Genomic DNA, 46,567 nt, shown 5'->3' with positions numbered 1-46,567 from the left:
CCGCTCGACTTGCATGTGTTAAGCACGCCGCCAGCGTTCATCCTGAGCCAGGATCAAACTCTCAAATATAATCCTTGTCTCAGTAAAAATTTACTGACTTGGTTGTTGTTCATAAATGGTGTGGTTTTTAATCGAAATTAAAAACTATTTATGGTTTACTATCCAGTTTTCAAAGTTCATCTATTAATTCGTATTTCCTCTTTCGAGGCTGTTTGTTTTGCCCTCTCGCTGAGGACATGTATTAATATATCACGATGACTTTTAACCGTCAACACTTTTTTAAAAGTTTTTTTTAATCCACAGTCCTGTGAATTATTTCCAATCACAGGTTTTACTTTTACCAACGCATTCATTTGTTTTCCACAATTAATCCACAGAAAATAAAATTATTAAAAACAAGTAGATTTTTCTTATAACACTTGAATATTCAACACTCTATAAAATAAAAGTTATATTAGCATTAACAATAATAAATAATGAGAACTCACCTAATTTAAAATAATTCAGATATCTAGATCTAAAATAAAAAAGGACTGCCTGATAAGTCAAATAGAATATAATAGTTTAACGTTAAAAACTATTATATTTTATTTTTCTATTTCAAAGCAGATCCTCAATCTATTTTATTAAAAACGTTAAAGCTTCATATCATAAATTTATATTGATTTATTTTTTAGATGGAATGAATTTACTTAGCTTCTTGCCTTTAGGTAATTTTTCTATCTCTTCTTTAGTTATTCCTCCAATTAGAATAAGCACTACAACATAAACAATCATCGCTAATACTATGGCTATGACAGTAGATAATGAATTCCCTAGCTTATCAGTAAGCCCCATATGAGTAAGTTTCGCAACTACTCCCATAATAGCTGCTGTTAAAAGAGGTTTTATCAGAAGATGGTTTATATCAAATTTTATGTTAAGAAGTTTTCTAACCCAATATACATCAAGTCCTGCAGCTATCATGTATGCAAGCACAGTACCTATCGCCGCTCCTTTTACATTAAGAGAAGGAATAGATGTAAGAGTATATGTGCATACTAGCTTAAATATAGCTGCGATGAAAAGATTCATAACTGGAATTTGAGATTTCCCTAAGCCCTGAAGAATTCCTGTCAGGGTTTGAATTAAGCTTAAAAAAACTACTCCAAGTGACATGAAAAATAGTATCTGTCCTATCGATGCTGGCTCGTTAGGATATAGAAGCTGCATTATAGGCGTAGCAAGAACCATAAGTCCAACTCCAGATGGTAGTCCTAAAAGCACCGCCATTCTTACACTTAGGTTTGCATTTTCCTTTACACTCTCCATATCTCTAAGCGCATATGCTTGAGATACTACCGGTACTATACTCATAGCTATAGACATAGTTAATACTTGTGGCAGATTTATTAAGGTAGCAGCCATTCCTGTGAGCTGTCCATAAAGTGCATTAGCTTCACTTTGACTATAACCAGATGCCATAAGTCTATTTATTACTATAGAAACATCTATCATATTCATAATAGGCATAACAGAAGCTCCTATTATAATAGGAAGAGCAATAGTGAGCATACTTTTTATTATTACTTTATAGCTTTCTTCTTCAAATTCTTCACTTTTCAAAAGTTCTTTTTCAATTTTAGGCTTATTTATGTAATATACAAACAAAATAAATGCCATGCCAAATATTGCTCCTGCTGTAGCTCCAAAAGAACCTCCAGCTGCTGCATAATCTAGCCCTTTTGGCATAAGAAAATATGCTAGTATCAAGCCAAAACCTACTCTAGCTGATTGCTCTATAATCTGAGATACAGCTGTAGGTGTCATATTGTTTCTACCTTGAAAATATCCTCTGTACGCAGCCATTATAGGTACAAACAACAAAGCTGGAGCCAAAGCTACCATGGAATAATATGCATTTGGGTTGTTAAGTGCGTTAACAATAATTCTTGCACCAAAAAAGAATATTGAAAACGTAAGCAGGCCTAAGACAAGTAATATTTTCAATGTGATAGTAAACACTCTATGTGCACCTTTATAATTCCCAACAGCTCTTCTCTCAGATACCATTTTTGATATAGCTATAGGAAATCCAGATGTAGAAATCGAAAGCAATAATACATATATAGGATAAGCTGTCTGGTAATAGCCCATACCTTCACTAGTTATCAATCTTCCAAGAGGTATTCTAAAAAAAGCTCCTAAGATCTTTACTATAAGACCTGCAACTCCCAGAACAACAGCTCCCTTTAAAAATGAGTTTTTACTCATGAATTAACCTCCTCACAACAAAAGGCAGGTATTTATTAAATACCTGCTTTGCAATCAATCATTATTTCTTAAAAAATGTCCCGATTTTCCACCGGTTTTTTCTAATAAAAATATTTCGCTTATTTCCATTTTTTTATCAACGGCCTTGCACATATCATAAATCGTAAGAGCTGCAACAGTAGCAGCTGTTAAAGCTTCCATTTCGATTCCAGTCTTATAATGGCATCTTGCAACTGCAGTGATACATACACGGTCACTTCCCATAGGCTTTATATCGAGTTCGACTGAATCTATAGGCAAATTATGGCACATCGGTATTAGCTCATGCGTTTTTTTAGAAGCCATAATCCCTGCTATTCTAGCACAAGAGAATACGTCTCCCTTAGGCATTTTTCCTTCGCAGATAAGCGTTAGGGTTTCTGGATTCATCTTAACAATTGCTTGGGCTTTAGCTTCTCTTGCAGATATAGCTTTTTCTCCTACATCCACCATCCTGACATGACCCTTTTCATCGATATGTGTAAGCTCCATTTTTACTGCTCCTTTAAACTTAGGTTTATAATTTGCAATATATTAATTTTCTGTACTTTCTTCCTCAGCTGGTTGTTCTTCGCTTTGTGTTTCGCTCTTTGATTCTTCATCAGCTTTTTTTAGAGCAGCATCATTTTTTTCTATTTTAGCACTTTCCTTTAATGATGCAACAAAATCTAAATAAGATTTTTGAGCTAGCTCATTCTTTATGTTTTCTTTTACATCTTCAAAAGGAGTAACTTCGTTTTTCTTTTCAAAAACCTTTATTATGTGGTATCCGTAAGTTGTCTCAACTAAATCAGAGACTTGGTTAGGCTCAAGAGTAAAAGCAACATCTTCAAATTCTTTAACCATAACTCCTTTAGCAAAGAAGCCTAAATCTCCTCCGTTTACAGCTGATGCCTCATCTTGCGAATACTCTTTAGCAAGAGCTGCAAAATCTTCACCAGCATTTACTTTTGCAAGTACTGCTTCTGCCTCTTTTTTAATTTCAGCAATTTTATCCTCTGGTAGAGGAACAAAGTTTTCATCTACTGTTTTTAATAATATGTGAGATGCTTTAACTTCATTCACATTGTAGTTTTCTTGATTGTCATCGTAGTATTTTTTTAAGTCTTCTTCAGAAGGTGTATTTTTCTCCATGAATTTTTCCTTATACTCAAACACTATTGTATCTGTCTCTAATTGCTTCTTTAAAAATTCATCTGTGATACCCTCTTCTTTTAAAAAGGTTTCATAATCAGGTAAGCTTTTAACCTGCTCTTTAAACTGAGTGAATTCTTTTTCAAACTCATCAGCATCAACTGTTATGTCCTCTTTTTTTGCTTCAGCTAATATCAGCTGATCTTCAATTAGCTTCTCTAATACTTGGTCTTTCAAAATCTCATTATAGGTTTTGCCTTGTCCTGAGTCTTGAGTCCAAATATCAGCCCCTACTGTAGCTTCAATTTGTTTTTTAATAATCGCTAGATTTTTTTCATAATCAGAGTATGAAATTTCTACATCATTTACTTTCGCTGCCCATTCATTAGCAGATGCTGTATTTGAGCAAGCTGCCAAACTGAATATCATCAGCGATGACATTATCAAACTTAATAATTTTTTCACCTAATAATCAACTCCTTAAAATTCATAAAGGTATTATAACATCATTTCTAGGAAGGATGATATGTTTGTAATTAACTTGTAACTTTCCTTTTCCTTAAAGTCTTTTTTCACGCTACTTTCAGGAGTTGGACCAACAAAAGAAATAACTGTTTTATTTTGTTTTATTTTAAGTATTCCAAGTTTTTCTCCAAGAGCTTTTATATATGCTATATGCATAAGATTTCTAACAGGCTCAGGTATATTTGAAAATCTATCTTCTACTTCCTCTTCTATCTCATAAAGGTCTTGCTTGCTTTCAATTGATGCTATTTTTTTGTAAATCTCAATCTTGCTCATTTCATCGTCGATATAGTTTTCTGGGATATACGCATTGATATCGAGTTCTATTTCCGTGTCTACTTTTTGCTCTACGACCTGTCCTTGAAGATTTCTAATCGCAGCATCTAGCATCTTAACGTACAAATCATATCCTATTTCAGTCATGTGTCCATGCTGTCTTTCACCTAGTATATTTCCAGCTCCACGTATTTCTAAGTCTCTCATAGCAATTTTGAATCCACTTCCAAACTCAGTAAATTCTTTAATTGCTTTAAGACGCTTTTCAGACACTTCGGTAAGCACCTTATCCTTTTGATACATAAAGTAAGCATAGGCTTGCCTAGAGGATCTTCCTACTCTTCCTCTTAGCTGATAAAGCTGTGATAGCCCCATTTTATCTGCATCATAAACTATCATAGTATTTGCATTTGATATATCCATACCAGTTTCTATTATCGTAGTAGACAGTAAAATATCATACTCTTTTTCTAAAAAATCCACCATTATATTTTCAAGCTGTCTAGGACTCATCTGCCCATGAGCAACCGCTAAGTTAGCATCTGGAACCAGTCTTCTTATTATATCAGCCATCTTATCAATAGTTTGAACTCTGTTGTATACAAAAAAAACCTGACCGCCTCTTGCAAGCTCTCTTTCTAAAGCATCTAGAATTATTCCCTCTCTTGCCTCAGTCACATAAGTCATTATAGGATGCCTATCTTCTGGTGGTTCTTCAAGTAGACTCATATCTCTAATTCCAGACAATGAGAAATGCAAGGTTCTAGGAATAGGAGTCGCAGAAAGAGTAAGTACATCTACATCCTTTTTAAGCTTTTTGAGTAGCTCTTTATGCTTCACTCCAAAACGCTGTTCTTCGTCCACTACAAGAAGCCCTAAATCTTTGAACGAAACATCCTTTGATAATATGCGATGTGTTCCAATCAATACATCAACTAAACCTCTTCTGGCATCGTCAATGATTTGCTCTTGAGCTTTTTTTGTTTTAAATCTACTCACTACCTCAACCCTAATAGGATATCCTGCAAATCTCTCTTTTAAATTATTGTAATGCTGCTGAGCAAGTATAGTCGTAGGAACTAAAAAAGCTACCTGCTTAGAATCCATGCAAGCTTTAAATATAGCTCTAATAGCAACCTCGGTCTTTCCGTATCCTACATCACCACATATAAGTCTATCCATAGGCTTGATGTTTTGCATGTCTTTTTTAACATCCTCAATGGCATTTATTTGATCTACAGTTTCTTCATAAGGGAATAGCGACTCAAACTCCTTTTGCCAAGGAGTGTCTTCTGTAAATGCATAGCCCCTTGCGTCTCTTCTTTCGGCATATAAATCAATTAAATCCTGAGCAATCTCGTCTACTGCTTTTTTGGCTTTTGCTTTTGTCTTTTTCCATTCAGAGGTTCCAAGCTTGTTTAGCTTTACAGCATCCCCAGCTCCAGTACCGATGTACTTTTGAACTTTATCCATCTGCGATAAAGGAACATACAGGGCATCTCCAGCACTATAGACTATTTTTATATAGTCTTTTCTTATATCATCAAACTTCTTGGATTCTATACCTACGAACTTACCTACCCCGTAAGTTTCATGAACTACGTGATCTCCAGCTTTTAAATCTATAAAGCTTTCTATTTTTTTACCCTTGTGCTTGATTTTTTGTTTTGAGCTTTTTTTGGTTACTCCAAACATTTCTTTATCAGATATTACAGCAAGCTTGCTTTTGGAGTAAACATAGCCTTCAGTAAGTCTTCCTTTTACTAAAACTACTTTCCCCTCTGGAATTTCAGCTTTTCTATCTCTTAGATATATAGGCTCCAAAGAAGCATTCGAAAGCTCTTTATAAAGGCTCATTATAGTATCTTCATCTCTTTCAACTAGAACTATAGTATAGCCTTGCTTTTTCTGGTATTTTATTTCCTCCAGTAGCGCTGGAATTTTTCCTTGAAAGGACACAGGCTCTCTAGTTTCAAAATTCACTATAGAAGCTGTATTAAATCCTTTAACTGACTTTGGAAGAAACGACTGCAATACAATAAAATGGCTTCCCATGTATTCAGTAACATAATCAAGATTATAAAGCAGCTCTCCTTGTCCTTTTAACGCAAAGCCCTTTTCAAGAGCGTGTTTATAATCTTCAGAAAACTCTTCGAAATAGTTTTCCCCTTTTTCCAAAACTCTATTTGGCTCATGAATCACAAAAATAGCTTCTTTATTAATATAAGAAAATAAATCCTTTCTTTCATCTGGATATATATAATCTATATACTTATGCATACCTTCAAAGTAATGACCCTCAGAAATTCTTTCAATGTCAAAAGCTAGGTCATCATTACTGGATTTACTTAAATCATCAGAAAGTCTCTTAGCTGCTTCTTCAAAGCCTTCTCTAAATAAAAATTCTCTAGCTGGACTGATAGTAATCTGCTTAATTTTATCTATAGATTTCTGACTTATCGGATCAAAGGTTCGTATAGAATCAATTTCATCGTCAAAAAATTCCAATCTATAAGGAAGCTCAGCAGTTGGCAGGTATATATCCAGAATCCCTCCACGAAGAGAAATCTGCCCTGGTCCTTCTACTCTTGCTTCTCTCTCATAGCCATAATGAACGAGTAAATCAACTAACTCTGCCAAATTCCATATTGAACCTATTTCTAAATCCAGCTTGCTTTCCACATAAAGTCTTTTAGGCAAATACTTCCTCATTAAAGTCTCAACTGATAAGACTAGAATGTCATAGTCTTCCTGCGCAAGCCTAATAAGAGATTCTATTCTTTTGCTTTCTTCTTTTCTATCCTTGGCTTCTATGGCATAAAATCTAGTTTCTTCGTTTTTAATAAACAAAACTCTATCCGGATTATAAAACTCCAAGTCTGTATATATACGCTCAGCTTCAATCTCGTTTGAGGTTACAAGTACTAGCTTTTTTTCTAAATTAGCACTTAAATAATGAGCTATATGAGCTCTTTGAGAACTAAGAAGCCCATTTATAAGAAGAGGTGATTTATTTTGACTGATATTACCAAGAACACTGGAAAATTCAGTTTTATTTTGTAAATTCAGAAGAAATATGTCTTCTTGCATATCAAAGGCTCCTTCTCAAATAAAAATCCAATAAACTCTATAACCTATACATTGTATTTATTCATAGCTTTATCTATATCTTCCTTTATAGCTAGCACTATAGCATCAGCCGTATTGTCAATAGCTTCGCAAAGCGGTTTAATTTCATCCTTATTAAATCCAGAGGTAACAAAGCTCGCTAAATCCTGTCCATTCTTTGGCTTAGAAACTCCTATTCTAAATCTAGGAAAATCATCAAATCCTGTTAAGTAAATGATATTCCTCATACCATTATGAGTTCCACCACTTCCTTTTTTTCTGATTCTTAGTCTTCCAACATCTAAATCAATATCGTCATATATTACAAAAATTTTATCGTGATCTGGCTTATAAAAATTAATAGCCTGCATCACAGCTTCACCGCTTAGGTTCATATATGTCTGCGGCTTTATAAGCACGACCTTTTCAGAGCCAATATTCCCCTCTCCTATAAGAGATTTAAATTTTAGCTTGTTCACTTTGATTCCAAGCTGTCCTGCCAATACATCCACCGTGACAAACCCAACATTATGTCTTGTCTTTTCATATTTAGAACCTGGATTCCCAAGCCCAACGATTAAATACATACATTTCTTCCTTTCGTATAACGCCCAAAAAGAGCCTAGTATTAGGCTCTTGGAATGTCAATTTCTTATATAGTACTTAAATATAGTACCTTAATTTATAATTTAATCTAAACTTTTATTTATAATTATTGGACTAAACTATAAGCTTTTAAACTACTTCTCTACAGTAAATAGTTTGCTTACTGACTCGTTTGCAAATATTTTTCTGATAGCTGAAGCAAATATCGGTGCTACGCTTTCAACTTTTATCTTTTCAATACGCTTTTCAGAAGAAAGTGGAAGAGTATCTAATACCACAACTTCTTTAAGCACTGATTTTTCTATTCTGTCTATCGCTGGTCCAGAAAGAACTGGGTGAGTACAGCAAGAGTAAACTTCCTTAGCTCCAAATTTCTTTAAAGCTTCTGCTCCATTTACAAGCGTACCCGCAGTGTCTATCATATCGTCAATTAATATAACGTTTTTGTCTTTTACATCACCTATTATATTCATAACTTCTGATACGTTGGCTTTTGGTCTACGCTTGTCAATAATTGCAAGAGGTGCATCCAGTTGCTCTGCAAATGTTCTCGCTCTTCCAACGCTTCCTAAATCAGGAGACACTACAACTAAATCCTGAATATTTTTCTTTTTAAAATGCTCAGCTAAAATTGGTCCTCCATGTAAATGGTCTAGGGGAATATCAAAATATCCTTGAATCTGAGCAGCATGAAGGTCCATAGTAAGAACTCTGTCAGCTCCAGCAGCTGTAATTAGATTTGCAACAAGCTTTGCAGTAATAGGATCTCTTGCCTTAGCTTTTCTATCCTGTCTTGCATATCCATAATACGGAATAACAGCTGTTATTCTTCCTGCTGATGCTCTTTTAAAAGCATCAATCATAATAAGAAGTTCCATGATGTTTCCATTTACAGGTGAACATGTAGGTTGGATGATAAAAGCATCTACCCCTCTTACTGTTTCATTAATATTTACAGATATTTCTCCGTCGCTAAAACGGCCAACTTCTGCATCTCCTAATGGAACTCCTAACTCCTTTGCAATATCTGCTGCAAGTTCCTTATGAGCATTACCTGTGAAAATCTTAATCTCACTACCACTCGTGTTCATTACAAAATGACCTCCTAAAATATTTTATCTATAATCCTTTTTTAGTTCTCCAGCCTTCTTTTATTACCTCTCTAGCTCTTGCTACGCATAAAGCACCCTCTGGAACATCTACTGTAACAGTAGAGCCAGTAGCTATATAGCCACCCTCTTTTACTGTAACTGGTGCTACCAGATTAGAATTAGATCCTATAAAAGCATTATCTTCAACAATGCTCTTAAATTTATTTTTCCCATCGTAATTCACAAATACTACGCCGCATCCTATATTAACATTTTTTCCAACTATTGCATCACCTATATATGAAAGATGAGATGCTTTTGAGCCGTTTCCTATCTCAGCATTTTTGACTTCTACAAAATCACCTATTTTTACATCTTCCCCCAAAACTGATTTTGGTCTTAGATAAGCATATGGTCCAATCGTAGTTCTAGCTCCTACCTTGCTACTTAATATAGTTGAGCTTTTTATAGTAACATGATCCTCTATATGAGAATCCTCTATTGTAGTATTTTCTCTTATAATACAATCTTCACCTATAACGCTGTTTCCTTTTATATGGCAGTTAGGATATATTATAGTATCTCTTCCTATTTTAACATTTTTATCGATATAGGTTGAGTTTGTATCTATTAAGGTCACTCCATTTGCCATGTGCATTTTGTTTACGTCAAGTCTCATAATTCTTTCAGCTTCACTAAGCTGGAGTCTGCTATTTACACCCATGATCTCCATTTTATCAGCCTGATAAACGCCAATTCTATGTCCTGCATTTTTTATATGCTCTAGGACATCTGTGAGATAATATTCTCTTTGGGCATTGTTTACACTTAATTTCGATAGATTTTCTTTCAAAAGCTTTCCATTTATTATGTACATTCCTGCATTAATCTCTTTAATGGCCTTTTCCTCTTCACTTGCATCCTTTTGCTCTCTGATGCGCATAAAGTCGTTTGACTCATCCCTTATTATTCTTCCGTATCCAGTTGGGTCATCTTCTACTGCGCTCATAACAACGGCTGCATAACCCTCTGATTTTATTTTTGTCATCTCTTTTAAGGTTTCACCTTTAATAAGCGGTGTATCTCCGCAAAGTATAAGGACCTCATCTTCATCGTCAATATAATGCTCCGCCATCATGACTGCATGTCCTGTTCCAAGCTGTTCCTCTTGAAGTGCAATTTCAGCTTTATCTCCTAAGTGTTCTCTTACCATATCAGACATATGGCCAATTACCACTATTGGTTTATTATTTGTTACCACCTGAGCAGCTTCCATTACATGGTCTAGCATGGGCTTATCTAAAACCTTATGCAGTACCTTTGGAATCTTGGATTTCATCCTTGTTCCCTGACCAGCAGCAAGGATTACAATCTTCAAGTTCATAATATAGCCTCACTTTATAAGTTTTTTTTAAGAAATCATTCGTGTTTACCATAGACTATCATAGCATTTTTTTCAAAAAATGTATAGAATTGTTAAAAAAACAAAAAAATAAGCCTTAATTGCATATTGCAACAAGACTTATTCAATAATTTTTATTTTTATTCTTGCTCTACATAATCCTCGTCTTCTTCAACTTCCATTCTGACCTTAGCTTCCTCATAGGCTCTTAAAATGTCATCCTGGAGGGATTTTCTCATCTCAGAATTTATAGGATGTGCAATATCTCTAAACTCTCCTTCTCCAACCTTTCTGCTAGGCATAGCAATAAACAATCCACTTTGTCCTTCAATGATTTTGATATCGTGAACAACAAAAGCATTGTCAAAGGTCACTGACACAATACCTCTCATTTTACCTTCTTCTGATAGTTTCCTAACTCTCACATCCGTAATTTCCATCTGTTTTCCACTCCTTTTTGCTTAATATTTATTCGTCCTATGAATTAAAGTTCTACATCAAAATCAAAATTCCTGCTAAAGATTTAAATTTTCTGAAATTTTGTTAATTATTTTTTCATTTGGCCAAACCTTGTTCTTTACACTTTGTTCATCCAGTTCTAGAAGAGAAAAGTAATTATCTATCATCTTTTCTTCAGGCTTGGTGGTCGATATTAATACCCCAGTAGCTGCAACTTCAACTTTGAATTCCTTCATTAAATCATGCATTCCCTTTAAAGTTCCTCCGCCTCTCATAAAATCATCTATGAGAATTACCCTAGAGCCCTCTTTTATATTTCTGCGTGGCAAGCTCATCGTCTGAACAGTTCCACTAGTCCCAGATACATATGTAATTCCAAGAGATGAGCCCTCAGAAATCTTAGAGTTCTTTCTTATAATGAGCAGTGGTATGTTCATAGCTTTGGCGGTCATAAGTGCCATAGGGATTCCTTTAGTTTCTATGGTCACCAAATAATCTACATTTGTATAGTCAATCACTGATGCAAAAATGTTTCCGATAGACGCAACAATGTCTGGATCGTAAATTATATCTATAAGATATAAAAATCCTCCCGGAAGAACTCTATCTTCGCTTTGAATTTTTTTGCTTATGGTTTGAAGAAAGTTGTAAACTTCATCCTTTGAAACGTCAGGAATATATCTCACCCCTCCAGATGCTCCTGGAATGGTTATTACTCTTCCTAGCTTCATTCTTTCAAATACGCTTTTTACAAGCATGACATCTTCACTCAAAGTGGATTTTGCTGTATTGAATTTTTCAGTAAAATAACTTAAAGTAAATGTTTTGTTCGGATGCTCTGTAAGTATTTTTACTATTGCACCTATTCGTTCGTTTCTTTTTAATTTCATATATTAAGCTCCTTTAAAAATCCGATTAAATATGAGAAAACACGGTATATATTTTATATAATCCGTACATTTAACCATAAATATACCACGGATGTTTGTTTTTTAAAAGATGCATTTTGCAATTTTCTAAGAAAAAAATGTTATTTTGTGATATACTCATTAAGGATTTTAAGATTATTGATTTATATTGCATTTAGAAGTATAATTATATCTTAAATTATATTTTATAATTTTAAGGAGTTGCCAATATATGAAGATACATTTTATAGGAATCGGCGGTATCAGCATGAGCGGACTTGCTCACGTCTGTATTAACTTAGGGTACGAGGTGTCAGGCTCAGACAAATCCATGAGTCCAATTTTGCAAAAGCTTATTAACGAGGGCGCTACTATTTACATAGGACATGACGAGTCACAATTAAGTGAAGATATAGATTTAGTAGTTTATACAGCTGCTGTAAAGGAAGATAATCCCGAGCTTGCAAAAGCAAGACGTTTAAAATTAAACATAATTGATAGAGCTCAATTTTTAGGCGATATCATGAAAAAATATGAAAATTCTATTGCTATCTCAGGAACTCATGGCAAAACAACCACTACCTCAATGACAACTGTTGTTTTTAACGCAAACGACGAGGATCCTACAGTTTTAGTCGGTGGAAATCTAAGTGTCATCGATGGAAATGTCAGAATAGGTAACTCGGAGGTTTTTATAACTGAAGCCTGTGAATATGTGGACAGCTTCTTAAAATTTTATCCTAAAATAGCAATTATTTTAAATGTAGAGGAAGACCATTTAGATTATTTTTCAGGTTTAGAACAAATCGAAGCTTCCTTCGCAAAGTTTGCATCTCAGGTAAAGCCTGATGGCTTTGTAATTGCAAACGGAGATGACGAAAATATACTTAATGCTTTGAAAGATGTAGATAAAACTAAAATATATTTTGGAAGAAATGAAAATTGTCAGGCAATAATTCACGATGAGGTTTATAATTCATCAGGATATGCAACTTTTTCTCTATCTATGGATGATAAATTCATAGGCAGATTCACTTTGCAAGTGCCTGGAAAGCACAACGTCCTCAATGCTACAGCAGCTATACTATCTGCTTATGTAAGCAAGCTTCCACTTGATGCAATAAAAACTGGTATAGAATCCTATACTGGTGTTGGCAGAAGATTTGAATATAAAGGTGAAGTAAACGGAATCAAAGTTTATGACGATTATGCTCATCACCCTACTGAAGTTGCCGCTACTCTAAGCGCTGCTAAGATGATTAAGCACCATGTTCTTTATACTGTTTTCCAGCCCCACACCTATACTAGAACTAAAGAGCTTCTAGATAGGTTTGCAGTTAGCTTTAACGATTCAGATGTAGTTATCATCTCTGATATCTATGCATCTAGAGAAAAGGATCCTGGCAATATCCACTCAAAGGATTTGGTCGAAGCTATAAAGAAATCTGGAAAGGATGCACTCTACATAGGTTCACTAGATGAAGTTCAAAACTATCTAGGTTCTGTCCTTGAGCCTGAAGACATAGTATTTACTATAGGCGCTGGAGATGTGTACACTCTAGGAGAATCATTGCTTCATAAAACAAATTCATAACGTTAATAAATATCTCAAGCATAAAAAAATTGATATAAAAAATCAAAAATCCCTTTAATATAATTTATAAATCAAAATAAATTAAAAATCCTAACATATACTGAGAATTTACATTTTGTAAATCTGAATATGCTAGGATTTATTTTATTGTGTATTAAACACACTTCTTAATCTATAAATAATACTTTATTTTCTTTTATTGTATCTTTCCTATTTATTTAGTACCTTTGCATAGGCATTTGCAAGTGAAGCAAACTGCTTCATATCAAGAGTTTCACCTCTAAGCTGAGCGTCTATGTTAGCAATTTCTAATGCCATTTTTGCTTCTTGCTTTCCCCCTATGCTTCCAAAGGTCGAAAGTGCATTAAGAAGAGTTTTTCTTCTTTTTGAAAATGCAGCTTTTACTACTTCAAAAAATAAATCTTCATTTATAAGCTCTATCCCTTTATCCTCTTTGACCTCTAGCTTGATAACAGCTGAGTCTACGCCTGGCTCTGGGATAAATGCTCCTTTTGGAGCTTTTGCAACGATATCAGTATCACAATAATACTGAACGGCTACAGAAAGAGAGCCATAATCCTTTGTGCTAGGCACAGCGTTTATTCTATTTGCAACTTCCTTTTGAATCATAATAACCATGGTTTTAAGTGGAACTTTTTCTTCTAGGAATCTCATTATTATAGGAGTCGTAATATAATATGGCAGGTTAGCAACTACCTTCACCTTCCTATTTGGCGAAAATTCATTTACTAGCTCATGCAAATCAGTTTTGAGTATATCCTGATTTATTATCTTAATATTATCTCTATCAGCGAGAGTTTCACTTAGTATAGGTATTAAGTTCTTGTCTATTTCTATACTTATAACCTGCTTTGCTCTATATGACAGCTCTCTAGTAAGCGTTCCTATCCCTGGTCCAATTTCTATTACAGTATCTTCGCTATCTATTTCTGCGCTATCAACTATTTGGCTCAGTACATGCTCATCGACTAGAAAATTCTGTCCTAGAGACTTAGTAAATCTAAACCCGTATTTACTTACTATATCTTTTGTAATTTTATGCGAGGCTAAATTATTCATTATCTATTTCCAGCTCCTTTAATGCCGCTTCAAATTCTTCTCTTTCAATACCATAGTTATTGAGCCTGTTTAAAAACTGCTTTGCATTACAATAGCCTATTCCTAGCTTTTTTCCAAGTACATCTCTTCTAAAGCTGGCATTTTCCATTCCTACTAAGTCATAACTTAGCATATCGGCCTGAGTAAATTCATTTCTCTTATCCACTTCTTCATATCTAGCTTTTTCAAGAGCCAGTATTATGCTCTCTGGTGAAGCATTTTCCACACCTACATCGTCATTTTTCAGTCCGGCTTCCTTTGATATAAAGGCATGCTTGCAATTTCCTACTAGCTTTGTTATTTTATCTCTTATCCGCTCTCCAGCATAGTCTGGGTCAGTAAGAACTATTATGCCTCTTTCCTTGTGAGCCTTTATTATTCTTTCAACTACTCCTTTTGGAAAGCCGTATCCATTTGTAGCTATAACTTCAGCATCTACAGCTTTTTTTACTGCTGAGATGTCATCTTTGCCTTCTACAACTATTACTTCTTTAATCATTATCTCAATCCTTTATACACTCTATATAATATTTTATCGCATTAATCATAATATCACGACAGAAAGATAGAGGCAAATTTTTATTATTAGAAATAAATTTGTGCACTGCGTTATTTTACATTTTTTGGGGTATATAATTAACAGATTAAGAGGAGGTGCATATTATGCCTAGCATTCTAGCATTTTTCAATGATAACAAATCAGCTCACAACTGCATGCTCGATGTGAAAAAGAATATCAAACAAAGCACTCGTGTCTATACTGTAGCCCAGCATGAGTATAAGGAAGCTACTAATGACACCCACTTTGCCCAAGTACAAGCGCAGAAATCTAGAATAAGCACAAAGGTTGGAGGTTTTTTAGGACTTCTAATTGGGGTTGCTTTTGCTGTGGCTGTAGAGGTGGATTTATTTTCCTCTATGAGCACCTTTGCAGGAATTCTCTTTATAGTTATAGCTAGTGCTGCTGCAGGAAGCTTAATAGGTTTATTTGTTCTTTCTGCAACCGACAAACTCTCCAAAAAGAGCGAGTCTTTTAAAGAAGAACGTGGAGAGCTCATATTAATCGTAGAAAACCCTAGCGATGACAAGGATAAAATCGTCAGTATAATTGAAAAATACAATCCTGATAAAATCAAAGTTTATTAATATTAAAAAATAACAAAATCAAATTGAACTTCAGGTCTGAAAAATAGCATAAAAATTGCTTAGTAAGCTTATGCAAAGTCATAATTAAAAATCCTAGATTACTCACTACAAATAAAGTTTGTAGATGATGATAATCTAGGATTTATTGTTGTGTAAATATTGCAGCTATTTTTACAAACTTAAATTAAAAAACTTAATGGCGTTTTCCATAGTAATCTCAGCTATTTTATCCACTGATATTGCTCTTAGATTAGATAACTCTTCTGCTACATATTTAACTTTAGCTGGGTCATTTCGTCTTCCTCTAAATGGTTCCGGAGTAAGATATGGTGCATCTGTTTCTATGAAAATCTTATCTAGTGGCATATTTCTAGCAACCTCTTTTAGCTTGTGGCTCTTTTTAAAGGTAAGAGGACCAGCAAAGGAAAGATGACAGCCTAGCTTAAGATAAAGCTCAGCCATTTCCATGCTTTGACTAAAGCAATGAAGCACGCATCCTATATCCTTTTTATATTCCTTTAAAATCTCATAGGTCTCCATAGATGCATCTCTAGAGTGAATTATTATAGGTAGATTTACTTTATTTGCAAGCTCAATCTGCTTTATAAAAAACTCTCTTTGGAGCTCTCTAGGAGAATTATCATAATAATAATCCAGTCCGATTTCGCCTATAGCAACCACCTTTTCGTGCTTTGCCATCTGCTCAAGCTCTATCAAATCTTCTTCTTTTATATCCTTTACATCATGAGGATGAATCCCCACAGCAGCATAAATAAAATCATATTTCTCTGCTAGCTTTATAGCCGCTCTTGAGGTTTTCATATCTGCTCCTGGATTGACAACAAGCGATACATTTTCTTCTTTTAATTTTTCGATTAAAAGCTCTCTATCTTCGTCAAATCTCTCATCATCCAAATGTGCATGTGTATCAAAAAGTTTCATTTATCTTACCTCTACTCCATCTTCTATACCTTCTGCTTGAATTACTACTAGCTTAGAATCGTCATCTGTAGCAGCAGAAAGTATCATTCCCTGAGACTCTACTCCTCTAAGATTTACAGGCTTTAGATTAGCTACTATTACTACATTTCTTCCTATTAAATCTTTTGGATCATAAAACTTAGCTATTCCAGAAACTATCTGTCTTATTTCAGAGCCTACCTGAATCTTAAATACAAGAAGTCTATCTGCTTTTGGATGCTTAGATGCTTCTAGGACCTTACCTACTCTTAGCTCCATCTTAGCAAAATCATCTATAGTTATTTCGTCCTTGTGAATGATTTCCTTAGTTTCTGCTTCATCCTTTACAGGCTCCTCAGTTTTAGGTTTAAACATACTTTCCATAACCTCTAGCTCTTTTTCAATATCTAGTCTAGGGAAAAGTATCTCTCCTTTTGCAACCTTTGTTCCTGGCTTTAAGCCTCCAAAGCTAAGAGCGCTTTCATAAGTTCTAATCTCTTCACCAGCAGAAAGCTGCTCAAATATTTTTTTAGCAGTTATATGAAGCAGTGGGCTTATCATAACTGTTACAAGTCTTAATGCTTCTGCTAGGTTGTATAAAACAGTATCAAGCTCGTCTTTTTTAGTTTCATCCTTAGCAAGTACCCATGGCATAGTTTCATCCACATATTTATTGCTTCTTCTTACTACCTTCCAAATTTCCTCTAGTGCTTCATTAAACTGCATTCTGTTCATTGCATCGTCGACTTTAGCTGGCATAGACTCTGCAACCTTTTTTAGCTCAGCATGAACTGAGTCAAATACCTTTGGCTCTGGAACTATGCTGTCATTGTATTTTTCTATCATAGATACTGTTCTAGAAAGCAGATTCCCAAGGTCATTTACTAGGTCAGAATTTATACGAGTTAAAAAGTTTCTATTTGTGTAGTTACCATCCTGCCCAAAAGTAAACTCTTTAAGAAGGAAGTACTTAAGAGCATCTATCCCATATCTTTCAATTATAGGCTCAGGATAAACAATGTTTCCTTTTGATTTACTCATCTTATCTTCTGAGAAAAGTATCCAGCCATGTCCATACACCTTGTCTGGAAGAGGAAGATCTAAAGCCATAAGTAGCGCTGGCCAAATTATAGTATGAAAACGTACTATTTCTTTTCCTACTATTTGCATATTAGCAGGCCAGTATTTTTCCATAAGACTTTCATCTTCAGAAAGATATCCAAGTGCAGTAATATAGTTGCAAAGTGCATCTATCCACACATAAATAACATGCTTGTCGTCAAAAGGCACTTTTATTCCCCAGTCAAATGTAGTTCTAGATACTGATAAATCATCTAGCCCAGCATTTATGAAGTTGTTTAGCATCTCATTTTTTCTTGACTCAGGAAAACAAAAATCTGGATGAGAATTATAATAATCAACTAGTGGCTGTTGGTATTTTGATAATTTAAAAAAATAAGAGCTTTCCTTTTTCTTTTGAACCTCTCTTTTACAATCTGGGCAAAGGTGCTCTTCGCCTACCTGTGTGTCTGTCCATAGACTCTCACAAGGAATACAGTACCAGCCTTCATATTCTCCTAGATAAATATCTCCTTTATCGTAAAGCTTTTGAAAAATCTTTTGAACTGCTTTTTCATGTCTCTCATCTGTAGTTCTTATAAAATCATCATAGGAGATTTCCATAGTTTCCCATAGTTTCTTTATATCCTCTATCATGCCGTCAAGGTAATCCTTCGGCATCATTTTCTTTTCAGCAGCTGTCTTTTGGATTTTTTCTCCATGCTCATCAGTTCCAGTTAAAAAACGTACATCAAAGCCTGTAAATCTCTTATATCTAGCAATAGCATCAGCTGCTACTGTAGTATAGGTATGACCTATATGAAGTCTTCCGCTCGGGTAGTATATAGGTGTCGTTACATAAAAGGTTTTATTTGACAAAACAATCACTCCCATCATTTAAAGTATATAAAAATTATCATACAATAACCAAAAATTTATGTCAATCAAAGCCTAGTTAATTAAGCTCTAAAGCCTTATTTAAAGCCAATTTATCGTTAAAGAATAAACAATTGATTTTAAGGTTGTCTTTATTCTAAATACTGATAAAATTAGATTATGTACTATTAAATTCAGACACTCTAGCTTAATTAATAATATTATAGTTATGGTGTCTTTTATATGAATCATGTTTTAACATAATAATCTAAAGGACGTGTTTATCATATGAGAAATTTGACAATGCTGACAGATTTATATCAGCTAACTATGATGAATGGATATTTTAAATCCAATATTCATGAAGATATTCTAGTATTCGATATGTTTTTCAGAAAAAACCCAAGCTCTGGAGGTTACACTATAATCGCTGGCATAGAGCAGGTAATCGATTACATCGAAAACCTAAAATTTTCTGAGGAAGATATAGACTACCTTAGAAGCTTGAATTTGTTTGGAGAAGATTTCTTAAGCTATCTTATTAACTTTAAGTTTACAGGAGAAATATATGCAGTAAGAGAAGGTACTATAATGTTTCCTAATGAGCCTATAGTAAGAGTAAAAGCTCCTGCTGTAGAAGCTCAATTAATAGAAACAGCTATACTAAATATGGTTAATTTCCAATCGCTTATAGCAACAAAAGCCTCTAGAGTATGCTACAGTGCAAACGGTGACCCTGTTATGGAATTTGGGCTAAGACGTGCTCAAGGACCAGATGCTGGTCTTTATGGCGCTAGAGCTGCTGTAATAGGTGGATGTGTAGGAACTTCAAACGTCCTTACTGGTCAAGAATTTGAGCTTCCTATACTTGGAACTCATGCTCATAGCTGGGTACAAAAATTCCCAACAGAGCTAGAAGCATTTAGAGCGTATGCAACTACCTACCCAGACAAAACCATGCTGCTTATCGACACCTACAACACTCTAGAAAGCGGACTTCCTAATGCTATAAAGGTTTTTGACGAGTTAAGAGCAAATGGTCATGAGCCACTGGGCGTTAGAATAGACTCTGGTGATTTAGAATATCTTTCTAAGGAAATAAGAAAAATCTTGGATGACGCTGGATATCCTAATGTCAAGATAACAGCATCTAACGACCTAGATGAATATGCTATATCCACTTTAAAATCACAAGGTGCTAAAATCGACATCTGGGGAGTAGGAACAAAGCTAATAACTTCTAGCGACTGGCCGTCACTTGGTGGTGTATATAAGCTAAGTGCAGCCATGGAAAATGGTGAGCTAGTGCCTAAAATTAAGCTATCTGAAGATCCTCAAAAAATAAATAATCCAGGTTATAAAAGAGTAGTTAGAATTTACAATAAAACTACAAACAAAGCTGAAGCTGACCTTATGATGCTTGCTGATGAGACTATTGATGAATCAAAGCCCCTAAAAGTCTTCCATCCAGTTTACACTTGGAAAACTAAGATTTTCTACAACTACTATACAAAAGATTTGCTTGAGCCTTTGTTTGTAGATGGCAAGCTTGCTACTAATAGATATAAAGTAAAAGAAATAAAAGAATATGCTCAAAAAGAAAAGGATTCTTTCTGGCCACAATATTTAAGAATTTCATCTCCCGAAAGATACAAAGTAGACTTATCAGAAAAGCTTTGGGAGCTTAAAAACGAGCTTATTGAAATGAGAAAAAAAGATCAGCAATAGCTAGAATTTAAGTCAAGCTTATTATAATCTGTAAAACAATTTCCTAAAAAAATAAATCCTAGATTATGTCTACAAGCTGTTATTTGTAGATGATAATAATCTAGGATTTTTTATGAGTAATTTTAAAGCTATAGAATTTAATATTAAAGCCTTATTTCTAGACTCCTATTTGCCAAATGCGCCTTCCCAGTCTTGCATAAATTTCTCAATTCCGATGTCAGTAAGAGGATGCTTTGTCATTTGCTTTAGAACTCCAAATGGAATAGTTGAAATATGAGCTCCAGCTAAAGCAGCATCAGTAACATGCATTGGGTTTCTAATACTTGCAGCTATTACTTCCGTATCATAGCCATGAATATCAAATATATCTACTATATCTCTAACCAAATTCATTCCTTCAGTTCCTATATCGTCTAGTCTTCCTAGGAAAGGGCTAACATAAGTAGCTCCTGCTTTAGCAGCAAGTAGGGCTTGATTAGCTGAAAATACTAAAGTAACATTAGTCTTTATGCCTTCCTTTGAAACCACAGATACTGCTTTTAAGCCATCTACAGTCATAGGAATTTTCACAACTACATTTGGATGAATTTTAGCTACCTCTCTAGCTTCTACAATCATCTTTTCTGCTTCTAGGGATATAACCTCTGCCGATATAGGGCCGTCTACTATAGAGCATATTTCCTGAACTACTTCATTAAAATCTCTTTTTTCTCTAGCTACAAGCGAAGGATTTGTCGTAACTCCATCTACAATCCCCCAACTAGCTGCCTCTCTAATTTCTTCAACATTTGCTGTATCTAAAAATATCTTCATCTTCTTCCTCCTAGTTTTTAATAATACTGCATGCTAACCATGATTCTAGTAGCATCAAGACCGCCTAGTCTTTCTATACCAACTATAGTTACATCATCGCCTTTATATATCTGTCTTGCTCTTAAGGTGTTTCCAGTTTTTATATCTTCAATCATAGTGCTACTATCATAATACACTTTTATAGTATTTCCATCCGAATCCTTCATCTCTATTATTCTGTCTCTGTCATCATGATATACGACCTTTCCTACATACATGGATTGCTTATAGCTTCCATCTGCAGAAATTTCTTCAATTATATTGCCGTCAAGATATACATCCACTTCATAGCCTAGCTTAAGGTCATTTACAGATGAGCGTCTACCATCTATTCTAACTTGCGTATTTATATTTACATCTAGGGTATAATCCTTATTATCCGAATCTGCAACTATAATTTGAGTCTTGGTTGAAGAAATAAGAATTTGCTTAATTACACCTTTTCTTATTCTAGACTTTACACTCGCAGACTCTATTGATGTGATTTTGCCATTTTGCATAACAGCTGTAATTTGGTCATTTATACCAAGCTCATTTAAATTATATACTCTTGAACCATTTCTAGTAATACGAACATCGTCGGCAACCTCATACTTATTTTCTCTGCTATTTTCTTCTATTACTATACTACTGCTTCTAATATCAGCCACTGTGCCATATATTGTTTTGTTTGACGAATAGGCTTTAACTTCTGTCGCCTTGCCTGAAAGCACGAATATTTCTATCTGGTCGTTAGCTCTGATTTGAGATAAATCTACATTCATCCCATCCAAGGTTATCTTGGTAGTAGCATCATATATATATCTTTGAACCTGTCCATCTGATAAAAGCTGAATTGTTGTTCCCATTCCAGTTCCACTAAATACACCTGTAACCTTTTGTTCCTTATCAGCTATAATTATATTTCTCGCCTTATTGCCTTCTTCATAAAGAACTTTAACCTTATCCTTAATTTTTAAGTCAGAAAGACTTGCAGGTGAATTTCCTATCTTTATTTGAATCATAGAATTGTTGTTTCCAAATGAGTGAAATACTCCTGATGCCGAAGAAATTGTAAAGCTAGTGTAATCTCCAACAGAAGTCACAAGCTCAACAGTACCATCCATAACGCTGAGCGAATTATTGGCAACAGCTTGAGTTCCTGTAGAAGGAATAGTGCTAGGAGTTTGCACATTTGTAACGTTGTTACTATCTACTTGAGCAGTGTCAGTATTAATAGTAGGTGATAACTGACTCGCATACTTATATGCATTGGCTAGCATTACAGCCATCTCAGCTCGTGTAACTGGTCTTTGAGCTCCAAAATTCCCGTTTTGATCTCCACTTTCACCTATGATTCCTTTTTTTATCATTATATCTATATAAGGTATTGCTTGAGCTGGTATTGTTTGAATATCCTTGTATTTCAAAACTGCTGTTTTTCCAAGCTCTGACTCCCAGTTTAAAGCTCTTACCATATAAACCATAACCTCATAGCGAAGTGCTGCATTTTGAACATTTTTTTGAGACTGATTCATTATTTTTGATAGAAAATCATCTGTCCCTGGAATTATATTGTTTTCTACAGCAAAAACTACATAAGGCCACGACCAGTCTGGAATCTTATAGCTTACTAGCTTGCCTTCCCATGCATCTTTTTTAGATGCATAAACCTGATTTATCTGATCAGTACTGAACATCTTACTTATCATAATTATAGCTTCTAGCCTACTTACAGATTTATCTGGTTTAAAGCTTCCATCTTCATACCCACTGATAATTTGCTTTTCCTTTATGTTTTGAACATAGCTTTCAGCCCAGTGTTTTGACATGTCAGTGTATGATGCTGCAAATGAAGTTGCAAAGCTTGAAAATACCATTGCACTGCAAAGCAGTATCGATGCTGCTTTTTTTCCACGTGTCATAGCTACCCCTCCTCTAAGTTCACTTAAGATTCAACCCTAATTTTCAATATTTAAATATAATTATAATGTAAAATTATTTCTCTAAGACTACAATTTTATTACATATTGCTGCTAACTGTTTTTTTCATATACTCTAAAAATCCATCTCTAAGCTCAGGATTCTTTAATGCAAAATCGACAGTGGCTTCTAAAAAGCCTAGCTTGTCCCCTACATCATAGCGCTTGCCCTCAAATACATAGGCATACATAGCTTGATTCTTGCACAGAGTTTTTAATCCATCTGTAAGCTGAATTTCTCCATTTTTGCCTGGCTTTGTATTTTCTAATATATCAAATATTTCTGGAGTTATTATATATCTTCCAAGTATTGCTATATTTGATGGAGCGGTTTCTATATCTGGTTTTTCTATTAAGTCCTTCACCTTATAAATGCCGTTTTCAATATATTTTCCCTCAACTATTCCATACTTGTCAACATCCTCATTTGCTACCTGCTGCACTCCTAAAATTGTAGTATGGTATTCCTCGTAGGCTTCTATAAGCTGCTTTAGACATGGCTTCTCTGCATCTACTACATCGTCGCCAAGCATAACAGCAAATGGCTCATCCCCTATAAAGCTCTTCGCACAGTGAATTGCATGCCCTAATCCATTAGGCTCTTTTTGCCTTATATAATGTATATTAATCATATTGCTTATATTTCTAACCATTTCAAGTAAATCTAGTTTTCCTTTTTGTTCTAATTCTAGCTCTAATTCCACAGATTTATCAAAGTGATCTTCTATTGATTTTTTATTTCTTCCAGTAATGATAAGAATCTCTTTTATACCTGAAGCTACTGCTTCCTCTATTATATATTGCAGGGTTGGCTTATCAACTATAGGGAGCATTTCCTTTGGCTGTGCTTTAGTCGCAGGTAAAAATCTAGTCCCAAGTCCCGCAGCCGGTATTATAGCTTTCTTCACAGTCTGCATAATATCCTCCGTATTTTATTAATATTTTCAATATGTTTATATCCATATCTTTAATATTATATCACATTTTTATGTAGTTTACTTTTTAACCAACCTTTTTGAACTTTCATGCATATACACTTGTGAAAGGAGGGAGTTAAATGATAGAAAAAATTTCAATGCCAAGCTCAATTAGACTCAAGTATCTTACAGGCGTGGATACAGATGGGAAGGAAATGTTTAAAACAAGAACCATAAACAACATAACTTCATCAGTAACTGATGAACTGATTTATGGATTAAAAGCTATGCTTGAGGAAGTTCAAAACTCGCCTATAGCAGAATTCACAAGAATAGAAACAAGTAAAATTACACAAAGCTAATAAGGAGGTAAATCATGGAGACAACACTAAATCTAGTATTTGAAAAAGCTAGCGGTAAAAAGCACACTATGAGAATTGCCGACGCAAAGCTCAGTCAAGACCCTATTAAAGTCAAAGCTTTGATGGACTATATCGTAGATAATAATCTAATCTACGTAAAAGATGATGCTCTAGTTGCTGCTTTAGAAGCTAATCTTCAAAATGTTACAGAAAATCCAATTGAATTATAGGTAATCAAAAAAGTGGTGCAGTGCACCACTTTTTTTATGCTTGTTCGTTTACTAGCTTTTTCTTATTTTTTCTATTTCCAAATTTTGATTTTAGATTTTTAAATTTCCTGCTTCCTCCATCAAAAACTGTGTATACTACAGGTATAAATGATAGAGTAAGGACAGTGGATAGCGAAAGTCCTCCTACCACTACTATAGCTAGAGGTGCTATAGTGTTTGAACCTTCACCAAGCCCTATCGCCATAGGTAAAAGTCCAAGAACTGTAGTAAGAGTGGTCATCATGATAGGACGGAATCTATCTTTACCTGCCTTGATTATAGCATCATTTCTTTCCATTCCTTTTGCTCTTAGCTGGTTGATATAATCTATAAGCACGATTGCATTATTAACAACTATACCTGCTAGCATTATAATTCCTATAAATGCAGGTAGTGAAAGTGCTTTTCCTGTTATAAACAACCCTATGAATCCTCCTGAAAGTGCAAATGGAACACTTAGCATTACAGTGAATGGATGAAGCAAGGATTCAAACTGAGAAGCCAATATCATATATACAATTATAAGTGATAATAAAAGTGCTAGAACTAGACCTGAAAATGCTTCAGCCATCTGTTCTTGCTCACCACTAAATTCATATGAATAGCCATCAGGCAGCGGATATTTTTCAAGCTCTTTTTCTATATCTGCAACTACAGAGCCAAGGTCTCTATCAGTAATATCTGAGTTTACGCTAATAGTTCTAACTTGATTTGCTCTAGCAATTTGAGTAGGAGAATTATCAAACTCAATATCAGCAATCTGACCTACTGTAACTTTCTTGCCAGATGCAGTAAATATTTCAATTTGCTTCATATTTTCTATTGAGCTTCTTGTTCCTTCATCTAGCGATATAACTACATCAATTTCATCCTCGCCAGTTTTTAAGGTAGTTGCTTTTACCCCTTCAATAGAAGCTTTAAGCCCATTAGCTACTTCTGCTACACTTACCCCATACATAGATGCTCTATTTCTATCAACAACTATTCTAGCTTCAGGTTCTCCTTCTTCAACGTCTAGTTTAACTTCAGTAGTGCCTGGAACATTTCTTATGATATCTCTAAATGCTAATCCAAGATCTTCTAAGGTTTCAAGGTTATCTCCTTTTATAACAACGCTAATCGGACTTCCTTGACCTCCTCCACCACCAGACATAGAAGAACTCTCATTAACTTCTATCTTAGCTCCTGGTATCAATTCAACCTTCTTACGAACCTCTTCTACAATTTCCTTTGTAGCTCTATCTCTTTCATCACTATCTTTTAGATTAACGCTGACTTGGGATGAATTGGTTGCCGATAGTGAAAATTGATTTCCTGTGCTTCCAATATTTGAAAATACATCATCTTTTTCAGGTATTTCATCTACTATAGCTTCGACCTTTTTAACCAAGGCGTCTGTATCCTCTAAGCTGGCTCCAAAAGGCATTTCAATATCAACTGTAAAGCTTCCTTCATCTTCAGCGGGGAAAAACTCGGACCCAACCATAGATACAAGTCCTACAGATGATATAAGTAGAGCGACAGCTAAAATTATTGAAAGCTTTCTGTGAGACAGGGCAGTTCTAAGTAACCCTGAATACTTTTTAGCTACCCAGTCTATTCCATTACTAAAAACATCTAGAATTCTACCTAAGCTAAATCCTTTATGCTTTCTTTTTTTCGTTTCACCGACTTTTAGTATTTTTGCACTAAGCATAGGAACTACTGTGAGCGCAACAACAAGCGATGATAAAAGTGAGAATGTAACTGTGTAGGAAAGCTGCTTGAATATAATCGCCGTAAATCCTTCTACGAAAACAATTGGAAGGAAAACTGCTACAGTAGTTAATGTCGAAGCAAAAACCGCCATACCTACTTGCTTTGTTCCTTCAATTGCAGCTTTTTCCATTTGATAGCCTTCTTGCTCAGCTAAACGGTAGATGTTTTCAAGCACAACAATCGAGTTGTCAACGAGCATACCTACTCCAAGCGCCAATCCACCAAGAGATATAAGGTTTATACTTAAATCAGCAAAATACATAAGTGCAAAAGTGGTTACTATAGATACTGGTATTGCTATACCTACAATAAATGTAGATCTTATATTTCTAAGGAAAAGGAATAAGATTATAACAGCGAGAAGTCCTCCTCCAACTGCACTAGCTACAACATTGCTTATGGATTTATTTATAAACTCACTTTGGTCCATAGCAATTTCCATATTTATATCTGGATATTCTGCTTTTAATTTATTAACTTCTAATACTACAGCTTCAGCAACCTTAACTGTATTTGCAACTGATTGCTTACTTACACTAAGAGAAATACTGCTTTCGCCGTTATATCTAGACATCGAATTAATATCTTTATATTTTTCCTCAACAGATGCAACGTCATAAAGTCTTATACTCTCTCCACTTCTAAGTGTAAGCGGGATATTTCTTATTTCATCTACAGTTCTAAATTCACCTGTAGTACGTACAATCAGCTCTTGATCTCCTCGTTTAACTGTACCTCCAGGAAGATTTAGATTTTCACTTCTAAGCACATTTTGAATCTGAGCTATGCTTAGGCCATATCCTGATAGCTTAGCTTGATTAAGCTCAACTCTGATTTCCTTTTCTTTTCCACCAGAAGATGAAACTGAAGCAACTCCATCTAGTCTTTCTATTCTACTTGATATATCATCTTCAACTATGCTTTGAAGCTTATCTATAGGCATTTGAGATGACATACTAAGCGCTATTACTGGCATTGCATTAGGGTCAATTTTAAGAACCATCGGAGTTCCTGATCCATCAGGCAAGGCTCCTTTTACCATATCAACTTTTTCTCTCATCTCTAGAGCTGCAAAGTCCATATTGGTTCCATATTGAAATTGAACTATTATGATTGAGCTTCCTTGTCTAGAATAAGAGCTTATTGCATCTAAATCTGAAACGGTTGAAAGCACTTGTTCTAGAGGTTTTGTTACCAGAGTTTCCATTTCAGCTGGAGCAACTCCTGAATAATCCACACTGACTATAGCTACAGGAACTTCTATTTCGGGATATAAATCCACAGGCAACCTGTTTAAAGACACAAGTCCTAGAAGTACCGCTATTAGCATTAACATAACTGTTGTTACTGGCCTTTTAACCGACATTCCCGATACAAACATAATTTATTCCTCCTGCTTTACAACGCTGACTAATGCCCCATCCTCAAGGAAATTTTGTCCTTTTACAACAACTTCCATACCTTCGTTTAAGCCTTCAGTGATTTCTACCATCTTACCATTGTCTAGCCCTGTCTTTACTGAAACTAATTTTGCTTTATCCTTCTCTATAATATAAACAATTGTATTTCCTTCTTTTACTACAACTGCCTCAGATGGAACAGCTATTACTTGGTTTCTAGACTCTGTAGCTATATTAATTTCTGCAAACATCCCTGCTTTTACTTCGCTTGGTGGATTTGAAACTAAGATTTCCACAGGATAGGTCAAGCTTCCTTGACTTGGAGGTAGTATTTCCTTAACTTTACCTGATAAAATAGTATCTCCTGCTGATTTAACATTAATATCCATAGTCTCTCCAACTACAAAATATTTAATTAAGTTCTCTGATACATCTACCTTCATAGTGAGATTCGCTAAATTAGAAATTTTAATTGCTGGTCCGCCTCCAAATACGTTTCCTGAATTTACATTCACAGCTGTTATTGTTCCGCTTATAGGTGCTGTAACAGTAAAATCACCTAGTGCTATATTTGCATCAGAAAGGCTTCCTTTTGCTGTATCTACAGCAACTTGAGCCTGATAATACTGAGTCTTTGCAAGCTCTAAACTAAGTGGTGAAGCTGCAAGCTCTGCTTGCTCTAGCTGAGTAAGTGGTATAGCTCCTGCATCATAAAGCTGTTTGCTTCTTTCATAATTAAGCACTGCGTTATTGTATTGCTGCTCGGCTCTTTCCATAGATATTCTGGCAGTTTCTACTGCTGTTTGAGCGTTTTCCACAGCTGCCTTGGCATTTCTAACTGCTGATTGAGCATTTTGAGAATCCAAAGTAAAAAGCACTTGTCCTTTACTTACTACTTGTCCTTCTTTTACAGAAACATTTGTAACCTTGCCCATAACCTTAGGCACCACATCTACCTCGTCAGATGCCTTAAATGAACCTGATATTGTAGTTTCAACCGATATATCATCAAGTACAGACTGCATAGTTTCTACTGTTATTTTCTTTTCTTCTACTACCTCTGGTTCAGCCTTTTTACTGCAGCCTGAAACTACAAGTGAAAGCATCAAGATTCCAGAAATCAAATATTTAAGCTTCTTCATAATTACCTCCTAAAATGTATCGTAAATGTTATCGTGTGCTAAAATCAATTTCTATTTCTAACTCCATTTAAGAAAATATCAATTGCTATTTTTACGTCCTCCTCAATGCTTACATTTTCATCTCTCATGCCATGTACATGCTCCATAAAAATAACAAAAATCATGCCTGAGAAGTATCTCATAGCGCTTCTTGTATTTATATCATCTCTAAATACACCACGCTTAAAAAAATTATCAAAGGATTTTGTTAATATATCATTGACCTTTTCTCCTATTTCCTTTCTAAATAACTCCTGAATCTCATTATGAAATGAAAGCTCATTCATAAATATCATGATAATGCTCTTATGCTCCTCCATGAGTTTGTATCTATTCATTACAAGCTCATATAGAAATTTTTCTATGGATTCATCCTTATATTTCTCAGATAAATCAACTAGAGGCTTAATCGCAATATCTTCTGCAAACATCTCTATTCCATAAGTTGCTATATATAAGAGCAAATCTTTCTTGGTTGCAAAATATCTGAAAATAGTACCTTCAGAAACTTCAGCTCTTTTTGCTATCTCACTAGTAGATGTAGCTGAATATCCTTTCTCACAAAACAATTCACAAGCTGCAGATGATATTTTCAATTTCGTCTGCTCAGATTTTTTCACTTAATCAACTGCCTTTCTATACAGAAATAAATATTAAAGTCCACGAAGTAATATGTAGTTATCAGTATTTCTAAAAGTCCTTAGTGGATTATAAATAAAAATAAGTGAGTGCTCACTCATTTTAGGAATTACTTTTCTATTCTACACCACATAGCGCTCGGTATCAATAGGAAAATCACATAATTAATGCAATTCTAATGTTAAAAAAGAGTAACAAAAATAAATTGTCTAAAAATAACTTTTTGCCACAAAAAAACTTCCAAATAAGATGATGTAAGTTTAATTACACTATCTACTTGGAAGTATTTTATTCTAAATTCTTATTGCTTTAAAATCCTGCTATATAAAATTACTTTGAAACATAAGCTTTTGCAAACTCTTCATACGAAACTGGAGTCATCGCCAGAGTCTTTTGACCAGTACTCGAAGTATCTTTTAGTAGGATGATTTTCCTGCCATTATAAGTAAGCTCTTCCATATTAAAGCTTCCACTGATTAAATCTGAGCTTATGGTAACTGAGCTTCCATTTACAGTATATGTACCATTGCCTATAGTCCCTGAGGTGATTCCTTTGATATCTGCATTCATTGAGCTGTTAAACTGAATAGCAAAACGCTGTTTACTAAGGTTTTCAGCAACATAGGTACCTGATAGTACATTTGATTTTGGAGCTGTATCCTTTGCTGGTGCTGTGATGCCTGGAACTGTAGGAACTGTAGGTGGTACTACTGGGTCTACTACAGGAGGAACAACTGGGTCTACTCCTGGTATAGTAGGCTGAAATATATCTGGAGCTAGCCCCGTAGAGACATAAGCTGCATAATTAACACCATCCCACGCTACACTTGAGCCTAAATATGATGAAGCAAAAGCAAGCGGCACCATAGTTCTGCCATTTATAATCTGAACGGGAGTATCCATAGTAACTGACTGTCCATTTACCTTTGCACCTGTTTTATTAATAAATAATTCTACTTTTAAATCTCCTTTTGTACCTGTTACCTTTTGCTGAGGTTCATCCCAAGTAACAGTAGCTCCAAGAGCTGAAAATAAAGCATTAAATGGAACCATAGTTCTACTGTTTCTAATCACTGCCGGCTGGTCAGTCATAAGTGGAACCCCATCTACAAATATCTGTACTGTAGAAGGCGCCGCTAAGCTTGTAGTTGCTGTTATTAAGCTAAATAAAGCTAAAAATATAAATATAAAAATCGATTGTCTGAACTTGTTCATCATGACCTCCTGAAATGATATAAGCGTACAAAACATATGTAATTTATGTTTCATTTGTTTTGTATAAATTGTAATAGCCAAAGTAAAAGAGAGTAAGTTTACTCTCTTTTTATACTTTATCATTATAAATCAAATATACTATATTTATGTTACAAATTAATAACTAATCCAAGATATTTTTTATACAATCTGCTTATTCATAGCGAAGGGCATCTATAGGGTCGAGTTTTGCAGCTCTGTTTGCAGGATAAATTCCAAAGAACATACCTACTACAGCAGAAAACACTACGGCAATAATCACTATCCCTGGTGAAACAACTGGAGGAACTGATAAAACTAGTGAAACAATAGAAGCAAAGACTATTCCAAGAGTTGTTCCTATTATCCCTCCCGTTGCCGAGACTATCATAGACTCCACTAAAAACTGGAGTAAAATGTCTTTTCTTCTTGCTCCTAAAGATTTTCTAATACCTATTTCCTTGGTTCTCTCCGTTACGGAAACTAACATAATGTTCATTATACCTATTCCTCCTACCAAAAGGGAAATAGCTGCTATAGCTCCTATTGCAAGAGAAAGGGTATTTAATACTTGATCTATACTATTTTGCTCGCCTTGAGTTGTATTTACAATATAAAATCCAGGCTCTCTTTTTTTCATTTTAGCTAGAAAATTAGCAATGCTATCTCCTACTTCTATAGAAGATTTAGATTCAATTATTTTCATATCTATACTACCCATGTACATTAGCTGAGATGAAAAAATCGAGTAGGGCATATACATTGTAGTGCTATCAGAGCTCATCATTCCATCAAAAATAGATTTTTTCTTTTCATATACGCCTACTATTTTGGCATCTGCTGGCTGTCCTTCTACAGATATTCTAATAGTTTTTCCAACAGCGTTTTCTCCTGGAAAAATTTTATCTGCCATAGCTTTATCCACAACACTTACATATCTTCTGGATTTAATATCAGCCTCTGTAATGAATCTTCCTTTAATAAGATCCATATTGACCATTTTTTCATAGCCATTTGCAACGCCCTGCGTACTAACCTTAGCTTTTTTTCTTCCACTTATAGCTTCTGTGTTTTCATAAGTAGATGGAGCAAGATAAACTATATCTTCTTTATATTTTGCTTTTACTTTATCTATGTCTTCCATTGTAAAGTAATCCGAATCTCTTATTTCTTCCGAGTAAGGCATGTAAATTACTACTCTGTTTTTTCCAAAGGCTTCGAACTCTTTGGCAATAACAGCTTTAGATGTTTCGCCTAAGGATGCTATGGTAATAACCGATGAAATACCTATTATTATACCTAGCATAGTCAAAAATGACCTCATTTTATTAGCCCTTATACTAGACAGGGCAAGCTTTATATTTTCCATTATAAGTAACATGTTTTACCTTCTTTCATCACTTACTATCTGTCCATCTTTAAAGGTAACTATCCTATCTGTATACTCAGCTATATCTCTCTCATGAGTAACTATGATAACAGTTTTACCTTCTTCATTTAGATTCCTAAATATCTCCATAATCTCTATACTTGATTTCGAATCTAGGTTTCCAGTCGGCTCGTCAGCTAGCATTATAGGTGGCTCATTGGCAAGAGCTCTAGCTATTGCTACCCTTTGTCTTTGCCCACCTGAGAGCTCATTTGGCATATGGTGAATCCTATCTCCAAGCCCTACCTTTTCAAGTAACTGCTTGGCTCTTTCATGTCTATCATTTGCATGCATCTTTGCATATATCATTGGTAGCTCTACATTTTTTACAGCGGAGGTTCTTGCAATTAAATTAAACGACTGAAATACAAAGCCAATTTTCTGGTTCCTTATAAATGAAAGCTCATCCTCTGATTTTTCCTTAATATCTATTCCCTCTAAGAAATAGTTTCCCTTAGTAGGTCTGTCTAGACATCCTATTATGTTCATTAGTGTTGATTTACCTGAACCAGAGGTTCCCATTATAGATATAAACTCACCCTTTTCTATAGTCAAATCGATGCCTCTTAGTGCCTGAACCTCTACACTTCCCATTATATAAATCTTATATAACTCTTTTAGCTCCAATAAAACATCTTCTGAGTTTTTACTTTCTACTGAAGTTTGCATAGCTTTCTCCTTTTATAATTAATATGCAAGACACCTGTAGCTACATTAGCAATTTTTACTGTTTGAATAGTCAGGATTGCTCTTGCTTAATTATTATTCTTAATTTTCAGCCTTAATTTCAGCTCCCATTTCTGGCATTTTCTCTACTTTCATTCCATCTATATAGCTTGGATCAGGAGATAGTACTACTGAATCATTTTCCTTAAGCTCTGATGATATAACCTCAAGCTCTACATCACTTTCTAGTCCGAGCTCTACTGCTACTCTTTTTAGAACGTTATCTTTTTCTATTACTAGATAATTTTTTCCATCTTCTTCTAAAACAGCTTCATAAGGCACTTTAAATACGTTATCTTTTTGCTCAATCATAATTTTTGCAGAAGCAGTAACTCCAGCTATTAGTCTTGGATCCTCGTCTACTATATCAAGTATAACTGGTATAACCATTTCCTTGCTGTTTCCACCTTCCTTAGGCTCTCCAGTTGGTGAAATATTATATACAAGAGCATTTACTTTATCACTTCCAAGTACATCTGCTGATATTTCAGCTCCTAAACCTGCTTTTATGCTTCCGATGTCAAATTCACTTATAGATACCTTCATTCTAAGGTCAGATAGATTTTCTACTACAAACAGAGGTTTATTGTCATCGCTAGCTTGAGGAGTTCTTCCTAATCTAGCATTAACTCTAGTAACAGTTCCGCTTATTGGACTTTTAATATACACCTTTTCCAAATCCTGCTGTTTCTGATTTAATTGCTCTCTTTTTATTTCTAGAGCTTTTTTGTCAGAAGCTTTAGGCGACTGTTCATCTATAGTTTTCTGTACATCCAATTTTGCTTTTCTAAGCCCATCCTTAGCAAGCTCTAATGCTATTTCTGATTTTTGAACACTAATCTCAGCTTGAGTATATTCTTCCTTTGGAATAGCTCCACTTTCAAATAGTGCTTTTTTTATTTCAAGCTGTCTTTTCGCTTCATCGTATTCTATCTGAGATTGATTCACAGAAATAGTAGCAGAAGCTGTCGAAGTATCGAGCTTTGACTTTGAATCTATATTTTCTTTATATTGTAGCTCAGCTAGCTCCAAATCCTTTTGCGATAGATTTATTTCTTGTTTTAAATCCTTATCATCTAGTACAGCTAATACTTGACCTTTTTCTACATAATCTCCTTCTTTAACATTGATTTGAACTATTTCATAATTTAGTGATGAAGAAATTTCCGCACTGTCAGTTCCTTCTATTTTTCCAGTTATAGATAGACTATGCTCTATAGTTCCTTTTGTGAGAGGCATAGTTGTAACCATAGGATTTTGTTCTCCTTTACTTTTGCTCCATGCAAAAATAGAGGCTCCTAAAATCGCTATTATAAGTACCGGTATGATAATTTTTTTCTTGCCTTTAAAAAACTTTTTCTTCTCTCCTTGTACTGAATCCTGTTCACTAGTTTTTTTTAAACGATTTTTTAGTTTTTCTAAACCCATTGTATTTTCTCCTTTTTTTATAATATACACAATTAGTGTATTGTTTGTAATAATACACTAATCATTATACAGCACATAATTGATTTTGTTTTCAAAAAAATCAAACTGTTACTTTTTTGTAATTAAAGGGTGTTATTTAAAATTTTTTTGTGTTATAATTTTTAAGTACCATACCAAAATAACCAGAAAGTTTGGAGGAAGTTCTTATGATTAAAATTTCGAAAGAAATCAAGAGAAAACTTCTGCAAAATAGAATATACCTATTTTCGCTAGCTGCTCTTGTTTGTCTTTTAGGCTTTTTAGTCTACTACCAACCCGGTGTAGGTTATGAGGTAAAGCTAAATGGAAAGCATGTTGGATTCGTAAAAAGAGTCTCTCATGTAGAAAAAATGATGACTCAGCTCGATACAGAGCTTCGTGAATCAAAAGGTAAAGATATCACTTACGAAGCAAATCTCGAGTACAACAAAGGGAAGTTAAATGGAAATGATTTGACTGAGCAAGAAGACATGAAACTATCTGCTATGTCTGCTTTGGAAATCAAATCACCAGGCTATCTAATTAAGTCAGACGGTAAGGTACTCATGGCGGTAAAGGATGAAAAAACTGCCCAGAATATATTAGATGCCATTAAAGCTCCATTTGTAGCTTCAAAACAAAATGCAAAAGTAGAATTCGTTCAAGAAGTAAATCTAGTAAAAGCTGAAAAAATCAACATAGAAAAAATCTTAAATAGCTATCAGGCACTCGCAATAGTTAAGTCACCAACAAGCGCTTCTACAGTTTCTCGTTCTAGTGTTAGCAGAGAAATTCCTGAAACAGAAGTAGCAGAAGAAGGTAAGCCTCTGATAGATGTTAAGGTTACTTATCAGGATAATGTAAATCTACCAATATATAAAGCAGAGCAAAGAGTAGCCGACTCTACCCTGACTGAGGGAACTACAAAAGTTAAATCAGAAGGTACAAACGGCGTTAAAGAAGTAGTTAGAGAAGTAGTAGAAATAAATGGTGAAGCTGTCGAAAAAACTGTTATAAGCGAAACAGTTGTTGAGCCTTCATCACCTAAAATCGTAGCTTATGGAACAAAACCAAAGGTTTCAGGAGTAGTAGCAATAGCAAAAGATTACATAGGAGTACCATATAAATGGGGTGGAACCACTCCAAAAGGCTTTGATTGTTCAGGCTTTACTCAATATGTATTCAGAAAAGCTGGAGTTAGCCTTCCAAGAACATCAGCCGCTCAAGGCAAGGTAGGAACTAAAGTATCTAGAAGCGAGCTTCGTGCTGGAGATTTAGTAATGTTCCCAGGCCATGTAGGTATCTACATCGGTAGTGGAAAATTCATTCACTCTCCTAGCCCTGGAAAAAGCGTTCGTATAGACGATTTAAGTACAAGAAAGAACTTCCTTTACGGAAGAAGAGTAAATTAAGCAGATAAAATTAAGGCCTCTTCATTATGAAGAGGCCTTTTTAAATGTCCAAAGCTTTTGAAGTACATAATTATAAAATAAAACTAAACACGTCACACCGATTTGTCCAAGCACTGGATTAAAGCCAATTAGGTTTACAAGAGCATATAACAGCCCCGTATTTATAACAAGTGCAGTAAGATATACACTTACAAACTTAGAAAGATTTTTTATTGTTTTTTCTTCCTTGAAAACGAACTTAGTATTAAGTAGATAGCTTACAGCTATACCTGCTATATACGCCAGTACACTAGCTATAATATAATATAAATCCAATCTTAAAAGCAAAATATAAATTATAAAGGAAAAACCTGTATTAATTGCTCCCACAAGCGCAAAGCCAAAAAAACTGCTGTTTTTTATCTTATTAATCAAGTTTGCCATCATTCACTTCCCTGACAAATTCATCATAGTCTCTTATATATTCTGAAGCATCATAAGACATGCTAGATAATACCAGTAAAATAGAGTCGCTAGAGAATTCGCACATATCCTTCCACACCATTTTATCGAGATAAACTCCCTGATGGGCTTTATTTAGAATTACGGTATCCTTTTGCCTTCCATCATCTATCACTATCTTGACACTTCCTTGAAGATTTATAAGCATGAACTCAGACTCTCTATTAGCATGCTGTCCTCTTACTACACCGTCCTTTGTTCCGTAGATATAAAAAATACGCTGAATTAAAAACGGAACCTCTTTATTGCTTTCTGCGACAACTAAATGACCTCTAGAATCTCCTAGTTCCTGAAAATCTATAACTTTAAACTTTTTATCCATACAACTCTCCATTTCCTCAAAAACCGAATTCTTATTAATACTTATTTAAGTATTTTATGGCATAGTCTACTTCTTCTTTAGTCATTCCGTTGTAAATAGGCAAACTCACTACCTCGTTCGCATAGCTTTCTGTTATAGGATAATCCCCTTCTTTATATCCCAAATACTCGTAAGCCTGACTAAGATGAGGAGGTATGGGATAATGAATAACGCTTCCTATATTACATTCATTTAAATAACTCATAAATTCTGCTCTATCTTTTACTCTTACTACAAATAAATGCCATATAGGCATAGCCTTGTCCAAAATTTTTGGCAAAATAATCTTAGGGTTATCAACTTCACTTAGGTACCTTTTAGCTATATCTATACGCTCCTTATTTAGTTCATCTAGATATTTTAGCTTCACTTTTAGAAGACCTGCCTGAAGCTCATCTAGTCTAGAGTTATATCCTACAACCTCATTGTAGTATCTTTTCTCACTGCCATAATTTCTAAGTACTCTGATTTTATCAGCAAGCTCGCTGTTATCAGTTACTATAGCTCCTGCATCTCCAAAAGCTCCTAAATTTTTGCTCGGATAGAAGCTAAAGCAACCTATATCTGAAAATCTTCCTGTCATGATGCCATCATAGGTTGAACCATGAGACTGAGCGCAGTCCTCAACCAAGTATAGCTTATGCTTATCACATATTTGCTTTATACTTTTCATATCACAAGGCTGTCCATATAAGTGAACTGCCAAAATTGCTTTCGTTTTTGAGGTAATAAGGCTTTCTATCTTTGATGCATCTATATTGTAATATTCATCTGGCTCACAAAATACAGGTACTGCATTGTTCATGCTTATTCCCATCACGCAGGCAATATATGCATTTCCAGCAACTATAACCTCATCACCAGCTTTTATATCAAGTGCCCTAAAGGCTAGCACTATTGCATCTAGGCCACTCGCTAATCCAACGCAGTGACGGCTTCCTAAATATTTAGCAAACTCAGTTTCAAACGCTTCAACCTCTTTGCCAAGTATATACCATCCACTTCTAAGCACCTCTAAAGCTTTAGCTTCATATTCCTCTTTATGCATCATAAACTGTCTATCTAAAACATTAAACGCCACCTTCATAAGTACTTCTCCTTTCGCCTATCGATGCAGCAGCAAGCGCTGTAATCATAGGCATTGCTATATATCCGTATCTAGGCTGCATTTCTATAAGGGTATGAAGACAAACAAACCCTACAAACAAAATCAGTCCAAAATAAAATTCAGGTTTAATTTCATTTTTATAGTAGCCTCTTGCAAGCTTTAGCATTATAGCTAGAATAAGAGCACTGTAAAAAGCCTGCACATAATAAAAATGATAATTGAGCCATACTAGCATATCATTTGTAGCTTTAGGATTAGATTCAAGCTCTACTGTAGACCAGTAAAGTCCTCCAAAATCTCCTGCCCCCCACTGAGTTCGGTACTTGTTCGAAATAAGGGTGAGCACCTTATCTTTATCAGATAACCTTTGCTCTAATCTTTTTCTAGCTTCTATCTCAGCTTTATCATAGTCAAAACCAACATCTCTAAGCAAGTCATAATCTTCTTGGTTCCACATTCCATTGCTCTCGTGATTAAACCCTGCATTTATATATAAAATAAGGTTTCCGCCAGTATCCCAGGTAGGTTTTTGGAATACTCCTGCCCATATAAAAATATAATTTAATACAAAAGTAGTCACATACATAGCTACTAGCATAAGTACGAGACATAAAGGCCCTAAAAGCCCTTTATCAAGCTTCAAAGGCTTCCCTTTTTTCCTTTTTTGAATTAGGGAATATGAAGAGAAAATAAGCATATGCATTATAATTGCTATTACAAATATTGGACCTACTGATCTAAACAGATTTCCAAGCGAAAGCAGTGCTCCTACAGCCACCAAATAAAGAGGATGAATTTTCTTCTTAAAAACCTTTAAATAAAGTAGCACCGCAAAATAAAATACTGGGGCTGCTATATTTTGAGAATCCAAAATATTATTAAAGAAAATAAATGGAGAATTTATAGCCATGATAAAAATAGCAGTAGCTTTTTTTCCATTTGATAACTCGCCAGAAATCAAATAAACCAAAAAAGCCGTCAGAAGCGACAAGCCTATATTTACAAACTTCATTGCCATGAGACTAGAGCCTGTAATCATATGAATAAGACTATAAAATAAGGTAGTAAATGCAAGGTGGGGATAGGTATACAGATATCCGTTTTTTTGAAATCTGCTGAAATTTCCCTCAGCTATTTCTCCTGCACTTTCCCACATACGTCCAAAATCTGAAATCTGAATAGTACTCACCGAGTTTGTCCAGTATAGTCTTAGCAGCAGCCCTGCAAATATTATTATGCCAATAATAGCATAATAAACTGCCTTTTTATTTTTAAATTTATCCATAAAATAATCCACAGCTATAAATATAAGTAAAAAGCCTAAAGTAAGAGCTAAGCTTTTAAGCACTGGAGCTTTAAAGTTTGGAGATGCTATGTAGTTTATATATACGAAAATTGACAAAAATAGAAAAAAACTAAGTATTATTAGCGCCTTAGAAAAAAGGTCTTTAATTTTAGTCACTATCATAGCTCCCCCTAGTCTGCCATAAAAATACAGGCTTAAAATTTGTGCGACAACCTATAGTCTTTTTAAATCTAAGCAGTCCATGACTTATCTTCTCGTCTGCCGTTGATGGTCCTATATCTACATAGTCATAGCCTTTTTCTTTGTAGTACTTTACTACATTCATTGCTAAAAACTCCATCGGTCTAAGATTAGAGTATTCATCTAAAGCTCCCCAGTAAACTACTTGAACTGCATTAGAGCTAATCTCAAAAACTATTGCGGCTGCTATATCCGTCTGCTCACTTGAGACAACGAAGGCATCTACCTTGGATTTATCCATGATAGATATATCTAAAATCTGCTGATAACTCATAGCTAGAGGATAGCCCTTTTCAGCCCTATTTAGCTTGATAACCTGATAGGCATTTTGAAGAGAGCTATCATCATTAAGTCTGCTAACTAGATTTGACCTCATAGCTTTATTCAAATTTTTTCTAAAGCTATGGGCTCTTTCAGATACAAACTCATCTATATCCGTAATCTCTTTTAGATTATAGTAATTGTTTACATGAGAATATTGTAGCTTAAAGCCTTCATCTAGAACTAGTCCCATGCTTATAGCAAGTGTTTCATCATAAATATTCGGAGCAAGGATAAGCTTAACATCTGCATTTAGCTCCTTTGCCATATTTTTTAAGCACTTTATGCATCTTGCTTTATCTAGGTCATCTATTTTAGGATTAAAATAAAAGGTAGAAAATGGAGAAGAATAGGGCATGCAAAGCATAGCTCTCCCACTATAATCCCTTAATCCAAATATGCAATAGCCTATTGCTTTAGACTCCTTCAAAAATCCTAAAAAGTACACCTTATCTGCATTTTTGTTGTGATATAAATGAAAGTCTTCGCTATCAAAAAACAAAACCTCGTTTGTCTTTAAAGCTTTGAATCTAGAGTCAAAATCCGTTTTACTGCATTTAGTTTTTTCATTTGTAGCTATATCATAAAAACAATAGACCATATAAATTCACTCTCAATCTCTTTTACTTACTCATCTATTCCATGAGTTTCTTCTACTATGTAAGTGGGTCTTCCTCTGCTCTCATCAAAATTTCTCCATAGATACTCTCCTATAACTCCTAGCGTGAGCATCTGTATTCCAGAGAGCATGAGTAGGGTAATCATCATAGTAGTCCAGCCCTGAACAGGAACATTGAACATAAACTTATTCACAATTAAAAATACTGCTAAGATAAACCCAACTATAGAAATAAATATCCCTAGCGTAGATATAAACCTGATAGGGACATAAGAAAAAGCCATAAAGGAATCAATAAATAGCTTAATTTTCTTTGATAAGGTCCATTTAGACTCCCCTATTTCTCGTTTTTTTCTCACATAGTAAATCTTGTCCATTTCAAATCCAGCCCACAGCACCTGTCCTACTATAGAAGAATTTTTTTCATTCATGGATACCAGTACATCTCTTACTTTTTTATCGATAAAGAAACAATCAAAGCCTCCACTAGGCATGTCTTTTAGCGCATATTTTTGCATCAGAGAATAATATGTATTGGAAAAAAGCTTTTGAAAAAATCCATCCTCTCTGTCCTTACGAACTGCTATTACTACTTTTTTTCCTTGCTTCCACTTTTCATACATCTCTATAATTATTTCCAGAGGTTCCTGAAGGTCCGCAGCTACCATAGTCATGCAGTCTCCAGTCGCATGAGCAAAGCCTGCAAGTATAGCTGTATGTGAACCAAAATTTCTAGACAGCTTGACTACCTTGAACCTATCATCTTTTTCTCTTAGCTCTAGCAGAGCTTTATATGAACCATCCTTTGAGCCATCATCTACGCAGACAATCTCAGCTTCAAAATCAGTTCTTGATAAGATTTTTTCTTTCATTTGCTCATATAAGTGAGGTATATTTAGTTCATTGTAATAAATTGGAACGATAATTGATACTTTATCCATGCCTACTCCTTTTCCAAATCTCTAATCTTTCTTGCTGGAACTCCTGCATATACGCTGTACGGCTTTACATTAGAGTTTACAACTGCCCCAGCTCCTATAACACTGCATCTTCCAACTCTTACTCCTGGGAGAATCACAACATTTGCCCCTATCCACACTTCATCCTCTATATAAATTTTAGCTTCCTTAGTAAGCTTTTCCTTTACATAAGGTAAGGTGTTGATTTCCTTTCCGTTGCCGGCTGCTGCCTCTGTAACTAAAGTCAAATTCGGTCCTATAGATACATTATCTCCTATTTCTATGCTATATCTGTGATTTGCTGATACTATGATTTTCATACCTAAATTAGCAAAGCTTCCTTCGCCCATTTTTACACCTAATCTATCAAAATACAGCTTCCTAATTCTAGCATCAGTATAATAATTTGCAATTAGCTTTTTAAGCCTAGGTGGCATAATATCAACGCTTGATTCTAAAGCTTTATAAATCATACTATCCCAAAAGCTCCAAAAACCTTTGTCCATACTACTGGCTATATTATTTAGTTTCTTTTCATCCATAGTTTATCCTCTTTATTAGCAATTTTTTATAGCAAAATACTGTTGTCAAAAGCTTTTATATGTCCCACAATATAGTCCATATCCTCTAAATCATACCTCTGGTCTATAGGTAGAGCTAAAAGATAAGTCGACAAATAATTTTCAAAGCTGTTACTTTCTACTCTAGAAAGAACATCCTTCCACCAATGTGGTACATAAATCTTCTTACTAACTAGATAGGCTCTTAAATCCTTCTGCTCTATAAGCATGGGGTATACCATAGGCGCTTCGAAGCTGTGCTCAAGATTTAGCTTATTAAGGTCTTTCAGTTTTGAATGAAGATAGTAAAAATTTCTCTGCCTTTTTAGCTTTACCTCTTCATAATCAATGCTTTCAAGAATTCTTTTGCTGAGTTTTGACATTCCTATAGGATTAAAGTCATCAAACCTATCTTCATTTTTCATATTGTCAAGATATGCGGCGTTCGCTCCCTCTTCTATTCTTTTTAAAAGATGAATAGCATGAGGATAGGATAAATCGCTTTCTAAATCTATTTTTTGAATGCCATCCTTGATTAAATAGCCACCGTCGTTTACACCAAAAAACTTTCTGGCAGAATAAAGATTGTAAGCTCCTTTAATCGGCTTTGCAAAAAAAGCCTGAGTATTGTCCATTAGAAAATTCTTATGGTAATTTTTTAGCTTCTTTATAGTATTCTTGCTTGCAGTTCCAAAATAATTAATATATAAGAAGGCTTCGTCCTCAGTAGTTTGTCTATCAAATATAGGCATAAAATTCTCATCTATATTATAAAACTCGAACTCTAAATTAAGAGGCTCAATAACCTGAAGCATACTAGTACATAAATAATGTGGCAAATACAGTTTTTTAGCTTTCGAATCCTTTATCGCATGGTAAATAGCAGCTCTTCCTGTGTTAACCTCAATTACGTCGTCTCCCTGATAATAAGATTTCTTCTTTGGAATCTCTAGCTCCATATATCCGCCTATTTCCCTTATACTCCTACTGCTAAAATCTGCCTTGCTAATTAAATCAGCCATTTTTTTCCTTCTTTCATCTATTTAAGCATATAATCCAATAAGCTTGGAAACTGCTTTAAAAAATGTCTTATATCTTCTTTCTTCATAAATTTAAGCAAGTTATCTATTTCAACTATCACACGCTTTCTTGCATCAGTTAGTCTTACACTGTTTAAGCCTAACAAATCGAGACTTTTATATGCTGGAGTATTACTATCTTTTATTCCTTCTTTTGGAATTATCTCTCCAGTCATAAGGTCATAAACAAAAAAAACATCTGGTGAAAAATTAACTGGATCTATAAAGCCTTCGAAATAGTGGCTTCCTTTTCTTATCCCACAGCTTTCCTTAGCATTACATGAAACAATCATATTGTCATAATCCAAATCATCCTCTGGAAATCTAGATTGCGGCTTGATATGCTCAATATGCGAGCCATTGGCATTGTCTGAATTCACAACAATCTCTCTCTCGCAATAAGCGCAAAAACATCTCGAAGATTTGCACTGCTCATTATATGCAATATAATGACGTAAATCCTTTCTCATATCCCCACGCATATTCTTGTAACTGGCATTAGACTTTTCTTCTTTAAATTCTAGTAAAAAATCTGGAGGAGTCGTCTTTTTAATGTCCAGCATTTTTTAGTCCCTTTCTTCTAGCTATTTCTATATTAACCAGTAAAATATCCTGGTCTATCGTCCCTATAACGCCTGTAATATCTTCATACAATATTTTAAACTCTTCAGTTTCGTAAAGCTCATTTCTAACCATGCTCTTTAATTCATCAATTTTCTCTTGGATGTGAGGATGCCTAGTTGTCGAAAGCCCCATGATATCAAGCAATATCATATCTGCTGTAACACCATAGGTCTCATCTAGATTCTCACCATCAATTACCTTTACCCATCTCTCTTTTTTTGATAGAATTTTGAGTGATTCTCTTTTCACTGATGAAATAATATGTGGAGAATGGGTAGCTATGATTATTTGGTTATCTTTACCTATATTTTGATATACTTCAACTATTCTTTGCTGCCATGATGGATGAAGCGAAATCTCTGGCTCATCTATCAAAATCACACAACCTTCAGGCTCTAGAGATTTAAGAGATAAAAGCCTAATAAACAGCTGTTTCTCTCCAGATGAAAGCCCGTTAATATCAAACTCTACTCCAGACTCATTTCTAAAAAGCGGCATCTTGGTTTTAGGATCTTTAATTCCTACCAAATAAACATCCATATCTAGAATTGAAAAAATAGAATTTATTTCGTCGCACACTGCATCTATACTCTTTCCTACCGTTGTCTCTGGATTCGAAAAAATCTGCTTATCAAAAGCCTGCTTGATATATGAAATTATATCATGAGTGCTTTTATCATCAATACAATAGGCAAGAGGTATCTCATCAGCTTGATTGGAGTTATGAATACTTTGAAATCTCACCTCAGATGGAAGATAAATCATTTTAGGTGCTTTCTCAAGTTCATCTTCATTTATATCTAAATGTAAATTTACTGTATCTTTTTCATCTAAACAGAATTTGTTATCTTCTAACTTTTTAAATGTCTTGAAAATACTAGAAAGCAGAGTAGTTTTACCTGAACCATTAATCCCAGCTAAAATAATAGTATCTAGAATTTTTTTATCCTCTGTTTCAAAAGAAATAGTATTGCTATCAAATATAGGATGATTATCAAATACAACATCTAAAACCCTCACAAGCTTCACCTCTTTCCAAAAATATCATACCATATTTACTGTCATTTTTCTTTAAAGAATATGTAACTAATCATTAAGTCCTAAAGATTATAATGTAATAAAGTACTTAGTTTTGATATAATAGAAACATATAAGGTTAGAAAGAAGGCATTAATGTGAGGAAATTACTTTTATTAAATATCATTACCATTATAGTTGTCACACTAACTGCTTGCTCGGTAATTGAAAAACCTGAAAGCTTTACTACTGCAGTAACATCTTCAAAAAAAAATATAAGCTACGAGGGCAAATCCACTTCAGCTTTGCCTCAGCCAGTTGAAATACAAATAGAAAGTGATTTTGGAGAAACTGAAGCCTTTTCTTATGATATTAAATACCCAGTCATATCAAATCTTCAGAATCAAAATACTCAGGCAACTTTGAATACAAAGCTCAAAAATCAAGTATACAACTACATGAACAATCTTAAATCACTATCAAAATCAAACTTAAAAGCTGAATCTTTTGTTCCTTACTCTGTAACTACTGATTTTGAGATAAAAACCTCAAATCAAAACATATTGAGTATGGTTGCCACATATACACAAAATACAGGTAAAGCAAATCCTGTAACTGCTCTTGCTACTTACAATATCGATACTTCTTCTGGAAAAGAATTGAGCCTAGAAGATTTATTCAAATCAGACTTTGACTATAAAAACGTTATAAACAAAGAAATTACAAATCAAATAAAAAAAGATATTTCTGGAAAAGTATATTTTAAAGAAAAAAATCTTAGATTTGTAAGCATCAGTCAAATGCAGCAATTTTATATAGAAGACGGAAATCTCTACATTCAGTTTGGCATTTATGAAATAGCTCCATATGCTACAGGAGCTCCTGTTTTCCTAATTCCAAACGAACTAGTAGGCTCTGGACTTAAAGAACAATATAAACCCATATTTTAAAACCCCTCTAGCAGACTATAAAAGTCTATTAAAGGGGTTTTTATAAATCAATATACTATGTCATAGTTTATGCGAGTAATTATTGTTGATAATAAATTAGCTATTTCGGAATATCAACTTCTCCATGACCATATCCATAGCCATTACCTTGGCCATTTCCAGTTCCAACTCCACGCTCAATGTGCCCTTTGCCTTCGCCATTGCCCATTAACTCGCCTGTAGTTTCAAAATGTCCTAATCCATTGCTTGCAAATGCTACCTGAGCACCAATGGTCCACAAAATCATGGTTAACACAAGTAAAAATGTTACGTTCTTCTTGCTTTTCATAATAATCCTCCTTCACAAACTCGTTTCCCCAAGTTTCTGATGGCAACCAGACTATCATAGCTTTTTCTTATTCAATTAAAAAAACCACCACAAAATATGGCGGCTGGACAATCATTACTTATTTTACCTAAGCATTAGACTCCTGGCTTTGCGTCCTGTTGTTTCCAACAGTTTGCCCTTTACATAAAGAACTGAGAAAGCGTAACATTTAAAAAAGTGATTAACAACTCATTGCAAAAACATTTATCCAATCCTATTATAATACTTTATCCAAAAGTTGTAAATATATATTTTGAATATTCAAAATAAAAAACTACCCAAAATTGAGTAGTCTTTATTTTATATATAATCATATATATTCGCAGATTGAATAAGCTATTTTTTTCTTAATTTAAATCCTGTAGCCATTAAGCCTGTTCCTATAGCATAAAGAAGTTCTGGTGCAAACCCACCTGTTTTAGGAAGTTCTGGTGCTGGTGCAGCAAGTGGAACTTCTTCTTCTATTATTTCCTCATCAGTTTCTGGTGCTGTCGGAGCAGATAATGGAGTCTCTTCTTCTAAAATTTCTTCAGTTTGTTCCACCGAAGCAATAACTGCATTAGCAACATTCGGAACTTCAGGTAGCGCTAATGGAATATCTTCATCAGTTGATGTTATTACTTCATCCAATTCTGGCGTAGTCGTTCCTGGTGTAGTTGTTCCTGGCGTAGTCGTTCCTGGCGTAGT

General features: G+C 34.6%; 42 protein-coding genes, 1 rRNA gene and 1 riboswitch. Of the genes, 7 read left to right on the top strand and 36 right to left on the bottom strand.

Features of this window, described 5'->3' with window-relative positions; translation table 11 throughout:
• The 10 genes from B5X47_RS06235 to purR form a co-directional block, all read right to left on the bottom strand.
• Window positions 1-69: ribosomal RNA gene (locus B5X47_RS06235) — 16S ribosomal RNA — on the bottom strand; the annotation flags it as partial.
• A gap of 597 nt (window positions 70-666) precedes the next feature.
• Window positions 667-2,253, bottom strand: coding sequence for a putative polysaccharide biosynthesis protein (locus B5X47_RS06230; protein WP_079589319.1), 1,587 nt, complete (start codon window positions 2,251-2,253; stop codon window positions 667-669).
• Between the two features lie 54 nt (window positions 2,254-2,307).
• Window positions 2,308-2,784: a cyclic pyranopterin monophosphate synthase MoaC gene (gene moaC / locus B5X47_RS06225; protein WP_079589318.1), complete on the bottom strand. Its 477-nt coding sequence runs from the start codon at window positions 2,782-2,784 to the stop codon at window positions 2,308-2,310.
• Between the two features lie 42 nt (window positions 2,785-2,826).
• A complete protein-coding gene (locus tag B5X47_RS06220; RefSeq protein ID WP_079589317.1) occupies window positions 2,827-3,891 on the bottom strand; it encodes a peptidylprolyl isomerase in 1,065 nt (354 codons plus the stop codon).
• Between the two features lie 33 nt (window positions 3,892-3,924).
• Window positions 3,925-7,317 carry a transcription-repair coupling factor gene (gene mfd / locus B5X47_RS06215; protein ID WP_079589316.1) on the bottom strand — a complete coding sequence of 1,131 codons (3,393 nt, stop codon included), beginning with the start codon at window positions 7,315-7,317 and terminating at the stop codon, window positions 3,925-3,927.
• A 44-nt stretch (window positions 7,318-7,361) separates the two neighbouring features.
• Window positions 7,362-7,922: an aminoacyl-tRNA hydrolase gene (gene pth, locus B5X47_RS06210; RefSeq protein ID WP_079589315.1), complete on the bottom strand. Its 561-nt coding sequence runs from the start codon at window positions 7,920-7,922 to the stop codon at window positions 7,362-7,364.
• Window positions 7,923-8,075: 153 nt separating this feature from the next.
• Entirely contained in the window at window positions 8,076-9,032 is a 957-nt protein-coding gene (locus tag B5X47_RS06205; protein WP_013360696.1) for a ribose-phosphate diphosphokinase, read from the bottom strand.
• Between the two features lie 28 nt (window positions 9,033-9,060).
• Entirely contained in the window at window positions 9,061-10,416 is a 1,356-nt protein-coding gene (gene glmU / locus B5X47_RS06200) for a bifunctional UDP-N-acetylglucosamine diphosphorylase/glucosamine-1-phosphate N-acetyltransferase GlmU (protein WP_079589314.1), read from the bottom strand.
• 158 nt (window positions 10,417-10,574) lie between these two features.
• Complete coding sequence (spoVG, locus tag B5X47_RS06195; protein WP_079589313.1) at window positions 10,575-10,874, bottom strand: septation regulator SpoVG; 300 nt, start codon at window positions 10,872-10,874, stop codon at window positions 10,575-10,577.
• A gap of 75 nt (window positions 10,875-10,949) precedes the next feature.
• A complete protein-coding gene (gene purR / locus B5X47_RS06190) occupies window positions 10,950-11,783 on the bottom strand; it encodes a pur operon repressor (RefSeq protein ID WP_013360693.1) in 834 nt (277 codons plus the stop codon).
• 250 nt (window positions 11,784-12,033) lie between these two features.
• On the opposite strand from purR, the gene murC reads away from it, so the two are divergent.
• The gene (murC, locus tag B5X47_RS06185) at window positions 12,034-13,395 is read left to right on the top strand and encodes a UDP-N-acetylmuramate--L-alanine ligase (RefSeq protein WP_079589312.1); all 1,362 of its coding nucleotides are present in this window, start codon (window positions 12,034-12,036) and stop codon (window positions 13,393-13,395) included.
• Window positions 13,396-13,605: 210 nt separating this feature from the next.
• On the opposite strand, the gene rsmA is transcribed toward murC, so the two are convergent.
• Entirely contained in the window at window positions 13,606-14,475 is an 870-nt protein-coding gene (gene rsmA, locus B5X47_RS06180; protein WP_079589311.1) for a 16S rRNA (adenine(1518)-N(6)/adenine(1519)-N(6))-dimethyltransferase RsmA, read from the bottom strand.
• Window positions 14,468-15,013: a ribonuclease M5 gene (gene rnmV / locus B5X47_RS06175; protein WP_079589310.1), complete on the bottom strand. Its 546-nt coding sequence runs from the start codon at window positions 15,011-15,013 to the stop codon at window positions 14,468-14,470. The genes rsmA and rnmV overlap by 8 nt, the downstream gene beginning before the upstream one ends.
• Before the next feature lie 164 nt (window positions 15,014-15,177).
• On the opposite strand from rnmV, the gene B5X47_RS06170 reads away from it, so the two are divergent.
• On the top strand, window positions 15,178-15,660 hold the full coding sequence (locus B5X47_RS06170) for a hypothetical protein (RefSeq protein WP_079589309.1): 483 nt from the start codon (window positions 15,178-15,180) through the stop codon (window positions 15,658-15,660).
• 171 nt (window positions 15,661-15,831) lie between these two features.
• On the opposite strand, the gene B5X47_RS06165 is transcribed toward B5X47_RS06170, so the two are convergent.
• Complete coding sequence (locus B5X47_RS06165) at window positions 15,832-16,602, bottom strand: TatD family hydrolase (protein WP_079589308.1); 771 nt, start codon at window positions 16,600-16,602, stop codon at window positions 15,832-15,834.
• Window positions 16,603-18,558: a methionine--tRNA ligase gene (gene metG, locus B5X47_RS06160; RefSeq protein WP_200805088.1), complete on the bottom strand. Its 1,956-nt coding sequence runs from the start codon at window positions 18,556-18,558 to the stop codon at window positions 16,603-16,605.
• Window positions 18,559-18,843: 285 nt separating this feature from the next.
• Between metG and B5X47_RS06155 the strand changes: the two genes are divergently transcribed.
• Window positions 18,844-20,283 (top strand): nicotinate phosphoribosyltransferase, encoded by a 1,440-nt coding sequence (locus B5X47_RS06155; protein WP_079589307.1) that lies wholly within the window; start codon window positions 18,844-18,846, stop codon window positions 20,281-20,283.
• 165 nt (window positions 20,284-20,448) lie between these two features.
• Here B5X47_RS06155 and fsa read toward each other — a convergent pair whose 3' ends face one another.
• The 3 genes from fsa to galU form a co-directional block, all read right to left on the bottom strand.
• A complete protein-coding gene (gene fsa, locus B5X47_RS06150; protein WP_079589306.1) occupies window positions 20,449-21,096 on the bottom strand; it encodes a fructose-6-phosphate aldolase in 648 nt (215 codons plus the stop codon).
• A 17-nt stretch (window positions 21,097-21,113) separates the two neighbouring features.
• A complete protein-coding gene (locus B5X47_RS06145) occupies window positions 21,114-23,039 on the bottom strand; it encodes an S-layer homology domain-containing protein (RefSeq protein ID WP_079589305.1) in 1,926 nt (641 codons plus the stop codon).
• Window positions 23,040-23,137: 98 nt separating this feature from the next.
• On the bottom strand, window positions 23,138-24,013 hold the full coding sequence (galU, locus tag B5X47_RS06140; RefSeq protein ID WP_079589304.1) for a UTP--glucose-1-phosphate uridylyltransferase GalU: 876 nt from the start codon (window positions 24,011-24,013) through the stop codon (window positions 23,138-23,140).
• Window positions 24,014-24,153: 140 nt separating this feature from the next.
• Here galU and B5X47_RS06135 point away from each other — a divergent pair, with 140 nt between their 5' ends.
• Both B5X47_RS06135 and B5X47_RS06130 read left to right on the top strand, forming a co-directional pair.
• Window positions 24,154-24,375 carry a DUF1659 domain-containing protein gene (locus B5X47_RS06135; RefSeq protein WP_079589303.1) on the top strand — a complete coding sequence of 74 codons (222 nt, stop codon included), beginning with the start codon at window positions 24,154-24,156 and terminating at the stop codon, window positions 24,373-24,375.
• Window positions 24,376-24,389: 14 nt separating this feature from the next.
• Entirely contained in the window at window positions 24,390-24,605 is a 216-nt protein-coding gene (locus B5X47_RS06130; protein WP_079589302.1) for a DUF2922 domain-containing protein, read from the top strand.
• A 34-nt stretch (window positions 24,606-24,639) separates the two neighbouring features.
• On the opposite strand, the gene B5X47_RS06125 is transcribed toward B5X47_RS06130, so the two are convergent.
• The 7 genes from B5X47_RS06125 to B5X47_RS06095 form a co-directional block, all read right to left on the bottom strand.
• Entirely contained in the window at window positions 24,640-27,783 is a 3,144-nt protein-coding gene (locus B5X47_RS06125) for an efflux RND transporter permease subunit (RefSeq protein WP_079589301.1), read from the bottom strand.
• A 3-nt stretch (window positions 27,784-27,786) separates the two neighbouring features.
• Window positions 27,787-28,944: an efflux RND transporter periplasmic adaptor subunit gene (locus B5X47_RS06120; protein WP_079589300.1), complete on the bottom strand. Its 1,158-nt coding sequence runs from the start codon at window positions 28,942-28,944 to the stop codon at window positions 27,787-27,789.
• 44 nt (window positions 28,945-28,988) lie between these two features.
• A complete protein-coding gene (locus tag B5X47_RS06115; RefSeq protein ID WP_013360678.1) occupies window positions 28,989-29,603 on the bottom strand; it encodes a TetR/AcrR family transcriptional regulator in 615 nt (204 codons plus the stop codon).
• A 349-nt stretch (window positions 29,604-29,952) separates the two neighbouring features.
• Window positions 29,953-30,837 (bottom strand): copper amine oxidase N-terminal domain-containing protein, encoded by an 885-nt coding sequence (locus B5X47_RS06110; protein ID WP_159446414.1) that lies wholly within the window; start codon window positions 30,835-30,837, stop codon window positions 29,953-29,955.
• Between the two features lie 193 nt (window positions 30,838-31,030).
• Window positions 31,031-32,236 (bottom strand): ABC transporter permease, encoded by a 1,206-nt coding sequence (locus B5X47_RS06105; protein WP_079589298.1) that lies wholly within the window; start codon window positions 32,234-32,236, stop codon window positions 31,031-31,033.
• Window positions 32,237-32,239: 3 nt separating this feature from the next.
• A complete protein-coding gene (locus B5X47_RS06100; RefSeq protein ID WP_079589297.1) occupies window positions 32,240-32,953 on the bottom strand; it encodes an ABC transporter ATP-binding protein in 714 nt (237 codons plus the stop codon).
• A gap of 99 nt (window positions 32,954-33,052) precedes the next feature.
• Window positions 33,053-34,438 (bottom strand): efflux RND transporter periplasmic adaptor subunit, encoded by a 1,386-nt coding sequence (locus B5X47_RS06095; RefSeq protein WP_079589296.1) that lies wholly within the window; start codon window positions 34,436-34,438, stop codon window positions 33,053-33,055.
• Window positions 34,439-34,644: 206 nt separating this feature from the next.
• Between B5X47_RS06095 and B5X47_RS06090 the strand changes: the two genes are divergently transcribed.
• On the top strand, window positions 34,645-35,868 hold the full coding sequence (locus B5X47_RS06090; protein WP_079589295.1) for a C40 family peptidase: 1,224 nt from the start codon (window positions 34,645-34,647) through the stop codon (window positions 35,866-35,868).
• Window positions 35,869-35,892: 24 nt separating this feature from the next.
• Here B5X47_RS06090 and B5X47_RS06085 read toward each other — a convergent pair whose 3' ends face one another.
• Genes B5X47_RS06085 through B5X47_RS06040 form a run of 10 tightly spaced genes read right to left on the bottom strand, consistent with a single transcriptional unit; the run spans window position 35,893 to window position 44,566 of the window.
• Window positions 35,893-36,291, bottom strand: coding sequence for a GtrA family protein (locus B5X47_RS06085; RefSeq protein ID WP_159446413.1), 399 nt, complete (start codon window positions 36,289-36,291; stop codon window positions 35,893-35,895).
• Window positions 36,275-36,691 (bottom strand): sugar 3,4-ketoisomerase, encoded by a 417-nt coding sequence (locus B5X47_RS06080; protein ID WP_079589293.1) that lies wholly within the window; start codon window positions 36,689-36,691, stop codon window positions 36,275-36,277. Before B5X47_RS06080 ends, B5X47_RS06085 begins: the two co-directional genes overlap by 17 nt.
• Before the next feature lie 34 nt (window positions 36,692-36,725).
• The gene (locus tag B5X47_RS06075; RefSeq protein ID WP_079589292.1) at window positions 36,726-37,817 is read right to left on the bottom strand and encodes a DegT/DnrJ/EryC1/StrS family aminotransferase; all 1,092 of its coding nucleotides are present in this window, start codon (window positions 37,815-37,817) and stop codon (window positions 36,726-36,728) included.
• Window positions 37,801-39,306, bottom strand: coding sequence for a glycosyltransferase family 39 protein (locus B5X47_RS06070; protein WP_079589291.1), 1,506 nt, complete (start codon window positions 39,304-39,306; stop codon window positions 37,801-37,803). The genes B5X47_RS06075 and B5X47_RS06070 overlap by 17 nt, the downstream gene beginning before the upstream one ends.
• Complete coding sequence (locus B5X47_RS06065) at window positions 39,293-40,306, bottom strand: hypothetical protein (protein ID WP_079589290.1); 1,014 nt, start codon at window positions 40,304-40,306, stop codon at window positions 39,293-39,295. The genes B5X47_RS06070 and B5X47_RS06065 overlap by 14 nt, the downstream gene beginning before the upstream one ends.
• Window positions 40,307-40,332: 26 nt before the next feature.
• Window positions 40,333-41,265: a glycosyltransferase family 2 protein gene (locus B5X47_RS06060; RefSeq protein WP_079589289.1), complete on the bottom strand. Its 933-nt coding sequence runs from the start codon at window positions 41,263-41,265 to the stop codon at window positions 40,333-40,335.
• Window positions 41,266-41,267: 2 nt separating this feature from the next.
• Window positions 41,268-41,825 carry an acyltransferase gene (locus B5X47_RS06055; protein WP_079589288.1) on the bottom strand — a complete coding sequence of 186 codons (558 nt, stop codon included), beginning with the start codon at window positions 41,823-41,825 and terminating at the stop codon, window positions 41,268-41,270.
• A 26-nt stretch (window positions 41,826-41,851) separates the two neighbouring features.
• Window positions 41,852-42,865 carry an aspartate aminotransferase family protein gene (locus B5X47_RS06050; RefSeq protein ID WP_079589287.1) on the bottom strand — a complete coding sequence of 338 codons (1,014 nt, stop codon included), beginning with the start codon at window positions 42,863-42,865 and terminating at the stop codon, window positions 41,852-41,854.
• 17 nt (window positions 42,866-42,882) lie between these two features.
• On the bottom strand, window positions 42,883-43,485 hold the full coding sequence (locus B5X47_RS06045) for a retron system putative HNH endonuclease (protein ID WP_079589286.1): 603 nt from the start codon (window positions 43,483-43,485) through the stop codon (window positions 42,883-42,885).
• Window positions 43,472-44,566 carry an AAA family ATPase gene (locus tag B5X47_RS06040; protein WP_079589285.1) on the bottom strand — a complete coding sequence of 365 codons (1,095 nt, stop codon included), beginning with the start codon at window positions 44,564-44,566 and terminating at the stop codon, window positions 43,472-43,474. The genes B5X47_RS06045 and B5X47_RS06040 overlap by 14 nt, the downstream gene beginning before the upstream one ends.
• Before the next feature lie 155 nt (window positions 44,567-44,721).
• On the opposite strand from B5X47_RS06040, the gene B5X47_RS06035 reads away from it, so the two are divergent.
• Entirely contained in the window at window positions 44,722-45,513 is a 792-nt protein-coding gene (locus B5X47_RS06035; RefSeq protein WP_079589284.1) for a DUF3298 and DUF4163 domain-containing protein, read from the top strand.
• 100 nt (window positions 45,514-45,613) lie between these two features.
• Here the strand turns inward: B5X47_RS06035 and B5X47_RS06030 are convergent, their stop codons facing one another.
• Window positions 45,614-45,841, bottom strand: coding sequence for a hypothetical protein (locus tag B5X47_RS06030; RefSeq protein ID WP_079589283.1), 228 nt, complete (start codon window positions 45,839-45,841; stop codon window positions 45,614-45,616).
• A gap of 95 nt (window positions 45,842-45,936) precedes the next feature.
• A riboswitch (cyclic di-GMP riboswitch) is annotated at window positions 45,937-46,028 on the bottom strand.
• 188 nt (window positions 46,029-46,216) lie between these two features.
• Window positions 46,217-46,567 (bottom strand): LPXTG cell wall anchor domain-containing protein (locus B5X47_RS13785; RefSeq protein ID WP_159446412.1); only part of this gene is annotated, 351 nt, incomplete at its 5' end.

Source organism: Acetoanaerobium noterae, assembly GCF_900168025.1.
Taxonomy (GTDB): domain Bacteria; phylum Bacillota; class Clostridia; order Peptostreptococcales; family Filifactoraceae; genus Acetoanaerobium; species Acetoanaerobium noterae.
This window is presented reverse-complemented; position numbering and strand designations above follow the sequence as displayed.

Excerpts from the sequence above, each read along its gene's own strand:
- B5X47_RS06170 (WP_079589309.1), top strand. The coding sequence starts at position 15,178 with ATGCCTAGCATTCTAGCATTTTTCAATGATAACAAATCAGCTCACAAC.
- B5X47_RS06165 (WP_079589308.1), bottom strand. The coding sequence starts at position 16,602 with ATGAAACTTTTTGATACACATGCACATTTGGATGATGAGAGATTTGAC.
- moaC (WP_079589318.1), bottom strand. The coding sequence starts at position 2,784 with ATGGAGCTTACACATATCGATGAAAAGGGTCATGTCAGGATGGTGGAT.
- B5X47_RS06125 (WP_079589301.1), bottom strand. The coding sequence starts at position 27,783 with ATGTTTGTATCGGGAATGTCGGTTAAAAGGCCAGTAACAACAGTTATG.
- B5X47_RS06130 (WP_079589302.1), top strand. The coding sequence starts at position 24,390 with ATGGAGACAACACTAAATCTAGTATTTGAAAAAGCTAGCGGTAAAAAG.
- pth (WP_079589315.1), bottom strand. The coding sequence starts at position 7,922 with ATGTATTTAATCGTTGGGCTTGGGAATCCAGGTTCTAAATATGAAAAG.
- B5X47_RS06120 (WP_079589300.1), bottom strand. The coding sequence starts at position 28,944 with ATGAAGAAGCTTAAATATTTGATTTCTGGAATCTTGATGCTTTCACTT.
- B5X47_RS06070 (WP_079589291.1), bottom strand. The coding sequence starts at position 39,306 with ATGATAGTGACTAAAATTAAAGACCTTTTTTCTAAGGCGCTAATAATA.
- B5X47_RS06030 (WP_079589283.1), bottom strand. The coding sequence starts at position 45,841 with ATGAAAAGCAAGAAGAACGTAACATTTTTACTTGTGTTAACCATGATT.
- glmU (WP_079589314.1), bottom strand. The coding sequence starts at position 10,416 with ATGAACTTGAAGATTGTAATCCTTGCTGCTGGTCAGGGAACAAGGATG.
- B5X47_RS06065 (WP_079589290.1), bottom strand. The coding sequence starts at position 40,306 with ATGGTCTATTGTTTTTATGATATAGCTACAAATGAAAAAACTAAATGC.
- B5X47_RS06100 (WP_079589297.1), bottom strand. The coding sequence starts at position 32,953 with ATGCAAACTTCAGTAGAAAGTAAAAACTCAGAAGATGTTTTATTGGAG.
- fsa (WP_079589306.1), bottom strand. The coding sequence starts at position 21,096 with ATGAAGATATTTTTAGATACAGCAAATGTTGAAGAAATTAGAGAGGCA.
- B5X47_RS06055 (WP_079589288.1), bottom strand. The coding sequence starts at position 41,825 with ATGGATGAAAAGAAACTAAATAATATAGCCAGTAGTATGGACAAAGGT.
- B5X47_RS06230 (WP_079589319.1), bottom strand. The coding sequence starts at position 2,253 with ATGAGTAAAAACTCATTTTTAAAGGGAGCTGTTGTTCTGGGAGTTGCA.
- B5X47_RS06135 (WP_079589303.1), top strand. The coding sequence starts at position 24,154 with ATGATAGAAAAAATTTCAATGCCAAGCTCAATTAGACTCAAGTATCTT.
- B5X47_RS06050 (WP_079589287.1), bottom strand. The coding sequence starts at position 42,865 with ATGGCTGATTTAATTAGCAAGGCAGATTTTAGCAGTAGGAGTATAAGG.
- B5X47_RS06105 (WP_079589298.1), bottom strand. The coding sequence starts at position 32,236 with ATGTTACTTATAATGGAAAATATAAAGCTTGCCCTGTCTAGTATAAGG.
- B5X47_RS06090 (WP_079589295.1), top strand. The coding sequence starts at position 34,645 with ATGATTAAAATTTCGAAAGAAATCAAGAGAAAACTTCTGCAAAATAGA.
- rsmA (WP_079589311.1), bottom strand. The coding sequence starts at position 14,475 with ATGAATAATTTAGCCTCGCATAAAATTACAAAAGATATAGTAAGTAAA.
- B5X47_RS06205 (WP_013360696.1), bottom strand. The coding sequence starts at position 9,032 with ATGAACACGAGTGGTAGTGAGATTAAGATTTTCACAGGTAATGCTCAT.
- B5X47_RS06075 (WP_079589292.1), bottom strand. The coding sequence starts at position 37,817 with ATGAAGGTGGCGTTTAATGTTTTAGATAGACAGTTTATGATGCATAAA.
- murC (WP_079589312.1), top strand. The coding sequence starts at position 12,034 with ATGAAGATACATTTTATAGGAATCGGCGGTATCAGCATGAGCGGACTT.
- rnmV (WP_079589310.1), bottom strand. The coding sequence starts at position 15,013 with ATGATTAAAGAAGTAATAGTTGTAGAAGGCAAAGATGACATCTCAGCA.
- B5X47_RS06045 (WP_079589286.1), bottom strand. The coding sequence starts at position 43,485 with ATGCTGGACATTAAAAAGACGACTCCTCCAGATTTTTTACTAGAATTT.
- B5X47_RS06095 (WP_079589296.1), bottom strand. The coding sequence starts at position 34,438 with ATGGGTTTAGAAAAACTAAAAAATCGTTTAAAAAAAACTAGTGAACAG.
- purR (WP_013360693.1), bottom strand. The coding sequence starts at position 11,783 with ATGAAATTAAAAAGAAACGAACGAATAGGTGCAATAGTAAAAATACTT.
- B5X47_RS06110 (WP_159446414.1), bottom strand. The coding sequence starts at position 30,837 with ATGAACAAGTTCAGACAATCGATTTTTATATTTATATTTTTAGCTTTA.
- spoVG (WP_079589313.1), bottom strand. The coding sequence starts at position 10,874 with ATGGAAATTACGGATGTGAGAGTTAGGAAACTATCAGAAGAAGGTAAA.
- B5X47_RS06085 (WP_159446413.1), bottom strand. The coding sequence starts at position 36,291 with ATGGCAAACTTGATTAATAAGATAAAAAACAGCAGTTTTTTTGGCTTT.
- B5X47_RS06155 (WP_079589307.1), top strand. The coding sequence starts at position 18,844 with ATGAGAAATTTGACAATGCTGACAGATTTATATCAGCTAACTATGATG.
- B5X47_RS06145 (WP_079589305.1), bottom strand. The coding sequence starts at position 23,039 with ATGACACGTGGAAAAAAAGCAGCATCGATACTGCTTTGCAGTGCAATG.
- galU (WP_079589304.1), bottom strand. The coding sequence starts at position 24,013 with ATGCAGACTGTGAAGAAAGCTATAATACCGGCTGCGGGACTTGGGACT.
- B5X47_RS06080 (WP_079589293.1), bottom strand. The coding sequence starts at position 36,691 with ATGGATAAAAAGTTTAAAGTTATAGATTTTCAGGAACTAGGAGATTCT.
- B5X47_RS06060 (WP_079589289.1), bottom strand. The coding sequence starts at position 41,265 with ATGGATAAAGTATCAATTATCGTTCCAATTTATTACAATGAACTAAAT.
- mfd (WP_079589316.1), bottom strand. The coding sequence starts at position 7,317 with ATGCAAGAAGACATATTTCTTCTGAATTTACAAAATAAAACTGAATTT.